This is a genomic window from Pseudomonas sp. SJZ080, from assembly GCF_007828295.1.
In the GTDB taxonomy this organism is placed as follows: Bacteria; Pseudomonadota; Gammaproteobacteria; order Pseudomonadales; family Pseudomonadaceae; genus Aquipseudomonas; species Aquipseudomonas migulae_A.
The window spans coordinates 228,306-285,976 of sequence record NZ_VIUK01000001.1; the positions used below are offsets into that span (position 1 = coordinate 228,306).

46 protein-coding genes and 2 pseudogenes (2 of these 48 cut by a window edge) are annotated in these 57,671 nt (G+C 60.4%); 17 read left to right on the forward strand and 31 right to left on the reverse strand.

All coding sequences use genetic code 11. The features are described from left to right. A protein-coding gene (gene gspL / locus FBY04_RS01110; protein ID WP_145314288.1) for a type II secretion system protein GspL crosses the window boundary here: on the forward strand, positions 1-472 show its 3' end. It extends 635 nt beyond the left edge of the window; only the last 472 of its 1,107 coding nucleotides appear in the window; its start codon lies beyond the left edge, outside the window; it ends in the stop codon at positions 470-472. Further along, positions 469-900 carry a type II secretion system protein GspM gene (gene gspM, locus FBY04_RS01115; RefSeq protein WP_145314289.1) on the forward strand — a complete coding sequence of 144 codons (432 nt, stop codon included), beginning with the start codon at positions 469-471 and terminating at the stop codon, positions 898-900. The genes gspL and gspM overlap by 4 nt, the downstream gene beginning before the upstream one ends. A gap of 155 nt (positions 901-1,055) precedes the next feature. Here gspM and FBY04_RS01120 read toward each other — a convergent pair whose 3' ends face one another. Beyond that, positions 1,056-2,333, reverse strand: coding sequence for an MFS transporter (locus tag FBY04_RS01120; RefSeq protein ID WP_084323133.1), 1,278 nt, complete (start codon positions 2,331-2,333; stop codon positions 1,056-1,058). Positions 2,334-2,451: 118 nt separating this feature from the next. On the opposite strand from FBY04_RS01120, the gene FBY04_RS01125 reads away from it, so the two are divergent. Continuing rightward, positions 2,452-3,354, forward strand: coding sequence for a LysR family transcriptional regulator (locus FBY04_RS01125; RefSeq protein WP_145314290.1), 903 nt, complete (start codon positions 2,452-2,454; stop codon positions 3,352-3,354). A gap of 410 nt (positions 3,355-3,764) precedes the next feature. Here FBY04_RS01125 and FBY04_RS01135 read toward each other — a convergent pair whose 3' ends face one another. The 20 genes from FBY04_RS01135 to FBY04_RS01230 form a co-directional block, all read right to left on the reverse strand. Further along, complete coding sequence (locus FBY04_RS01135; protein ID WP_084323131.1) at positions 3,765-4,991, reverse strand: beta-ketoacyl-ACP synthase; 1,227 nt, start codon at positions 4,989-4,991, stop codon at positions 3,765-3,767. Next, the gene (gene fabG, locus FBY04_RS01140) at positions 4,991-5,719 is read right to left on the reverse strand and encodes a 3-oxoacyl-ACP reductase FabG (protein WP_145314291.1); all 729 of its coding nucleotides are present in this window, start codon (positions 5,717-5,719) and stop codon (positions 4,991-4,993) included. The genes FBY04_RS01135 and fabG overlap by 1 nt, the downstream gene beginning before the upstream one ends. Next, the gene (locus tag FBY04_RS01145; protein WP_084323129.1) at positions 5,716-6,177 is read right to left on the reverse strand and encodes a hotdog family protein; all 462 of its coding nucleotides are present in this window, start codon (positions 6,175-6,177) and stop codon (positions 5,716-5,718) included. Before FBY04_RS01145 ends, fabG begins: the two co-directional genes overlap by 4 nt. After that, complete coding sequence (locus FBY04_RS01150) at positions 6,174-7,370, reverse strand: beta-ketoacyl-[acyl-carrier-protein] synthase family protein (RefSeq protein WP_145314292.1); 1,197 nt, start codon at positions 7,368-7,370, stop codon at positions 6,174-6,176. Before FBY04_RS01150 ends, FBY04_RS01145 begins: the two co-directional genes overlap by 4 nt. Next, a complete protein-coding gene (locus tag FBY04_RS01155; RefSeq protein ID WP_145314293.1) occupies positions 7,367-7,984 on the reverse strand; it encodes a hypothetical protein in 618 nt (205 codons plus the stop codon). The genes FBY04_RS01150 and FBY04_RS01155 overlap by 4 nt, the downstream gene beginning before the upstream one ends. After that, the gene (locus tag FBY04_RS01160) at positions 7,984-8,709 is read right to left on the reverse strand and encodes a class I SAM-dependent methyltransferase (RefSeq protein WP_145314294.1); all 726 of its coding nucleotides are present in this window, start codon (positions 8,707-8,709) and stop codon (positions 7,984-7,986) included. The genes FBY04_RS01155 and FBY04_RS01160 overlap by 1 nt, the downstream gene beginning before the upstream one ends. After that, positions 8,706-9,953, reverse strand: coding sequence for an NAD(P)/FAD-dependent oxidoreductase (locus tag FBY04_RS01165; protein WP_090473869.1), 1,248 nt, complete (start codon positions 9,951-9,953; stop codon positions 8,706-8,708). The genes FBY04_RS01160 and FBY04_RS01165 overlap by 4 nt, the downstream gene beginning before the upstream one ends. After that, complete coding sequence (locus FBY04_RS01170) at positions 9,940-11,097, reverse strand: sodium:proton antiporter (protein ID WP_084320997.1); 1,158 nt, start codon at positions 11,095-11,097, stop codon at positions 9,940-9,942. The genes FBY04_RS01165 and FBY04_RS01170 overlap by 14 nt, the downstream gene beginning before the upstream one ends. After that, complete coding sequence (locus FBY04_RS01175; RefSeq protein ID WP_145314295.1) at positions 11,097-13,436, reverse strand: MMPL family transporter; 2,340 nt, start codon at positions 13,434-13,436, stop codon at positions 11,097-11,099. Before FBY04_RS01175 ends, FBY04_RS01170 begins: the two co-directional genes overlap by 1 nt. After that, on the reverse strand, positions 13,420-14,139 hold the full coding sequence (locus FBY04_RS01180) for an outer membrane lipoprotein carrier protein LolA (protein WP_084320995.1): 720 nt from the start codon (positions 14,137-14,139) through the stop codon (positions 13,420-13,422). Before FBY04_RS01180 ends, FBY04_RS01175 begins: the two co-directional genes overlap by 17 nt. Then, positions 14,136-14,561 (reverse strand): thioesterase family protein, encoded by a 426-nt coding sequence (locus FBY04_RS01185; protein WP_084320994.1) that lies wholly within the window; start codon positions 14,559-14,561, stop codon positions 14,136-14,138. Before FBY04_RS01185 ends, FBY04_RS01180 begins: the two co-directional genes overlap by 4 nt. Beyond that, complete coding sequence (hutH, locus tag FBY04_RS01190; protein ID WP_084320993.1) at positions 14,554-16,098, reverse strand: histidine ammonia-lyase; 1,545 nt, start codon at positions 16,096-16,098, stop codon at positions 14,554-14,556. Before hutH ends, FBY04_RS01185 begins: the two co-directional genes overlap by 8 nt. Beyond that, complete coding sequence (locus tag FBY04_RS01195) at positions 16,079-17,026, reverse strand: glycosyl transferase (protein ID WP_084320992.1); 948 nt, start codon at positions 17,024-17,026, stop codon at positions 16,079-16,081. Before FBY04_RS01195 ends, hutH begins: the two co-directional genes overlap by 20 nt. Then, on the reverse strand, positions 17,023-17,757 hold the full coding sequence (locus tag FBY04_RS01200) for a glycosyltransferase family 2 protein (RefSeq protein WP_145314296.1): 735 nt from the start codon (positions 17,755-17,757) through the stop codon (positions 17,023-17,025). Before FBY04_RS01200 ends, FBY04_RS01195 begins: the two co-directional genes overlap by 4 nt. 131 nt (positions 17,758-17,888) lie before the next feature. Beyond that, positions 17,889-19,571 carry an acyl-CoA synthetase family protein gene (locus FBY04_RS01205; RefSeq protein ID WP_145314297.1) on the reverse strand — a complete coding sequence of 561 codons (1,683 nt, stop codon included), beginning with the start codon at positions 19,569-19,571 and terminating at the stop codon, positions 17,889-17,891. Next, a complete protein-coding gene (locus FBY04_RS01210) occupies positions 19,568-20,113 on the reverse strand; it encodes a hypothetical protein (RefSeq protein ID WP_084320989.1) in 546 nt (181 codons plus the stop codon). Before FBY04_RS01210 ends, FBY04_RS01205 begins: the two co-directional genes overlap by 4 nt. Beyond that, a complete protein-coding gene (locus FBY04_RS01215) occupies positions 20,110-20,364 on the reverse strand; it encodes an acyl carrier protein (RefSeq protein ID WP_084320988.1) in 255 nt (84 codons plus the stop codon). The genes FBY04_RS01210 and FBY04_RS01215 overlap by 4 nt, the downstream gene beginning before the upstream one ends. 9 nt (positions 20,365-20,373) lie before the next feature. Beyond that, positions 20,374-20,634 (reverse strand): phosphopantetheine-binding protein, encoded by a 261-nt coding sequence (locus FBY04_RS01220; protein WP_145314298.1) that lies wholly within the window; start codon positions 20,632-20,634, stop codon positions 20,374-20,376. Then, complete coding sequence (locus FBY04_RS01225; protein ID WP_084320986.1) at positions 20,615-21,424, reverse strand: 1-acyl-sn-glycerol-3-phosphate acyltransferase; 810 nt, start codon at positions 21,422-21,424, stop codon at positions 20,615-20,617. The genes FBY04_RS01220 and FBY04_RS01225 overlap by 20 nt, the downstream gene beginning before the upstream one ends. Further along, positions 21,400-22,125 carry a beta-ketoacyl synthase chain length factor gene (locus FBY04_RS01230; RefSeq protein WP_084320985.1) on the reverse strand — a complete coding sequence of 242 codons (726 nt, stop codon included), beginning with the start codon at positions 22,123-22,125 and terminating at the stop codon, positions 21,400-21,402. The genes FBY04_RS01225 and FBY04_RS01230 overlap by 25 nt, the downstream gene beginning before the upstream one ends. A gap of 356 nt (positions 22,126-22,481) precedes the next feature. On the opposite strand from FBY04_RS01230, the gene FBY04_RS01235 reads away from it, so the two are divergent. Continuing rightward, the gene (locus FBY04_RS01235; RefSeq protein WP_084320984.1) at positions 22,482-23,252 is read left to right on the forward strand and encodes a ParA family protein; all 771 of its coding nucleotides are present in this window, start codon (positions 22,482-22,484) and stop codon (positions 23,250-23,252) included. A gap of 144 nt (positions 23,253-23,396) precedes the next feature. On the opposite strand, the gene trxC is transcribed toward FBY04_RS01235, so the two are convergent. Further along, on the reverse strand, positions 23,397-23,831 hold the full coding sequence (gene trxC, locus FBY04_RS01240) for a thioredoxin TrxC (protein WP_145314299.1): 435 nt from the start codon (positions 23,829-23,831) through the stop codon (positions 23,397-23,399). 265 nt (positions 23,832-24,096) lie between these two features. On the opposite strand from trxC, the gene FBY04_RS01245 reads away from it, so the two are divergent. Then, a complete protein-coding gene (locus FBY04_RS01245; RefSeq protein ID WP_145314300.1) occupies positions 24,097-24,366 on the forward strand; it encodes an AbrB/MazE/SpoVT family DNA-binding domain-containing protein in 270 nt (89 codons plus the stop codon). Beyond that, complete coding sequence (locus FBY04_RS01250) at positions 24,366-24,728, forward strand: type II toxin-antitoxin system PemK/MazF family toxin (protein ID WP_145314301.1); 363 nt, start codon at positions 24,366-24,368, stop codon at positions 24,726-24,728. The genes FBY04_RS01245 and FBY04_RS01250 overlap by 1 nt, the downstream gene beginning before the upstream one ends. 6 nt (positions 24,729-24,734) lie before the next feature. Here the strand turns inward: FBY04_RS01250 and selO are convergent, their stop codons facing one another. From selO to FBY04_RS33095, 5 genes and pseudogenes are all read right to left on the reverse strand, one after another. Next, positions 24,735-26,198 (reverse strand): protein adenylyltransferase SelO, encoded by a 1,464-nt coding sequence (gene selO / locus FBY04_RS01255; protein WP_145314302.1) that lies wholly within the window; start codon positions 26,196-26,198, stop codon positions 24,735-24,737. A 48-nt stretch (positions 26,199-26,246) separates the two neighbouring features. Next, on the reverse strand, positions 26,247-29,597 hold the full coding sequence (mscK, locus tag FBY04_RS01260; protein ID WP_145314303.1) for a mechanosensitive channel MscK: 3,351 nt from the start codon (positions 29,595-29,597) through the stop codon (positions 26,247-26,249). 34 nt (positions 29,598-29,631) lie between these two features. Beyond that, positions 29,632-31,374, reverse strand: a complete 1,743-nt coding sequence (locus tag FBY04_RS01265) for a potassium/proton antiporter (protein ID WP_084320978.1) — start codon at positions 31,372-31,374, stop codon at positions 29,632-29,634. Between the two features lie 263 nt (positions 31,375-31,637). Continuing rightward, positions 31,638-32,510 (reverse strand): methyl-accepting chemotaxis protein, encoded by an 873-nt coding sequence (locus FBY04_RS33090; RefSeq protein ID WP_371927684.1) that lies wholly within the window; start codon positions 32,508-32,510, stop codon positions 31,638-31,640. Continuing rightward, a pseudogene (locus FBY04_RS33095) lies at positions 32,493-33,377 on the reverse strand (MCP four helix bundle domain-containing protein); the annotation flags it as partial. The pseudogene FBY04_RS33095 and the gene FBY04_RS33090, both read right to left, overlap by 18 nt. 284 nt (positions 33,378-33,661) lie before the next feature. Between FBY04_RS33095 and FBY04_RS01275 the strand changes: the two are divergent. From FBY04_RS01275 to FBY04_RS33105, 4 genes and pseudogenes are all read left to right on the forward strand, one after another. Beyond that, positions 33,662-33,871 (forward strand): hypothetical protein, encoded by a 210-nt coding sequence (locus tag FBY04_RS01275; RefSeq protein ID WP_008025106.1) that lies wholly within the window; start codon positions 33,662-33,664, stop codon positions 33,869-33,871. Beyond that, positions 33,868-34,170, forward strand: a complete 303-nt coding sequence (locus FBY04_RS01280; RefSeq protein WP_084320977.1) for a cell division protein ZapA — start codon at positions 33,868-33,870, stop codon at positions 34,168-34,170. The genes FBY04_RS01275 and FBY04_RS01280 overlap by 4 nt, the downstream gene beginning before the upstream one ends. 145 nt (positions 34,171-34,315) lie before the next feature. Further along, positions 34,316-35,344 (forward strand): annotated as a pseudogene (locus FBY04_RS33100) (cache domain-containing protein); the annotation flags it as partial. Between the two features lie 132 nt (positions 35,345-35,476). After that, positions 35,477-36,208 (forward strand): methyl-accepting chemotaxis protein, encoded by a 732-nt coding sequence (locus tag FBY04_RS33105; protein ID WP_371927685.1) that lies wholly within the window; start codon positions 35,477-35,479, stop codon positions 36,206-36,208. Between the two features lie 147 nt (positions 36,209-36,355). On the opposite strand, the gene FBY04_RS01290 is transcribed toward FBY04_RS33105, so the two are convergent. Both FBY04_RS01290 and putA read right to left on the reverse strand, forming a co-directional pair. Next, on the reverse strand, positions 36,356-38,158 hold the full coding sequence (locus FBY04_RS01290; protein ID WP_145314306.1) for an acyl-CoA dehydrogenase: 1,803 nt from the start codon (positions 38,156-38,158) through the stop codon (positions 36,356-36,358). Between the two features lie 237 nt (positions 38,159-38,395). After that, positions 38,396-42,349: a trifunctional transcriptional regulator/proline dehydrogenase/L-glutamate gamma-semialdehyde dehydrogenase gene (gene putA, locus FBY04_RS01295; RefSeq protein WP_084320974.1), complete on the reverse strand. Its 3,954-nt coding sequence runs from the start codon at positions 42,347-42,349 to the stop codon at positions 38,396-38,398. Between the two features lie 463 nt (positions 42,350-42,812). Between putA and putP the strand changes: the two genes are divergently transcribed. The 7 genes from putP (at position 42,813) to FBY04_RS01335 (ending at position 54,301) form a co-directional block, all read left to right on the forward strand. Further along, the gene (gene putP, locus FBY04_RS01300) at positions 42,813-44,297 is read left to right on the forward strand and encodes a sodium/proline symporter PutP (RefSeq protein ID WP_145314307.1); all 1,485 of its coding nucleotides are present in this window, start codon (positions 42,813-42,815) and stop codon (positions 44,295-44,297) included. 369 nt (positions 44,298-44,666) lie between these two features. Continuing rightward, positions 44,667-46,580, forward strand: coding sequence for a type VI secretion system tip protein VgrG (locus tag FBY04_RS01305; RefSeq protein ID WP_145314308.1), 1,914 nt, complete (start codon positions 44,667-44,669; stop codon positions 46,578-46,580). Further along, positions 46,570-47,307, forward strand: a complete 738-nt coding sequence (locus FBY04_RS01310; RefSeq protein ID WP_145314309.1) for a DUF4123 domain-containing protein — start codon at positions 46,570-46,572, stop codon at positions 47,305-47,307. Before FBY04_RS01305 ends, FBY04_RS01310 begins: the two co-directional genes overlap by 11 nt. Next, complete coding sequence (locus FBY04_RS01315; RefSeq protein WP_145314310.1) at positions 47,307-52,106, forward strand: RHS repeat-associated core domain-containing protein; 4,800 nt, start codon at positions 47,307-47,309, stop codon at positions 52,104-52,106. Before FBY04_RS01310 ends, FBY04_RS01315 begins: the two co-directional genes overlap by 1 nt. Continuing rightward, positions 52,103-52,522: a hypothetical protein gene (locus tag FBY04_RS01320; protein ID WP_084320969.1), complete on the forward strand. Its 420-nt coding sequence runs from the start codon at positions 52,103-52,105 to the stop codon at positions 52,520-52,522. The genes FBY04_RS01315 and FBY04_RS01320 overlap by 4 nt, the downstream gene beginning before the upstream one ends. 480 nt (positions 52,523-53,002) lie before the next feature. Continuing rightward, a complete protein-coding gene (locus FBY04_RS01325) occupies positions 53,003-53,326 on the forward strand; it encodes a hypothetical protein (RefSeq protein WP_084320968.1) in 324 nt (107 codons plus the stop codon). Positions 53,327-53,461: 135 nt separating this feature from the next. Continuing rightward, positions 53,462-54,301, forward strand: a complete 840-nt coding sequence (locus FBY04_RS01335) for a 23S rRNA (adenine(2030)-N(6))-methyltransferase RlmJ (RefSeq protein ID WP_145314312.1) — start codon at positions 53,462-53,464, stop codon at positions 54,299-54,301. A gap of 150 nt (positions 54,302-54,451) precedes the next feature. On the opposite strand, the gene msrA is transcribed toward FBY04_RS01335, so the two are convergent. Both msrA and FBY04_RS01350 read right to left on the reverse strand, forming a co-directional pair. After that, a complete protein-coding gene (gene msrA, locus FBY04_RS01340; RefSeq protein WP_084320965.1) occupies positions 54,452-55,099 on the reverse strand; it encodes a peptide-methionine (S)-S-oxide reductase MsrA in 648 nt (215 codons plus the stop codon). A gap of 192 nt (positions 55,100-55,291) precedes the next feature. Further along, positions 55,292-57,671 carry the 3' portion of a bifunctional diguanylate cyclase/phosphodiesterase gene (locus FBY04_RS01350; RefSeq protein ID WP_145314313.1) on the reverse strand. It continues 314 nt past the right edge of the window, so 2,380 of the gene's 2,694 nt are visible here — the last part of the coding sequence; the start codon falls outside the window, past its right edge; it ends in the stop codon at positions 55,292-55,294.

Sequence of the window (57,671 nt, forward strand, 5' to 3'; positions counted from 1 at the left end):
GCGCAGCAAGCGTCTGCCCTGGCACATCGGTGGTTTGGCGTTACTGATGCTGTTGCTGTTGACCTGGGGCGCCAGCGCAACGCGAATCCATTTTCTCGAGGGTGAAACCCGTCGGCTCTACAGCCAGAACGAGCAGCGCTTCAAGGCGCTTTACCCTGACCAGAGCCGCATCGTGGATCTGGCGACGCAACTGCGGGTGCTGCAGAGCCAGACCGCCGAGCCGGAGAAGACGCGTATCACCGGTTTGGTGGATCTGGTCGAGCAGGTCATCGGCGCGAGTCATGTCGAAGTGCGGCGCATCGAGCTTCGTGCAGGCGACGGCTGGAAAGTCCAGCTGACCGCCAACAGTTTTGCCGAGCTTGAGCAACTGCGTGAGCGCGGGCGGCAGCAAGGTGTGCCGGTCAGGGTCGACAGTGCGAGCAAAGAGCGCAATCGCGTGCAGGCGACACTGGTCGTGGAGGACAACACATGAAGGTCATCTGGCAACGCCTGTCCATTCGAGAGCAACGACTGCTGCTGGCTGTGGGCGCATTTTTGCTGGCGGTCGTGGTGTTCAGCCTGATCTGGCAACCGACCCGTCAGCGTCTGGAAGCCGTCGAGCGTCGGCATCAACAGCAATTGGCCCTGGCTGCGCAGCTGCAACGGGCGCAACCCCCAAACACCAGTGCGGTCGTCGCTGATCAGCCCTTGTCGTTGCGTATCAGCGAAAGCGTCACTGCAGCGGGGCTCGAACTGCACCAGATGGATGCCGATAACGACCTGTTGCGGTTGACCCTCAGCGGGGATGCGAAGACGCTGCTGCAATGGCTGGATCGTGCCGAGCGGGATGGGGCTTTGGTGCAATCGCTGGTGCTGGAAAAGCGTGATGCGGTGCTTGAGGCGCGGGTGGTGCTCAGGTAGTTGCGGTTGGCGGTCTTTGCGGGCGACAACCGCCACAGCAACGCGAGGCGGCCTTCGGGCCGGCCTGGCTCTTTGATCGTACGCATTCCCCCTGTGAGAGCTAGCAGGCTATCTCCCACAGGGGATCGGCGTACGACTTCAGCTTTTGATCGGGTTTAAACCTGGGCAGCCCCGGGCAACAGCGGCAACTTCGCCAGCTTCAACGCAATCAACAACGCCACCACCAGCAACGCGCCGATAAACAGCCCGATCCCGTTCCACCCACCCAAGTGCCAGAACACACCACCCGCCGTGCCGGCGATGCTCGACCCGGCGTAGTAACTGAACAGATACAGCGACGATGCCTGCCCCTTGGCTTTGGTGGCGCGGCGGCCGATCCAGCTGCTCGCCACCGAATGCGCGCCGAAGAAACCGAAGGTGAAAATCAGCATGCCGATGATCACCAACGGCAGTGGCGTGAACATCGTCAGGGCCAGGCCGGCGAGCATCAGCACGATAGTGGCCCAGAGCACCTGGCGTCGGCCCAGTTTGTCTGCCAATGCACCGATTTTCGCCGAGCTGTAGATGCCCGACAGGTACACCACCGAGAGCAGCCCGACGAAGGCCTGGTCCATGTGGTACGGGTCGGCCAGCAGGCGATAACCGATGTAGTTGAACAGCGTGACGAACGCGCCCATCAGCACAAAGGCTTCTAGAAACAACAACGGCAAACCGGCGTCGCGAAAGTGCATGGTGAAGCCTTCGAGCAGACTGCGCGGGTGCAGCGAGCGGGCGCGGAAGTTGCGCGATTCGGGAAGGATCTTCCAGAACACCGCCGCCGCGATCAGCGCCAGGCTGCCGATCACCAGCATCGCCGTGTGCCAGCTGACGAAGTCGATCAACACCCCGGTAATCAAGCGTCCGCACATTCCGCCGATGGCGTTGCCGCCGATGTACAGGCCCATTGCCAGGCCGATGTGTTGCGGATGGATCTCTTCACTCAGGTACGTCATGGCGACCGCCGCCAGGCCGCTCAACGACAACCCGATCAGCGCGCGCATCACCAGCACGCCGTGCCAGCTCGGCATCATCGAACTGGCGATGGTGCACAGCGCCGCGGCAAACAGCGCCGCCACCATCACCGGTTTGCGCCCGACACGGTCGGAGATCGGGCCAGTGATCAGCAAACCGATGGCGAGCATGCCGGTGGCCACCGAAAGAATCAGACTGCTCTGGGCTGCGTTAATGGAATATTCGTGGGAAAGCAGCGGCATCATCGGCTGCACGCAGTACAGCAGCGCGAAGGTCGCGAAGCCGCCGGAGAATAAGGCCAGTACCGTACGCATGAACATCGGCGTGCCTTTTTCGATGTAGATTTCCTTGAGCTCGGCGACGGCATCGTCCAGCGCGGCGGGCGGAACTTCGTGGGCGAGTGGGGCGACAGCAGTTTTCACTTCAGACCTCGGGGCAGGCAGCCGGTCAGGCGATGAAAAAAGCATATAGCTGCCTAATGATTCAATCCAATATATTGTTCGACCTGTTTAAGAGGTTTTACGACCTAATGGAGTTTTCATGGAATTGCGTCACCTGCGCTACTTCATCGCCGTCGCCGAAGAATTGCACTTCGGCCGCGCCGCTCAGGTGCTGGGCATCTCGCAACCGCCGTTGAGCCAGCAGATCCAGGCGCTGGAGCAAGAGGTCGGTGCGCGATTGTTCGAACGAACCAATCGTCGGGTCGAGCTGAGTGAGGCCGGCCGGTTGTTTCTGGAAGAGGCGCGCCTGGTGCTGGCGCAGGTCGATAAAGCAGCCGATGTGGCACGACGTGCGCAGCTCGGTGAGCTGGGTGAGTTGAAGATTGGCTTCACTTCGTCGGCACCGTTCAACTCGACCATTCCCCAGGCAATTTTTTCGTTTCGCCAGCGCTTTCCGGCGGTGCATTTGAACCTGCGCGAAATGAGCAGCACCCAAGTGGCCGAGGCGCTGGTGGACGAGTCGATCGAGGTCGGGATCATGCGGCCGTTGGGGCTACCGGACTCGCTTAGCGTGGTGGAGCTGATGCGCGAGCCGCTGGTGGCGGTGCTCAGTTCCAAGCATCCGCTGGTTCAGGACAGTGAAGCGGGATTGTTTCTGTCGGCGTTGGCGCTCGAACCGTTTGTGTTTTTCCCACGCAGTTATGGCAGCGGCTTGTACGCTCAGTTGTTGAGCCTTGCGCGGGACGCCGGTTTCAGCCCGCACTTCGCGCAAGAGGCGGGTGAGGCCATGACCATTATCGGTTTGGTGGCGGCGGGGTTGGGTGTGTCGGTGTTGCCGGCGTCTTATCAGCGGATGCGGATAGATGGTGTGGTCTATCGGCCGCTGCTCGATCCTGAGGCGGTTTCGGCGGTGTGGCTGGTACAGCGCAAGGATCAGAAATCCCCCATGGCCAAGGCGTTTGTGGACCTGCTGACGCGCAAGGTCGAACCCCTCAAGTCATGAACGACCCGAACCTGTAGGAGCCGGCTTGCTGGCGATGGCGGATTGTCAGTTGGCATTGATGTCGACTGATCCACCGCTATCGCCAGCAAGCCGGCTCCTACAGGTTTTTTATCGTGTCCATTTGCATGCCGAACAGTCAGGCAATTTCATTCCTGCACTTTGATGGTAGCTGTGCGTAAGGCGCCGATACCGACAATCACACCCTGCCGGGAATTCAACAGTCGATCATGCTGGGGGAGCTGGCGGTGAACCGTGTGCTGGATAACCTCGATCCATCCTGGGCAACCATCGTCGTGATGTCCTGAACCTGTAGGAGCCGGCTTGCTGGCGATGGCGGTGGATCAATGAATATTGATGTCGCCTGACACTCCGCTATCGCCAGCAAGCCGGCTCCTACAAGGATTGCGTCGTTACGACCAGCGCTTAAAAATCAGCGAAGTATTAACCCCGCCAAATGCAAAATTATTGTTCATCACATACTGATTGCTCATCTGCCGAAACTCGCCGCGCAGGTAATCAAGCTTGCCGCAATGCGGATCAACTTCATCAAGATTGAAGGTGTGCGCGTACAAATCGCTGTTCATCATTTCGATGCTGAACCAGGACTCCAAAGCACCGCAGGCGCCGAGTGTGTGGCCGAGGAAACTCTTCTGCGAACTGATCGGCATGTGCTCACCGAACAGCGAACTGGTGGCCAGCGTTTCAGCGATGTCGCCCTGTTCGGTCGCGGTGCCGTGACCGTTGACGTAGCCAATGTCCGACGGCTGCAACCCGGCGTCTTCGAGGGCCAGTTCCATGGCCCGGCGCATGGTGGCCTGCTCTGGGCGGGTGGTGTGCTGGCCGTCGGCGTTGCTGCCGAAACCGACCAGTTCAGCATGGATGTGCGCGCCGCGAGCCAGTGCATGTTCCAGTTCTTCAAGCACCAGCATGCCGCCGCCTTCACCGATCACCAGGCCATCGCGACCGCTGTCGTAGGGGCGTGGCGACGTCTGCGGCGCGTCGTTTTTCAGGCTGGTGGCGTAGAGCGCGTCGAAGACCATGGCTTCGGTGGGGCACAGCTCTTCGGCGCCACCAGCGAGCATCAAGGGCAGGCGGCCGAACTTGATCGATTCGTAGGCGTAACCGATGCCCTGACTGCCGCTGGTGCAGGCGCTTGAGGTGGGGATCAGCCGGCCGGTGAGGCCGAAGAAGATGCTGATGTTCGCCGCCGTGGTGTGCGGCATCATGCGCACGTAGGAGTTGGCGTTCAGGCCTTCGGCCACAGAGTTGAGCAGCATGTTGCCGAACGCCTTGATCTCGTCGGTGCTGCCCGTGGAGGAGCCGCACGCGACGCCCATGCGTCCGTCCTTGATCGATTCGTCACCCAGCAAACCCGCATCGGCCAGCGCCTGTTCTGCCGCGCCGACGGCCAGGCGCGAAACCCGGCCCATGCTGCGCAGTTGCTTGCGGGTCCAGTGGTTCGGCACCTTGAAGTCATCGATGGGCCCGGCCAGGCGCGTGTTGAGTTCGGTAAAACGATCCCACTCGTCCATCCGGCGGATGCCGCTGCGGTTGGCCGCAAAGTTGGCGGCGATGGTTTTCCAATCGCTGCCCAATGAGGTGATGCCGGCCATGCCGGTGACGACGACGCGCTTCATCAGCACAGGCCTCCGTTGACGGCCAGCACTTGCCGGGTGATGTACGACGCTTCCGCCGACATCAGGAAGTTCACCGCGCCGGCCACCTCTTCCGGGGTGCCCATGCGTTGTGCGGGAATCATTTTCATCAGTTCTTCCACGGGTACGTTTTCGTCGAGCATGGCTGTGTCGATCAAGCCGGGTGCGACACAGTTGACGGTGATTTTGCGCTTGCCCAGCTCGATCGCCAACGCCTTCGCCGCGCCGATCAAACCGGCCTTGGAGGCGCTGTAATTGACCTGCCCGCGATTGCCGATCAACCCCGAAACCGACGTGATACAGACGATTCGCCCGGCGGCGCGACGCCGGATCATCGGCATCATCACCGGGTGCAGCACGTTGTAGAAACCGTCGAGGTTGGTGCGCATCACCACATCCCAATCATCCTCGCTCAGCGCTGGAAAAGCACCGTCGCGTGTCAGGCCGGCATTCAGCACCACGCCGTAATAGGCGCCGTGGCTTTCCACGTCGGCTTCGAGAACCGCTTTGCAACGGGCGCGGTCGGACACATCGAATTGCAGGATGCGCGCGTTGCGGCCCAAGGCTTCGACTTCGATTTTCACGGCCTCAGCGTCCGCCAGCCCGCTGCGGCAATGCAGCACGATGTCGTGCCCGGCCTGAGCCAGACGCAGTGCAATAGCGCGGCCGATGCCACGGCTGGAACCGGTGACCAGTACGGATTCAGTCATGACTGGATTCCTGAGGGTTCGTTAAGGTATTGAGCGGCCTGAGGCGGGCGAAACACGTTCAGACGAGCGGTGGCGTGAATGCCGGGGGCGTTGATGTGGCATTCGAACACGCCCATGCCGTTGTCGTCTTCCAGCGAACGCATCCCGTGGATGGTCAGCTCGGTGCCGGCGGGAAAATGTTCGACGTTGCATTCAAATTTACGGGTGCCGAGCAGGAAACCCAACGCCACTGCATCGCCTCGCTGGCGCGCATGGCAACCGGCGTAGGCGGCCACGCTCTGCGCCATCAATTCGATGCCGACCCACGCCGGCAGGCTGCCGTCAGGACGACTGAACAGACCATCGGGCTTGACGGTAAGGCGGGTGTGGATCTGCTCGTCATCGAACGCCAGGATCTGATCGATGAGGATCATGTCGCCAGCGTGCGGCAGCAGTTCGGCGAGCGGCCAGTCAATCATGGGGCATCTCCGATAATCAGGCTGACGTTATTGCCCCCGAAGGCAAAGGAATTGCTCATCAGGTAGCGAGGTGCAATGGACGCCAGGCGATTGGCCGGGGTCACCCAATTCAGGGCCGGCAGTTCGGGGTCGGGTTGGCCGTCCCAGACGTGTGGAGGCAGCGCGTGGTTTGGATTGTCAGCGCTCAGGCTCAACCAGCAGAACGCCGCTTCCAGTGCGCCGGCTGCACCGAGGGTGTGGCCGGTCATCGGTTTGGTCGACGAACAGGGTACACCGGCCGGGAACAATGCCGACACCGCCAGGCTTTCCATGGCGTCGTTGTGTTGAGTGGCGGTGCCGTGCAGGTTCAGGTAACCGATCTGTTCAGGTTGCAGGTTCGCCCGACTCAAGGCTTTGCGCATCGCCTGCAGGGCGCCGCGGCCGGTCGGTTCCGGTGCGGAAATGTGGTGCGCATCAGAACTGGCGCCACTGCCCAACAGGGCAATCGACTGTTTGTCGCCAGCAATTTTAGTCATCAGGAACAGCGCCGCGGCTTCGCCGATGTTGATGCCATGGCGGTTCACCGAAAACGGGTTGCAGCGTTGTTCGGACACCGCTTCCAGCGCCGAGAACCCATTGAGGGTCAGTTTGCACAAAGTGTCGACGCCGCCGCACAGCACCGCGTCGCACAGGCCCAGGTCCAGCAGGCGCTGGGCACTCATCAACGCTCGGGCGCTGGAGGTGCAGGCGGTGGAAATCACATAGGCCGGGCCGCTCAGTTGCAGCCAGTCGGCGAGAAAATTCGCCGGTGCACCGAGTTCCTGTTGCTGATAGTCGTATTCGACGGGGAACTGATGTTCGCGGATGTAATGAGCCAGCCCGCGACTGGCTTCATCGATGCCGGAGGTGCTGGTGCCGAGGATCACGCCGATGCGGTCGCGGCCGTAAGTCTGGATCGCTTGATCGATGTCGTCGCGAATTTGCAGCGCCGCTTCCAGCAGCAATTGGTTGTTACGGCTGCTTTGATTCGCCAGTTCTGCCGGAATCGGCGCCAGTTCGCCGCGCACCGCGGCCACCGGCAATGAGCGCTCCGGCACCCAGCCGGCCTCGCTGCGCATGCCGGAGCAATCGCCGGCGAACAGGTTGCGTGCAACTTCCTGCTTGCTGCGGCCCAGGGCGCAGATCACCCCGAGGGCGTTCAGGTAGGCGGTCATGGTGTCTCACCGGACAGGGGCGTGACTTGGTACGTCGGACCTTTGGGCAGGTTCAATTCAAAGCTCATCGGTTGTGAATAACGGACTTCCCAGTGCTCCGGCAGGGATCGTTGTGCGCCATGTTGCCAGGCAGTGGGGTAGTTGCCGTGCAACTCATCCTTGGGTGTCAGCGCAAACAGCAATGCTGCAAACAACTCTCGGGCTTCCGGGTTGGGCGGCAACAGGCCGTCCGCTTGCCATTGACCGTCGATCAATTTTTGACGTGCCTGTGGAATGCCCAGCAAGTCCATCATCGACCAGCGAATGCCCGGGCCTTCACGCGCAATCACCAGTACCCAGTCCTGACGCTGGCCGTCCGCCAGACGCTGGATGTGCAATTGCTGCGGCAACGGCAGGCTCGGGGTTTGCGCGGGCAGCGGTGCCTTGCTGGCGCAGGCGGATAGCAGCAGGACCGCGCCGATAAGCAGAAATCGCATTAACACCGCCGCCCCTGTGGGAGCGGGCTTGCTCGCGAAGGCGGCGTTACATTCAACATTTATGTTGGCTGACCCACCGCTTTCGCGAGCAAGCCCGCTCCCACAAGGTATGTACTTCGAGCGACTGACAGTGAACATCACACAGCACCTTCAAGCGGTTTGCGCGCCACCACATTGACCAGGGTTTCTTCCCGTTGGCCAATCGGTTTTGGCTGGCGCAGGCCAAAGCGTTCAAGCAGGCCGAAATCCTTGGCGCGACTCCACCACAAATAGGGATAAGACACGTTTTGCGGCCCGAATTCGAAACCCTGGCGACGAATCAGGTCGAGGTACCCGGCGGCGCTCTTTTGCACGTGCATCGGATGGCGGAACAACCAGCGAATCACCCATGTATCAATGTAAGCCTCGGTGGACTCGGCGAACAGCAGATAACCACCGGGCTTGAGCACGCGGTAGAACTCCGTCAGGGCCTTTTCCTGTTCCACCAGATGGTGGAAGGTCTGGTGGCAGAACAGCAGGTCGACGCTGGCATCCGGCATGGCAAGCGTGGCGCAGTCGCTGCCGATCAACTCCACGTCCATGCCCTGACGAGCGGCTTCTTCACCGCTCAAGTCGAGGCTGTGCGGGTCGGCGTCCACACCGATCAGGCGCTGTGGCGCAAAAGCCTGGCGCAGGTACTGGAACGACTTGCCCTGACCGCATCCGGCATCCAGCAACACCGGGTTGCCTGGCAACGGTTCGCTGAACAGGCTGCGCAGGTCATTGATCGCGACGCGCAGTACATGGTGCTGCCAAGTGTGGCTGCGCAGGAACCAGAAACCGAACCGGGTCTCTTCGACGTAGTTTTCGCTCAAGTAGCTCAAGAGGCATCACTCGCGCAAATTTCCGAAAGCATGCGCAACCGACGCTTGGCTTCGCTGACGAACGGATTACGCTCGTCCCACGCATAACCGGCCAGGATCGAGCTGATCATGCGGCGAATGTCCTCCGAGCCGCCCTCGTGATAAATCACGTCCTGGAACGTCCCGGCGTACCAGCCTTCGACATAGCAACGGAAGGTGTCGACGCCGCGTTTGAGCGGGTCGGCGAACTCGGTCTGCCAGTCGACGCTTTCCCCTTGCAATTGACGGTGCAGAACCCCGGCGGCCATGCTCGCCGAGCGCATGGCGATGGTCACGCCGGAGGAGAACACCGGGTCGAGGAACTCCGCCGCGTTGCCCAGCAGTGCAAAACCAGGACCGTGCAGGGTTTTGACGTTGGCCGAATACCCGCCGATGGTGCGCGCCGGCGTATCCCACACCGCGTTGCTCAGCACGCCGGCCAGGCCCGGGGTTTCAGCGATGAACCCGCGCAGGCATTCGTCCAGGTTGTCCATGCGGCCTTCATAGTGCTCGGCTGCCGCGACAACACCCACCGAGCAACGGCCGTTGCTGAACGGAATGGTCCAGAACCAGATATCGCGCTGGGTCGGGTGGGTGGTGATGAGGATCTTTTCCCGTTCGAATGTCGGGTTGTCGATATGGTCTTCGATGTGAGTGAACACGGCTTGGCGCACTGGAAAATTCGACGGTGCTTCAAGGTCGAGCAAGCGCGGCAGAACTCGACCGTAACCGCTGGCGTCGAGCATGAAGTCGGCTTCGATAGCGTATTCGCTGCCGTCTTCACGACGTACGCCGAGCTGCGGTTTCGCCCGTTCGACATCGACGCTGACGATGGCTTCGCCATAGCGGATTTCGACGCCCTGCAGCGCGGCCTGATCGGCCAGCAGTTTGTCGAAGTCGGCGCGCTGGACCTGGAAGGTAGTCGGTTTGCCCTGGCTGAACGTTTCGCCAAAATCGAAAGCGCTATAGCGTTCGCCCCAGGCAAACGCTGCACCGTTTTTCAACTGGAAACCGGCGGCGTTGACGGCATCGAGCATGCCCGCTTCCTCGACGAAATCCAGGCAGTGCGACAGCAGGCTTTCGCCGATGGAGAACCTTGGGAAATGCTGGCGCTCGATCACCAGAACGTCATGCCCTTTGCGCTTGAGCAGTGCGGCGGCAATGGCGCCCGATGGGCCAGCGCCGATGATCACTACCTGACGACGTTCCATTTCAACGGTTGGCATGGGGGCTCCTTGCCGAGACGGCAGCTTTCAAGGGGATTCGATGCATGCCGACCAATGCCGGCAGCAGTGTTGCGATCAGGCCCATCAACATCAGCGCAAAGTACAGCGGCGGGCTGATGAGCTGTTGTTGCAGCAGCAGGTTGAGAAAGACGATCTCGCTCAAGCCGCGAATGTTCAGCAGCACACTTTCGCGCCAGCGACTGGCACCGGCAAACGAGGCGCCGGCCCAGCCGAGTCCCAGCCAGTTGCCCAGCAGTTTGCTGGCAATCGGCAACAGCAACAGCGCGGCCAGTTGCGCCCAGCTCAGGCTGTCCATGGCGCTGTGGACATTGATCTGCACGATGCCGAACGTGAGGATCAGCGGGATCGCGATCCAGGTCTGCAAGCGATTCATCCAGATCGCCTGCACCGGCAACACCAGCGGCACCTTCAGCGCGGCCATGCACAGCAAATAGCCGATGCCGACAATCAGCGCATTGAGTCTGTAGTGCTCGGCCACCACCAGCAGCGCAAAGAAACACCCGCTGTAGAGCCGTGGCTGGCGCAGGCCGGTCACCCACAGCAGCAAGGGCACGCAGGCGCAGGCCAAGGGCAGCAGCAGACTGCTCAGGTGCAGGCTCCCCTGAGCGATGGCGAACAGCGTCCAGCACGTGAGGTCGATCAGGATCGCCGTCTGCACCAGTCGCCGGGTGGCAGTGGTCGGGTAACCGATATGCCGCAAGTACAGGTACAACACCGGGATCGCGGTGATGGCGAACAATAGACCCACTGCCAACGAGCTGATCCATGGCTGCGGGGGCAGCCACCAGATCGCCGTGGCGAGGCCGCAGGCAAACGGCACGCAGAAACTCGGCAGGGCGATTTTCAGGCTCTGGCGATCGAGTCGCAGATCGATCACGTCGCTGAGGATATAGCCCAGCAACAGCGCGAAACTCAGGCTGTAGAGGTTTTTCAGCCAGATCGGTGCGACCAGCGTCGCGCCGCTCAATTGCCAGTGGGGTTCGATCCAGAAATACATCAGCAACGGCAAGCCGACGGTGGCCAGCAACAACTGGCTGACGATCGGGATCAGGCCGAAATGACGACCGACCCGCGTGGCCATGGCGAACAGCGCCAGGGCCATCGCCCAGAACAGCACGACCATCACGCTGCCGACTCCGCGACGCTGGTCGCATGCACTTGTCGCCCTGCCCACGGCGCGAGCAGAAAGCTGAACGCCAGGCCCAGGCTCACCGACAGTCCGAAGTTACTCACTGCCGGCGTGCTGGACACCGCCAGTAAACCGAACGACAGCCAGGTGGTCAGCGCCGCCAGCAAGGTGCCCAGCAGGCTCACGGCGGCGCCGCCGACCTGTTCGCGCATGAGGATCGCGTAATCGACGCTGATCGCCGTCACCAGCAGCAGGCCGAACAGGCTGAACAACGTCAGCGGCTGTCCGAGCCAGCCAAGACTGGCAAGGCTGCACAGCGCCGCCAGCAGCGGCAGCGAAACGATGCGCAACGCGCCGCCGAGGCCGAACGGCAGAATCAGCACCAGCACGATCAGCACGCAAGAGGCGAGTTTCAGTTCAGCGGCGCTGATCTGCGTCTGGGCAAACACGTTGTTCAATTCGCCCAGGCGATCCACCAGTTCCACGCCTGGCAAATCCCGCGCCTGGACCCGCAGCAGTGCAGGGTTGTTCAGCCCTTGCAGGCTGACCATCGTCGCCACGCCATCCTCGGTCGGGCCCAGCCACAGTGTGCGCCAGGGTTCGGCCAACGGACCGGCCAGCGCGCTGTCGATGTCTTCAACCGGCAATGCCTGCAACGTCGCCAGCTCGGTTTTCAGCGCTTCAAGTGGTACGCCGACATCGAGCAGCGGTTGCCAGAACTGCGGCAACTTGTTCAGCGCTTCGCGCACTTTGTGTTGTTCGTGGGGCTGGCTGACCAGTTGATTGAGCGACAGATAGCCCTGGAGTTTGTCCAGATTGACCAACTGATCCAGGCGCTCGCTCAATGCGGTTTGGCGTTCGAGCAATGCTTGCTGATTGGCGGCCCGCACCAGGAAGAACTGGCTGGTGGGTTGGTAACCGGTGATGCGCGCAATGGTCTGGGCTTCGTCCGTCAATTGCTGCGGCGCGCCGACCCATTGGCGAATGTCGTTTTTGCTGTCGAGCTGCAACAGTCCACCGACGCAGAAGGCAATCAGCAAGGCCAGCAGCACTGGCGTTCGCGCAATTCTGAGCAGCGCTTCACGACGATCCAGCAAATACTCGGACACCCGCAGCGGCCATTGCGCCGGGCGTAAATCCGCCCCTTTGAGCAGCGCGGGCAGCAGGCACACGGCCGACAGGTAGGCGCCGAGCAGGCCGGCGGCGGAGAACACGGCGATCTGGGTCAGGGCCGGGAACGGCGTCCAGGCCAGCGCCAGGTAACCGATGCAACTGGTGATCAGGCTCAGCGTCAGGCCCGGCAACGTCAGGCGCAACGCCGGCCAGCTGTGCCAGGGTTTCAGACTCCAGCTCTTGGACAAATAGTGCAGGGGGTAATCGACCGCGACGCCGATCAGGCTGGAGCCGAGCACCAGCGTCATCACGTGCATATGGCCGAACAGCGCCACACACGCCACCGCGCCGAACAGCATGCCCACCAGCACCGGGACGAACGCCAGCAGCACCCGCCAGCGGCGGAAGGCCAGTAACAACAGCAACAGAATGCCGACGGTGGCGCCGCCACCGACCCAGGTCATTTCCCGGGTGGCTTGTTGCTGACCGGCCGCTGCATAGAGCAAACCACTGGCGGCCAGCAGTTGCACGTCACTCTGAGCCGCTTCTTCGCGGCTGTGCTTGAGCAGATCAGCCACTTGCAGCGGCAGGTTCATGTCAAAGGCATTGCCGGTGGTGCGTGCCCGCAACAACACCCAGCTCTTGCCGTCGGCATCGGCAACCAGCGCACCGCTGCCGATGTCCAGTTGCACCGAACCGTGTTGCGGCTGGCTGTTCTGGATGCGCCCGGTCAGGCCCAGCCAGTCATCCTGGCTCGGCACCAGGCTGAAACCGGTGAACGGGTCGAACAGTGCCTGCACCCGTTGCTGGATAAAGGCGTCGGGATGCTCGATCAGTTGCTGTCGATCCGTTGCCGACAGCATCGCCAACCGGCCTTGCAGCAATTGCGTACGCAGCGCCGGCAAGTCGGCTTGCAGAGTCCATTGGACCTTTTCGAACAAACCGCTGGCCTGCCACTGCTCGCCCAGTTTCTGCGCCATGGCGACGGCTTGTTGACGATCCTTGTGACCGACCAACACCAGCATTTCGCGGTTCAGCGGTTCTTGCATGCGTTGTTCGGCGCGCAGTTCCAGCGCGTCCGGTGCCGTGCCCGGCACCAGTTCCATCAGGTTGGCCGACAGCGGTGCGCCGTCACGCCATTGCCAACCGGCGAGCGCGAGCACTGCCAGCAGCAGGATCAGAAACAGGCGTGGAAGCGTGCGTTCACTCGGCAAAGTCATGTTGCTCCGCATCGCTCAACGGTTGGCCGCTGGTGCTGTCCTGCATGCGCAACAGGGTGCTGTCGCCCTGGGTTTCCAGCAGTTCGATGCTGTGCACCAATTCGCCGCCGGTGATATTGATCTGATTGAACACCTGCTTGAGTAGCAGCGAACGCGGGGTCAGTGTCAGTTTCCAGTTCTGCGCCTCGCCGCTCAGCGACAGTTCGAAGTCCCGTTGCAGCCCGCTGCTGTCACCTTGCAGCACGGCGAGGAACAAGCGGTTCTGTTCGGCGCCGGCACTCTTGCCGGGCAGCGTCTGCCAGCCATTGGCATCACGCCGGGCAATGCCTTTGGCGGTGATGCGGTAATCCTGTTGCAGCGGCGTTTTCAGCAGCCAGAGCAGGCCGTGGTTTTTCGCAAGAACGAAGGCGCCCTTGCTGGTCAACGGCTGGGGCAGGGCGCGCAGGTGTTTTTCCTGGATGAAATTGCCGTGAATCACATCGGGTTTGGCCAGTTGATCGCTGAGCTGTTGCAGATCGAAGGCGTTGGCGAGGCCCGGAATACTTAGCAGCACACACAACACTGCAGGAGCGAGCTTGCTCGCGAAAAGCCTGAGAGCGCCGCGGGGTGTCAGGTGCCCAGCGTTATCGTTAACGACCATCGCTGCGGTGCGGCGATCCGACAAGCCCGCTCCCACAGGGGAGCGGCGGAGGCAGAAAATCATGGCAGGGCTCTCTCGACGGCGTCGGTGAAAATCTTGGGTGAGGCCAGCTGCATTTCGCGACTGCTCATGTCGACGGCCACCTGCACGGAACTGGCGCGGGTCAAGCGTTCACCGGTTTCCAGGTCGCTGATCAGGTAGTTGATCTTCAACCGGTGTTCCCACTCCACCAGGTTCGCCCGCACATTCAATTTCTGGCCGAACACTGCACCGCGCACGTAGCGCAATTGCAGGTCGATCACCGGCCAGGCGTAACCCGACGCAACCATGGCGTCGTAGTTGTGGCCGATCCTGTCCAGCAGCGCACAACGAGCGATTTCCAGGTATTTGACGTAATGGCCGTGCCAGACGACGTTCATGGTGTCGACGTCAAAGAACGGCACGAGGATTTCCGTATCGGTGTGAAGCACTCCCTTGCTACGCATGCAGCCTCCAGTGTTGTTCGGCAATCCGTTTCAGGCACAGGCGCAATTCGCCTTCCAGTGCGCGGTCTTCGATGACCGGCGGGAAGTCCTTGGCCAGCTCTGCGTGCATGGCGGCGAGGGCAGGTGGCAACGGACGTGCATCTTCAGCTTTGCTGCGCAGCCACACACCTTGATTGGCGGCCAGCAGGGTAGCGGCGGCGACCTGCTCGGTCAGCTCCAGCACGCGGATCGCATCGCGGGCGGCGATGGTGCCCATGCTCACCTTGTCCTGGTTGTGGCATTCGGTGGAGCGCGAGAACACGCTGGCCGGCATGGTGTTTTTCAGGGCTTCGGCGGTCCAGGCGCTGGTGCCGATCTGCACGGCTTTGAAGCCGTGGTTGAGCATCGCGCGATCCGCCGTGGCGCCGGACAGATTGCTCGGCAAACCATGGTTGTAGCGCTCGTCCACCAGCAACGCGAGTTGACGGTCGAGCAGGTCGGCCACGTTGGCCACCAGGTTTTTCAGGCTGTCCATGGCGAACGCGATGTGGCCGCCGTAGAAATGCCCGCCGTGCAGTACACGCTCGGCTTCGGCGTCGATGATCGGGTTGTCGTTGGCGCTGTTGAGCTCGATCTCGATGAACGAGCGCAGCCAGTTCAGGCTGTCGGCCAGGACGCCGAGCACGTGGGGCGCGCAGCGCAGGGAATAACGGTCTTGCAGGCGATGCAGCGGCGCGGTCGGTGCGTCGATCGCCAGGTCCTTGCGCAGCCACGCGGCGACTTGCATCTGCCCCGGATGCGGCTTGGCGGCGAACAGGCGTTCGTCGAAGTGCTCCGGATTGCCTTGCAGCGCGACCACGTTCAGCGCAGTGATGCGGGTGGCCAGTTGCAGCAGGTAATCGGCGCGGGCGTAGGCCAGGCAGGCGAGACCGGTCATCACGGCGGTGCCGTTCATCAGTGCCAGTGCTTCTTTAGGACGCAGTACCAGCGGCTCCCAACCGAGTTCGCGGTGCACGTCCGCGGCCTGGCGGCGTTCGCCGCGGAACATCACTTCGCGTTCGCCGGACAAGGTCGCGGCCACATACGAAAGCGGGGTCAGATCACCACTGGCGCCCACCGAACCCTCTTCCGGGATCAGCGGCAGGATGTCGTGTTCGAGGAATGCTTGCAGGCGTTCCAGCAGTTCCACGCGCACCCCGGACACGCCGTGGCACAGCGACTGCAAACGCGCCGCGAGCACCGCGCGGGTGGCCTGGGCGTCGAGCAGTTTGCCCAGCCCGCAACCGTGAAACGTGTACAGATGACGGGGCAGCGCCTCGACGTGATGCAACGGCACAGCGACCACGCAGGAATCGCCGTAACCGGTGGTCACGCCATAGATCACGCCTTCCTTGTCCAGCAGGGAGTCGAGGAATCGCGCGCCTTTGGCGATGCGTTCGCGGTACGCAGGATCATCCTGCAACTGCGTCGGCACCTGACGGTTGGCCAGGGCCAGCACGTCTTCGATGCGCAAAGGGAGTTCGCCGAAGGTTACCGGCTCAAGCGTTGGCGTCGTCATCGGTCTTCCAGAAAGGGTAAAAGTTGAACCATTGTTGAGGCGCTTCAAGGCAATAGTGACCCAGGCGTTCGGCGTAGCGGGTGGCCCACTGATGAATGACCTGTTCGCGGTCGCTGCGTTTCCAGGTGATCGCATCGGCGAACGGTTCGAGGGTCAGTCGATAATCGCCGTCGGGTTTCTTCAGGCACAGCAGCAGGTTGACCGGGCATTTCAACAGCCCCGCCAGCAGCCACGGCCCTTGCGGAAACTTTGCCGGATGGCCAAGGAAATCCACGGTCACGCTGCGCCCGCCATGCAACGGTACGCGATCACCGGCAATCGCCAGCCACTCGCCGCGCTCCAGGCGCTCGTGCAGTTGCAGCATGATCACCGGGTCCAGTTCGCTGACCTGAATCAGCCGCAGATTGGTCGCCCCGGCTTCGCCGAGCAAACGGTTGAACTGCTCGGCGTGCTTGGTGTGCACCAGCACGTTCATCGTGACCTTTTCGCCGATCTCCGCCAGCGCACGGCACACCTCGAGATTGCCCAGATGCGCGCCCACCAGCAGCTGCCCGCGGCTGCCGCGCAACTGATTGCGCAGTAATGCCGGGTCGATGATTTCGATCTGCTCGATGCTCAGCTTGCCGTTCCACACATCGAGTTTGTCGAGCATCGAATCGGCGAAGGCCATGAACTGGCCGAACACGCGCCAGTGAGTCGGGCGCAGTTCGTTGCGGCCGCTCCAGTCGGCGAGGCGTTGCTGGTACTGCCAGGCGCTGTGGCGGGCACTGCGACCGAACAGAAAAAAGTACAGGACAATGCCGTACAACAGCGGGCTCAACAGTCGGCGACCGAGAACCTTGGCGCCGAACGCGGTGAGCTTCATCAGCCAGAAACTGCCGCGCTCCTGGCGGTCGGCCCAGTGTTCTTTGTCTGCGTTGATGCTCATGCCCGCCACCTTCGCCAGAGGATCACCGGCGCTCGCAGCAACATGCCGAAGAACAGCCGGGTGTGCATGCTCGAAATCAGCACATTGTCGTGGAACATACGGAAGTGTGAGACGCCGTCCAGCGGGTAGTGCACCTTGGTCGGCAGCCACTGCATCGGCTGATTGCGCCAGGCCAGGCGCACCAGAATGTCCGAGTCGAAGTCCATGCGCTTGCCGATCTTCGCCGAGTCGATCAGCGCCAGGGTCGGCGGCAATGGATAAACGCGAAAGCCGCACATGGAGTCGCGAATCTGCAGCGACAGGGTGTTGATCCAGACCATCACGTGCGTCAGGTAACGGGCATACAGGCGACCTTTCGGTACGCTGGCGTCGTATTGCGGATAGCCGCAGATCACCGCGCGCGGATGGGCGCGTGATTGTTCGATGAAGGTCGCGATATCTTGCAGGTCATGCTGACCGTCGGCGTCTACCTGCAGGGCATGGCTGAAGCCCAGGCGCGAGGCTTCGCGCAGGCCGGTCATGACCGCGCCGCCCTTGCCCAGGTTCGCGGCGAGGCGGATCAGGTAAACCATCTCGCGCCGGGCCAGTTGATCGAGTACCGCCGCGCAGGATTGTTCACTGGCGTCATCCACCAGAATGCAGGGCAAGTTGCTTGCGATCACTGCGTCGACCACGGTAGTGATCGCGGTTTCGTGGTTGTAGACCGGGATGATTGCGCAGGGGTTATACATCTTGGGTTTCGCCTGTAAGACCGAGACGCCTGCATCGCGTGCAAGCCCGTTCCCACACCGTATTTGTGTACGACGCCGCCCACCTGTGGGAGCGGGCTTGCTCGCGATTGAGTGCGCAGCACTCACCAAACTTATGCATCACCCGAAGCCTCCAGCAAAATCCGCCCGCTGGAACAGGTGGCGGTCTCGTTGCGGTACGCGAAGTACAATTTGCTGCGCACCGGATCGAAGCGCAGGTGCAACTGGACTTCATCGCCCGGGCGCACCAGTTGCTGGAACTTCAGCACTTCCATGCCGGCGAATTTTTCCGGCAGGCTCATCAATTGCTGGCCAAGGTGCAACGCCCACTCCACCTGCACCACGCCGGGCAGAACCGGCGCCTGGGGGAAGTGGCCGCTGAAGTAAGCGAGGTCCGGTGGTATCGCCAGTTGCAGGCTCCACTCGCCATCGGTTTCGACCTGCTCCAGCACTTGCGGTGCTTTCGGGCGCGGCGCCAGCAGCAAGGCTTCCACGTCGGCCTGAGGCAGTTTGCCTTGAGTGTTGAACGGCAGTTGCCGCAGCAAACGCCAGCGTCGTGGCAGGGCGAGGGCTTCGCAATGCTGGCTGAGGTGCTGGCGCAGTTCCTGAGTGAGGGTGCGTCGCCCCTGATTGCGCAAGGCATGCAAACCCGATTCGCTCAGCACCAGCAACGCACCCAGCGAAGCGCGATTCTCCTGAACCACGCCGAGGCGTGCTTGCTCGACCCACTCGTGGGCCATCAGCGCCTGCTCCAGCATCGGCAGCGAGATTCGTTTTTCTTCCAGTTTGACGATCCGGTCCAGCCGCCCGAGCAGTTCGAAGCGGCCGTCGGCGGCGATTCGCGCCGCATCTGCAGTGTGTTCAATATGACCGGGCGGCAGATACGGCGACGCAATGAGCAGCGCGCCGTCGCTGTCCTGGCTCAATTCGATGCCGGCAAAGGCTTGCCAGAGATCGTTGCCCTGACGCCAGGCGATGCCACCGGTTTCCGAGCTGCCAAGGATTTCCGTCGGCCACTGTTGCAGCCGTTGTTGCAGGCTTAACGCCGCCTCGGCCGGCAACGCACCGCCGGAGGAAAACACCCGGCGAACCGCGCTCAGCGCCGGCCAGTCAAGGTTGTCGCCCATGCGCTTGAGCAGCGCGGGGCTGGCGACCCATGCAAAGGCCGGGTGTTCGCGGCTGGCGCGTTGCAAATCTTCCGGAAAGGCCAGTTGCTTGCGCACGAACGAGCGTCCGGCACACAGCGGCCACAACACCCGGAACAGCAGGCCGTAGATGTGCTGGGTGGCAACGCTGCCGATGAGGCACGCCTCGCCCAGATCGGCACCCCAGAGTTGCTCCAGCGCTTCGACTTCATTGGCCAGTTGGCGCAGGGTCTTGTCGATGCGCTTGGGCTCGCCGCTGGAGCCGGAGGTGCACAGGCTCAGTGAGCAGCGATCCAGGTCCAGGGCCGCGGCGGTCAGTGGCGCATGGCGATAGTCGCTCAGGTGCGCGTCGTCGGCCTGATCCGTCAGCCACAGATCGACTTCGCCGGACCAGCGCTGGCGCGTTTGCGGTTGCAGGTCGGCAGGCAGCAGCACGCTGACCCCGGCGCGCCAGGCGCCCAGCAGGGCAATCGCCAGCTCGGCGGCGTCCTCAAGGTGCACGGCGATGCGCCGCACACCCTGGGCTTGCAGGCCGGCGGCCAGGCTCAGGGCCTGTTCGCACAAGTGTGCGTGATTCAGCACCGGATCGGCCGTCACGGCGCGTTCCGGTTGAGCCTTGAGCAACAGGTGCTCAAGTTTTATCCAATTCATGGGTGGCCTCGTACCCGTTGTCGTATAAGCCATTCAATGGCAAACATCAGGCCGATCAATCCATAGGAAATCAGGCCGGTGTACAACATCCACCAACTCAGCGGCGCCCAGAGAGTCAGGGCGGCGGCGCACAAACCGTTGCAAAGAAAAAACACACACCAGGCAATGGTGACCTGGCGGGTATAGCGAATCGCCTTGGCCGGCAAGCGTGGTTCCCGCAGCCGGGCCAGGCGTTCGATCATCGGCGGGCCGTATTTCAGGCTCAACCCGAACAGCACCAGCATGAAGCCGCTGATCAGCACGGGGTACCAGCGCAGCATGGCGGGGCTGTCGAACAGGGCCAGCAACAGGCAAAACACGATGGCGACGATTGCCATCCACAGGCTTCCCGGCCGGCGCACGCCCGTCAGCGCCCGGGCCAGCCACAGGCTGCCCAGCAGCAGACCGAACTGCCACGGGGCAAAATGCTCCATGCCGAAATACACCGCGAAGGGGTACAGCAGGCCTGCCAGCAGCAGGCCAAGGCCGATCAGTCGGCTCATGCGGCGGGTTGAACCAGGCGGTAGACTGCCTCGACCACGTCGCTGACGGTACGCACTGTCTTGAATTCTTCAGCGGCGATTTTCTTGCCGGTCTGGCGCTTGATGTGGTCGATCAGATCAACCGCGTCAATGCTGTCGATTTCCAGGTCCTGATACAGGTTGGAGTCGAGGCTCACGCGCTCGGGGTCCAGCTCGAAGAGTTCGACCAAGGCATCGCGCAGGGTGTTGAAAATGTCATCACGAGTTTGCATGGTCCGGTCTCAAGCTGCCTGTTTTGCGGTGACGAACGCCGCAAGGCTCGCCACGTTGCTGAAGTGATTGCGGGTGTCCTTGGCATCGGCGTCGATTTTGATGCCGTATTTTTTCTGGATCGCCAGACCGAGCTCCAGGGCGTCGACGGAGTCCAGGCCCAGGCCTTCGCCGAACAGCGTCTGGTCGTCGCCGATGTCTTGCGCACTGATGTCTTCGAGGCCGAGGGCTTCGATGATCAGTTCTTTGATTTCACGGTGTAGTTCGCTCATCTTCGGCGAGCTCCTTAATAAAGTAGTGGTGCAAGTATTCATTGAGCTTGCGCGAGGCTTGAGGAGCGGGACCCTGTGCAGCGAAGGCCTGTGGGTCTATATCGGCCCCGACCCGGAAACTGAAGTGCACGCGACGTTTTGGGATCCGATACCAGGGCTCGGCCTTGGTCAATGTGGTCGGGCTGACCTTGATGATCACCGGGGTGAGGATTTTCGCACCGCGCAGTGCGATCGACGCCGCACCCCGATGAAAGGAGGGCGTTTCACCGGGCTGGGTGCGGGTGCCCTCCGGAAAAATGATCAGGGTCTGGCCGCTTTTCAGTGCGTCGGCCGCGGCATCGAGCATGTCCATGCTGCCGTCGTTGCTGATGTATTCGGTGCGGCGTAGCGGGCCGCGGGTAAAGGGGTTTTCCCAGAGGCTGCTTTTGACCACGCAGTTGGAATGGCGCACCAGGCCGATCAGGAACACCACATCGATCAGCGACGGGTGATTGGCGATGATCATCTGCCCGGGTCGGCCGAGCTTTTCCGCGCCATCAATGTCGTAGGTCAGCACGCCGGTGCGGGCCATGAATCGGACGAAAAACCAGAAACAGCGGCTGACGGTTTGCCGTGCCCGCAGGCGATGCGTCTGCGCATTGCCGGGGAGGCAGCTGAGCACCGGGAAAACCACCAGGCGCAGGCACAGCCCGCCCAGTCCGAAGAGGGTGAAGCTTGCGGCGGTGGCCAGCAAGCGCCAGTAATAGGCGTCGCGGTTTTTTTCGCTTACAGGTTGCGTTGCCAGGTCCATACACGATTTTTCCAGGCATGTTGGCAGGTGGTCTGCTGGCCGAGCAGGGTACGCAAGAGATTCAAGGCATGGGGCCAGTGAGCTTTGGACAACTCATCCGAAGTGCTGTTCAGGGACAGCTGCCAGTTGTTGCCGGGCGTGAGCAACAAACCCACCGCGTACGGGAAGGGCACGTCGTCGATCCAGGCCGAATAGGCTTCGGGCGGCTGCTCTTCGGTGACCACCAGCAGAACTGCCGGCGCCCCTTCGGCAAGCAGTGCCGCCGCCTCTAGCATGCCGTGTTCAAGGCCATCGCCGGCCGCAGCCAGGGCGGTCATTTCGCTGGTTTCGCCGCGCATGATCGACCACAGGCCGATGACTGCGTTATGCACAGACAGGCTGAACTGGGTCGGCGACAGTGGCTGATCGGCGGCCAGGTCGCTGAGGATATCGAAGGTGCGTGGGGTTTCGCCGTGGCGGGAAATAAAGACCAACGGTAGGTCAGGGCGACCATCGGCCAACGGCCAGCCAACACTGAACGCCATCCGCGCCAGACGGCTGAGCCGCCGCCGCTGCATGGCCGGCAGGAACGAGACGTCGGGGGCGGCATCGCAGCTTGGCAGCGCGACCGGTTGTCGGCTCCAGGCCTGCCAATCGTCCACGCTTTCGAGCCCAGGGGCCCACGCGCGCCATTGGGCGATGTTGAAGTTGATCACAGGCATTCATCCCGCCCCTGCGGGCTTTCTTGACGCGGCGAGTCGAAAAAAACAGCGGTTCACCTGATGTGATGCTGAGCGCCGAGTGGCGCGCATTATCCCGGTGCGGCGAGCGCGTAGCAAATGCTGGTTACATTTTGCCCAACGAAATGTACCGATTGGTTCGTGGGCGGGTGTCATTTGGCCATTATCCATGTCGAATCGCGACTGTCTGTCGGCTCCGGGAGCATCTTTATGGGCGAGATGACGGCTTTTTCAGTGAGCGTTCGCACCTGACTGCGTAGTCCCTGTGCCGGCGAGGTAGCTAAGCGACGCCGTGGACTACTACACTCGGTCATTCTTTGATACACGGAGGTTTTGACATGCGGCGCGTGGTATTCAATCAGAAAGGCGGCGTAGGCAAATCCAGCATTGCCTGCAATCTGGCGGCCGTCAGTGCCAGCGAGGGCTATCGCACCCTGTTGGTGGATCTCGACGCTCAGGCCAATTCGACCCAGTACCTCACCGGGCTCACCGGTAACGACATTCCGATGGGTATTGCCGACTTCTTCAAGCAGACGCTGTCTTCGGGCCCGTTCTCTAAGAAAAACCAGGTCGACATCTACGAAACCCCATTCGACAACCTCCACGTCATCACCGCCACTGCCGAGCTGGCCGACTTGCAGCCCAAGCTCGAGGCGAAACACAAGATCAACAAGCTGCGCAAACTGCTCGAGGAGCTGGACGGCGACTACGACCGAATCTACCTCGATACCCCGCCAGCGCTGAACTTCTATGCGGTTTCAGCCTTGATTGCCGCTGATCGGGTGCTGATTCCCTTCGACTGCGACAGCTTTTCGCGTCAGGCGCTGTACGGCCTGCTGGCGGAAATCGAAGAATTGAAGGACGACCACAACGAAGGGCTGGAGGTCGAGGGTATCGTCGTCAACCAGTTCCAGGCCCGTGCGAGCCTGCCCCAGCAAATCCTCGATGAACTGATTGCCGAAGGTTTGCCGGTGTTGCCGGTGTATTTGGGAAGTTCGGTGCGCATGCGCGAATCGCACCAGGCCAATACGCCGCTGATCCATCTTGATCCACGGCACAAGTTGACCCAGCAATTCGTCGAGCTGCACAGCCTGCTCGAAAGCGCCTGATTCCCGGAGACAACACCGAGCTCCTGTGGGAGCGGCGGTGCGACGATTCGACGTGCTCGCGATGAGGTCCTTACATTCAACATTGATGTTGACTGAATGTCCGCCATCGCGAGCAAGCCCGCTCCCACTATGGATCGTGGTGTTTTAAATTCCCTGGCTACGCAACCAGCTCATCAACTGCGGCAACGGGAAGGCCCCGCTTTGGCGCGCCACTTCCCGGCCGTTCTTGAACAGAATCAGACTTGGAATCGAGCGAATTCCCAGCTGCGCCGACAACTGCTGATTAGCCTCGCTGTCCAGTTTCGCCAGCCTGCACTTGCCTGCCAACTGACCGGCCGCCTGCTCAAACACCGGCGCAAACGACTTGCACGGCCCGCACCAGTCCGCCCACACGTCCACCAGCAACGGCAGATCGCCCTTGATCTGACTGGCGTAGTCACCTTGTTTCAATTCGAACGGCCTGCTCAGCAAGACCTCGGCCTTGCAGCGGCCACATTTCGGGTGGTCGCCGAGGCGCTCGGCGGGGATGCGGTTGAGGCCGTTGCAGTGGGGGCAGGGGATGAGGAGTGGGTCGGACATAATCGGGCTCTGAATAAATGGGTAATCCATGACGCTGATCTGGAGTCGAATACAGCTTTTATCAAGCAGGAAAAGATTTTAGTGGGGCGCTGCGATGTCGCAAATGCTCACATATTTCAGGCTTTCAGTTTGGGTTCCGTGGCTACGCTGGAGGCAGCCACAACCACCCCTGATGAGGAATTCGCTTTTGTCTTTTACCACGTGCTACTTTTGTTGCACTCATCGAGAAGCCGATATCTTTAAATTGTCGGATAGGAGTGATCCCGTGTCCGTGACATCGAAAATCCGCCGTCAAGGTGGTGCTGCCGTTATTACTCTCCCGCCTACACTACTGAAGCTTTTGCACTTGGAGGTAGGGGCGCAGTTGGAGCTTGACGTGGTCGATGGGGAGTTGATCGCTCGTCCGGTCAGACAACCACTTCGCAAACGCTACAGCCTCGCCGAATTGCTTGAAGGTTCTGAAGAAGTAGCCGAGCTGAACGCGCAGACAGCATTTGCACGAGAGGGCGATCCAGTCGGCCGGGAGCTGGGCTGATGGTTAGTCGGCAAGCCCCGCAGCGGGGTGATGTCTACTGGATTGATCCAAATCCGGTTGCGGGCCGGGAGATGATGAACCGGCATCGCTTCGTGGTGATTACGCCCAGGGAAATAAACTCGCTCGGAGTGAGCATGACCGTGCCGATAACCAGTGGTGGGAGCTTTAGCCGAAACTCCGGATTGGCGGTCATCGTTTCTGGTCACGAAACGAATGGCGTCGCGGTTTGTAATCAGGTGCGCAGTTTTGATATTGAACAGCGTGTTCGGGACGGCTCAGCCAAATTCATTGAGCGACTCGATGAGATCACGATGGCCGACATCGTTGCCAGAGTCGTTAGTGCCATCGATCCGCTGGAATGATCCACCTCAGGAAGAACAACTGATCTCTAAATGCTTCCCCCACTCCGGCGGTCGCTCGGCGTAGCTCTCCATCCCCGGCTGCTCCTCGAACGGATTGCTCAGCACCGCATGCAGCCGGCGAACCTCTGAATAGTCGCCGCTTTCCGCTGCATCGATGGCTTTCTGCGCCAGGTAGTTGCGCAGGATGTAGAGCGGGTTGACCGCGTGCATCCGCTGGCGGCGCTGTTCCTGATCAACTTCACCTTCGCGAGCAACACGGGCGACATAGCGCTCGGCCCAGGCATCGAAGCCCTTGATGTCGACGAAATCGTCGCGCAATCGGCTAACGGCCAGCTCCGGTGATTCATCACCGAGGTGGCGGAAGAACAGGCTGTAATCGACGCCGCTGTTCTGCATCAGTTGCAGCAGATGCTCCAGCAGTTTCTGGTCATCGTCTTCAGCAGTGGTGAAACCGAGGCGGCGGCGCATCAGGTCCAGGTAATGGGCCTGGAACAGCGGCAGGTACAGACCCAGGGTTTCGCGCAGGGCCTCGACGCTGATGAACGGCGTCAGGGCTTGGGCCAAAGCGCTGAGGTTCCACTGGCCGATGGGCACCTGGTTGCTGAAGGAGTACCGGCCTTGGTCATCTGAGTGATTGCAGATGAAATTGGCGTCGAAGTCATCGAGGAAAGCGAACGGGCCGAAATCGAAGGTGATGCCGAGGATCGACATGTTGTCGGTGTTCATCACGCCGTGGCAGAAACCATAGGCCTGCCATTTGGCGATGAGCTCGGCATTGCGCTCGACGATTTCGCGGAACATCGCCAGGTACGGTTCGGGCTGCTCAAGGCATTCGGGGAAGTGCATGGCCAGCACGTGTTCGCCGAGTTCTTTCTGCTTCTCGGGGCGCTTGGTGTAGTAGAAATATTCGAAATGCCCGAAGCGCACATGGCTCGGCGCCAGGCGCAGGACCATGGCTGCGCGCTCCTGTTTTTCGCGCCACACCGGCGTGTCGGAACCGATCACGCACAACGCGCGAGTGGTCGGGATGTTCAGCGCATGCAAGGCTTCGGAGGCGAGAAATTCGCGGATCGAGGACCGCAGCACTGCGCGTCCATCGCCCATGCGCGAGAAAGGCGTCTGGCCGGCACCCTTGAGGTGCAGGTCCCAATGCTCGCCGGCCTCGTTGTAGACCTCGCCCAGCAACAGGCCTCGACCATCGCCCAACTGTGGGTTGTAGGAACCGAACTGATGACCGGAATAGACCATTGCTCGAGGCACTGCATCGGCCCAGAGCTTGTGGCCGCTGAACAGTTCGGCAAACTCCGGGGTTTCGGCCACAGCCGGATCAAGGTCGAGCAACGCCATGGCGGCAGGGCTCGCGACCACGAGGCGCGGGTTGTCGATGGGCTCGGGCAGCACGTGGGCGGAAAACGTATCGCCCAAGCGATCGAAGCGGTTATCGAAGGTCAGTTCGTCGAGGGCTTTCACCGGCCATCTCCAGCAGAATGTCCGAGCATTCTGCTAGGGATAGAGTCGTTAGTCGAGTTTGGCGGGCGGCGGCTCTTGCGGTGTTTTGCCATCAACCAGCGGCACGATGGTTTTGGCTTCCGGTTCGATCGGCACCATTTTGTATTCCTGGCCGTGCAGGTTCTTCAGGTAAACCTCCATCTGCCGGAACGAAATGTTGATGTGCTGTTTCTTGAACTCGCGGTTGATGAAGCGGTTGACCTCATCGAGCACCGGGTTGCGGTCGCCAAGGTCGCGCACATGCATGCGCAGCTCGTGGTCGAGGGTGCTTTCGCCGAAGTTCAGGAAGTAGACGTGCGGTTCCGGGTCTTTCAGCACGCGCGGGTTGTCCCGTGCGGCTTTGAGCAACAGTTCTTTCACCAGGTCCAGGTCCGAACCGTAATCGACGCCGAGCTTCAAGGTCACCCGGGTGATGGTGTCGGTCAGGGACCAGTTGATCAGTTGCCCGGTAATGAATGTCTTGTTCGGGACGATGATGTCCTTGCGGTCGAAGTCGGTGATGGTCGTGGCGCGGATGCGGATCTTGCTCACCGTGCCCGACAGGTTGCCGATGGTGATGGTGTCGCCGATCCGCACCGGGCGCTCGAACAGGATCATGATGCCGGAGATGAAGTTCGCAAAGATCTCCTGCATCCCGAAACCAAGTCCCACCGAAAGCGCTGCCACCAGCCACTGCAACTTGTCCCAGCTCACGCCGAGCGTGGACAGGGTCGAGACGAAACCGATGCCGGCGATCACGTAAGACAGCAACGTGGTCGTGGCGTAGGCGCTGCCCTGCGCAAGGTTCAGCTTCGACAGTACGAACACTTCCAGCAGCCCTGGCAAGTTGCGTGCAAGGGCGAAGGTGATGCCGATGATGATCAGCGCGCCGAGCATGTCGCCGATGCTGATCGGCACCATGCTCATGTTGGCGCCGGTGCCGCTGGTGTACTCGTAGAGGGTGATGTTGTCGAGGTAGGAGAACACCGAAATCAGGTCGGACCAGACCCAGTACAGCGCAGCGATGAAGCCGCCGAGCAGCGCCAGACGAATCAGGCGCAACGACTGCTCGTTGACCTTCTCGATGTCCAGGGTCGGTTCTTCGATCACTGTTTCGCCATCGCCGGCCTCTTTCGTCGCCTGACGCTTGGCCAGGGCGCGCTGGTAGGCGAGACGACGTGCCGCAACGCTCAGGCCACGGACGAACGTGGCTTCGATCACCAGCCAGAACATCAGCAGGTAAAGCGTATTGATCAAGCGGTCGCTGAGTTTGAGTGCGGTGTAGTAGTAGCCGAAGCATACCGCTACGAACAACGCGACAGGCAGGACAGTAAACAGTACCCCGACCGCTTTGCGGAACAATGAGGCGTTTTCGTGCACCGGGCTGCTGATCAGCAATCGGCTGAGCAGCCAGGCCATCAAGGCATAGCAGATCAGTACGACCGGCATGCCCAGCACATCATCGGCCAGCGCCGCCGGTTGCAGCTCGGCAACCGCCACTACCGCGACCAGCGCCATGACCACCAGCCCGAGACGACGGATCCAGCTTTGGAGGAATTCGACCTGAGGCTTTTCCCAGCGGAAGTGCAGTTCGGCCACGCCGCCCGGCGCGAGGATCCGGTAAGCGGTGTAGAACACCAGCCAGGCCTGGGCCATTTGCAACAATGCCGAGCCCATGTTGGCGTTCTGCCCGCGGGCGTCGATCTGCAAGGCAAGGCCGCACAAGGCCAGGCCCAGCGAAACCGGCAATGCCAACAGAATATTGATCAGAATCGCCTGCGGTGTGTGCAGCTGGCTGTCACGCTTGAAGTGGCCGATGTCCTGGTGAACCTTGTTCAGTCGGGCATACAGGCTTTTGCGTCGCCACAGCAGGGCGCCGATCAGCAGTACCAACGGCAGAAACAGCAGCGGTCGCTGTGTCAGGCCGTCAGTCAATTCACTCACGCTCGACGCCAGCGGCAGGGTCGTCACCTGGCGTTGCAGGCGTTCCGGCACGCCGCGCATCCATTCAAGATCGAGCGGCTTGTTGCTCGGAATCCAGAACATCTGCTCATCGAGGGTCGCCCGCAGGCTTTGCGCGGTGCTGAGCAGCTGCTTCTGATTGAGTTGCAGCGTGATCGATTCGTTAAGCACCGCGCTGAGTTCGCGGTTCAGCCGCTCCAGCAGGTCGGCGCGGGTGGTGGCCAGTTCCAGCAGGCTTTTGCGCAATTGCGGGGTGACTTGCTCGGGAGGTTGGGTCGAGAGCAGGTTGTCGACGTAGGCCGCCGGGTTGCTGAGCAATTCCCGTTGCTGGCTGACTTCGAACTGATACAGGCGGATGTCGGCAATCTGGTCGGCCAAGTCACGGTCGAGCTTGAGGTGCGGCAGGCCCTGTTTCTGTTTGTACAGAATCTTCGACAGCAACAGGCTGCCCTTGAGCACGTTGATTTGCTCGTCCAGGGCCGAATCGCTCTGGGTCACGTTGTCCAGCTGCTGCCTGGTTTGCAGGTTCTGCTGGGTGACGACGTTCAAGCGGTCAGTGCTTTTGAGCAGGTAGTCGGAAAGCTTCAGATTGGCGGCGCTTTCGGTGGCCAGCAGGGCGCTGCTGCCGGACTTCTGAGCTTCGATGGACTGCTGCGTTACCGTCTCCTGAGACTGGGCCAGGCGTTTCTGGTTGATCAGGGTTTGCAGCTCCTGGATTTCCCGGTCCAGGCGATCGGTTTTTTCTGTCAGCAAGTCATGCTGGCTATTGCCCAGGTCCTGCAACTGGTTGTTGCCGGCCAGTTCCTGGCGGCGCAGCGGGATCAGCGCGTTCAGTGCCGCCAGCTCGGCGTTGAGCAGATCACGCTGTTCGCTGCTCAAGGTCTTGCCGTTGTCCTTGCCAGTCTTGAGGATGTTATTGATCTGCTGGATGCGCGTCTGGCTGCTGGAAATTTCAGCCTGGGCGCGCTCGGGCCGGGTCTGGGCGGTAATGACCAGGCTGTTCGCTTCGGCGAGGGCTTTTTGCAGGTCGCTTTGCTGGGTCGAGCGCTCGGTGAGCATCTGCTCCAGCTGCTGAATAGACTCTTTGGTATAGCGTTGCGCCACCGGCGGCAGGCTGGTGGCCTTGAGGCGAGTCAGTTCGCGCTGGTTCTCGATGTTCTGTTTGGGCGCGGTGGCGAGCTGCTGCTTGAGAGCGGTCAGCTTCTGCTCGTAATCACGCTTGTTGTCGAGTTGGGTCAGCGTAGCTTGCAGGAGGGTCTGCAGGGCTTTCTGATCGGCTTCCGGCAGTTTGCGCTCGGCGATCTTGTCCAGGCTCGCCTGCACGGCTTCGCTGGACGGCGGTTCGGCCGCTTGCAACGGACCGACAGAAAGACTCAAGCCCAGCAGGGCCATGATGAAAAAGGTGCGCAGGGTTGACATAGAGACCGATCGAAAACGAGACGAAGTGTGGAGTTTAGAGGAAGAGTCCCGGACCCGGGCGACTTCCTTCGGGGAATCTGACGCCCACTTTGCCGATCTTGTTCCCTTCCATGACCGCGACGGTCCAGATGGTGTTGTTCCACTCCACCTGGTCACCCACGACTGGCGCACCGCCCACTTTGTGAGCAATGAAACTGGCCAGCGTCATGTCCGGATCGATGCCTTCGACTTTCAGCCCGTACAGGGCAGCAACCGCCGCCAGCTGGGCATCTCCTTCGAGTACGAAGTCACCGAAGAAGCGCAAATCGAGGCCCCGTTGAGGCGCCTGGCTAAACAGTTTTCCAAGGGCCGGCAGGTTGTGTTCGTGGCCGATTACGCAGAGCAAATCATCGACTTCGAGCACCGTACTACCCGACGGATGGAGCAGTTGCTGGCCGCGAAACAGTGCAGCGATGCGTGTGCCTTCGGGCATTTTCAGTTCGCGAAGGGGCGAACCGATGCACCATTTTTCAGCACCGAGGCGATAAACGAACAGCTCCCACTCGCTGGTGACATGCACTTCCAGGGCTGAGCGCGAGATCGGCGCAGGTTCCGGTGGCACCGTCACCTTTAACAGTTTGGCGATCCACGGCAGGCTCGTCCCTTGTACCAGCAACGACACCAGCACAATAAAGAAGGCGAGGTTGAAGTAGAGCTGGGCGTTGGGCAGGCCGGCCATCAGCGGGAACACCGCCAGAATGATCGGGACCGCGCCGCGCAGGCCGACCCAGGAAATAAAGGCTTTCTCTCGACCGTGGAAGGCCTTGAAGGGCAGCAGGCCGACCAGCACCGACAGCGGCCGTGCAAACAGGATCATCCACAGCGCCAGGCCTAGCGCGGGCAGGGCAATCGGCAGCAAGTCGTGCGGCGTAACCAACAGACCCAGCACCAGGAACATGCCGATCTGCGCCAGCCAGGCCATGCCGTCGAGCATGTGCAAGATGCCGTGACGGCTGCGCACCGGACGGTTGCCGATCACCAGGCCGCACAGGTAAACCGCGAGGAAGCCGCTGCCGTGCAGGGCGTTGGTCAAGGCGAACACCACCAGACCGCCGGCAATCACCAGAATCGGATAAAGGCCTGTGGCCAGATTGATCCGGTTGACCAGTTGCAGCATCAGCCAGCCGCCACCCAGGCCGATCACGCCGCCGATGCCGAACTCGCGCACCAGATGCACCAGCAGGTTCCAGTGCAGGCCGGTTTCGCCGCTGGCGAGCATGTCGATCAGGGTGACGGTGAGGAACACCGCCATCGGATCGTTGCTGCCGGATTCGATCTCGAGGCTGGCGGTGACCCGTTCGTTCAGGCCCTTGCCGCCGAGCAGCGAGAACACCGCCGCGGCATCCGTGGAGCCGACGATGGCACCGATCAGCAGGCCTTGAATCAGGTTCAGATTGAACAGCCACGCCGCGGCCATGCCGGTCAGCCCGGTGGTGATCAGCACGCCGACGGTGGCCAGCGACAGTGCCGGCCATAACGCCACGCGGAAACTCGACACCCGGGTTCGCAAACCACCGTCGAGCAGGATGACCGCCAATGCGAGGTTGCCGACCAGATAGGCCGTTGGGTAGTTATCGAAAATAATGCCGCCGCCGTCGACGCCGGCCGCCATGCCCACGGCCAGGATAATCACCAGAATCGGGATGCCGAGGCGGGACGAAAGTGAGCTCACCAGAATGCTCGCACCTACCAGCAACGCGCCGATCAAGAACAGGCTGTTGATGGTTGTCGCATTCAAAGGCAATACTCCAGAAAGCTGAAAGGCGGGCACAAACTGACCATGCAGTCTGCGTGCCAGCGATTCTAACCTGTTGAAATGTGATGCTGTCAAAAAGCTTTTGCAGATCAAAAGCCCGACACATGATCCGTCTACACGCGATCCCTTGTAGGAGCCGGCTTGCTGGCGATGGCGTCTGTGAAATCGCCATCGCCAGCAAGCCGGCTTCTACAGATCGGGGGATGTTCCGGATCGACGTATCACGAGCATCTGGTGTTAGCGGGTCAGAGACTAAACCGTCCAACCATTGTGTTCAGGTCCACTGCCAATCGCGACAGTTCGTTGCTCGCCGCGCTCGTCTGATTGGCCCCGGTCGCCGATTGCACCGACAGATCACGAATGTTCACCAGGTTGCGATCCACTTCCCGAGCGACCTGCGCCTGCTCTTCAGCCGCGCTGGCGATGACCAGGTTGCGTTCGTTGATTTCGACGATGGCGCTGTTGATGGTGTCCAGCGACATCCCCGCGCCGCGAGCAATGTTCAAGGTCGATTCGGCGCGCTCGGTGCTGTTGCGCATCGAATCCACTGCGTGTTCGGTGCCGCTTTGAATGCTGCCGATCATCCGTTCGATTTCACTGGTCGACTGCTGGGTGCGATGCGCCAGGGCGCGGACCTCATCCGCCACCACCGCAAAACCACGACCGGCTTCACCGGCGCGCGCAGCTTCGATCGCCGCGTTCAACGCCAGCAGGTTGGTCTGGTCGGCCAGGCCGCGGATCACGTCCAGCACCTTGCCGATGTCACGGGATTCATTCGCCAGGTCGCCAATCAGCGTGGCAGTGCTCTGCACATCGGCGCTCATGCGTTCGATGGCGCTGACGGTTTCCTGAACCAGGTCACGGCCGTCGCCCGCCGACGTGGTGGCGTTCTTCGAGGCTTCGGACGTGCTCACCGCGTTGCGTGCCACTTCTTCCACGGCGCTGGTCATTTCGTTGACCGCGGTGGCGGCCTGTTCGATCTCGTTGTTCTGCTGGGTCAGGCCACGGGCGCTTTCGTCGGTGACGCTGTTGAGCTCCTCGGCGGCAGAGGCCAACTGCGTGGCCGAGCCGGAAATCCGCTGCAGGGTGTCGCGCAGCTTGTCCTGCATCTTCGACATGGCCAGCAGCAAACGACCGGCTTCGTCTTCGCCATCGACGGTGATCGGGCGAGTCAGGTTGCCTTCGGCGATTTCTTCGGCAGCGCTCAAGGCCTTGGCGATCGGCTTGGTGATGCTGTTGGTCAGCAACCAGGCAAACAGTACGGTCAGGCCGGTGGCGATGACCAGCAAGGTGATCACCAGATTGAAGGACATCGAATACTGGTCACCTGCATTGCGATCTGTTTTGTCGATCTGCAGGGTATTGATTTCAAGCAACTTCGCGAGGGCTGCGTTGACTTCTTCAGAGTTGGCGAGCAACTCGGTGTTCAACATCTTGCGCAGGTCGTCGATCTGATTGTTGCGCGAGAACGTCTTCATCCGCTCTTCGAGTTGGCGATACTGCGCCAGCAACTGCACGTACTTATCATAGGCAGCGCGTTCTTCCGGGCCATCGATCAGTTGCTCGTAGACTTTCTGGGCATCGCGGATCTGCTGGTTGCGCAGGTCGAACAGTTCCATGGTTTTCTGCTGAACATCAGGTTCGCGGTTGACCAGCAAACGATAGGACAGAACCCGAAGACGCAAGGTCAGCTGGGTGAACTCATCCAGGCTTTTGATGCTCGGTACGCTCATGGATGCGATGTCTTCACCGGCACCGCGAATCTTGCTCATCTGGTTCAAGGCAAACACCCCCAAAACCAGCATCAAACCGCCAATCAGGGCGAAGCCGAGGAACGCCCGCGGTGCGATATTCATATTACGAAGGGACATGGTGTTTACCGAAATGAGCGCAGCCGTGCGGCGCTGGGACTGACGTATGAGTGACTTATCGGTCATACGACTAAAGTCTTGAGTGCCTGTGCGTATTTGTCGCAGTAAGACCATTACCTGTAGGAGCGAGCTTGCTCGCGAAGGACGTTAACGTTAACGCGTGCGGCCTGGATAAACGCGTTGTCTGGACGTCTTTCGCGAGCAAGTTCGCTCCTGCAGGGGGATCTTTGTTTTGTTGGCGACGAAGTGCAGGAACCAGATCCGCCAATCACAGTCTTTAAAGTTCGCGAGGAAGGTCGCCCGCCAGGAAAATCAAGGCCTTGCGCCCCAATAACCCTGGCATCCGTGGTGACTTTTCTTTATCGTACGCGCCCTTTGAAAAAGCTTGGAAAATCAAAATGTTGGAAGCATCCCTAAGTCAATTGGAACAGCTGGTCAGCGACCTTGTTCAACAGAACCAGACCCTGAGCGCAGAACTGGCCCAGGCCAAGGATGAAAACGAAAGCCTGCAACTGAGCCTGATGGAACAGGAAGAGAAACAAGGCGCCACCGCCGCCCGCATTCAGGCCCTGGTTGAACGCGTCAGCGCCGGCCCGGTCAGCGCATGAGTTATGGCGCCGCAGGGGTAAAAGTCGTCTCGATCCTGGGGGAGGACTATTCGATCAAGGCGCCGGCCGGGGAAGAGCAAACCCTGCTGGACGCCGCAATGATGTTGAAAGCCGCTTTGGCAGACACCAAACGAAAGTACCCGACGCTGATCGGTGACCGCTTGCTGGTGCTGGCCGCGATGAATCTGTGCTCTCAGCAGATCGAAATGCAAAAGCAACACAAGCTCGAACTCGACCGTTACCAAGAGCAAGTCAGCGCCACGGTTGAAGTGATCTCCAAGACAATCAATCAGGCCTGATCGGCTTTGCGCACAACCAAAGAATAGATTGTCGATTGCGTTGTATACAATCGGCACGGCTGTTGCAGTGTTTCAGCCTCTTATTCTTTGGGGGTGCTCCATGCAGTTCTGGCGACGCAGTATTCAATGGCAGTTGATCCTCAGTATGGGCACCGCCCTGCTGGTCAGTATTCTGATCGTGGTTGGCATTTATACCCTCGTGGTCAACCGCCTCGCCCAGCGTTATCTGGTCGAACAAGCGCTGCCGTCGAGCATCGAAGCGATGCGCAACGACATCGAGCGCATCCTCGTGCAACCCCTCACCGCCGCCAAGGACATCGCCAGCAACAGCATGGTGCGTGACTGGCTGGCCGGCGGCGAAAATGCTGCCCAGACCGCCGCGTTCGTGGAGTATCTGGAAGGCATCCGCGCCGAACACAAAGCCTTTACCGCGCTGATCGTCGGTACGGCTTCAAACCACTATTTCACTGAAAAAGGTCTGGACCGGAGCCTCAGCCGTTCTAACCCCAAAGACGCCTGGTTCTACACGTTCCTCGACAGCAGCCAACCGCGCACCCTCAATATCGACAATGACACCGCGACCGGAGAATTGGCGCTGTTCATCGACCTCAAGGTCGAGCAGGCCGGCAAAGTCGTGGGCGTTGCGGGCCTTGGGTTGAGCATGAAAGAGCTGTCGGAGCTGATCCACAACTTCAACTTTGGTGAGCGCGGCAAGGTCTATCTCGTGCGTTCCGACGGTCTGATCCAGGTTCATCCCGAGGCGCAATTCAGCGGCAAGCGCACACTGGCCGAGCAGATCGGCGCACCGGCTGCGCAAACCGTCATGGGTCAAAAAGTTGCCACCAACAGTAGCTTCGTGCGCGGCGGCGAAGATTATCTGGCGTTGAGCCTGCCGCTGCGGGATCTGGGCTGGACCCTGGTGGCCGAAGTGCCACAGTCGCAGATCTACGCCGAGGCCCGTCGCGCCATGTGGATGAGTAGCGGCATCGGCCTGGCGGTGGCGCTGGTGTGCCTGTTGCTGGTGGTGTTGCTGGCCCGTGGCCTGGTGCGTCCGATTCGTCAGGTAACAGCGGCGCTGGTAGCCATCGGTAGCGGTGGTGGAGATTTGACCCACAGGTTAGATTCCAGCCGTGCCGATGAGCTGGGTGACCTGGCCCGTGGCTTCAATCGATTCCTCGACAGTCAGCGCGAGATGATCGGCGAAGTGCTGACCACCAGCGAGCGCTTGCGCACGGCTGTCGGTCAAGTGGCGCGGGTGGTGGACAACACCGCTGAACGTTCCGGCCGCCAGCAGGAAATGACCGACATGGTCGCCACCGCCGTTCACGAGATGGGCCTGACCGTGCAGGAAATCGCGCAGAACGCCGGCAACGCGGCGGTTGCTTCGCAAAATGCTCGCGATGAGGCGATGCAGGCGCGGGAAGTGGTCGGTGGTTCGATCCGGCATATAGAAAGCATGTCCGATGAAATTGGCCACGCCGCTAGTGCGGTAGGCGAGTTGGCCAATCAGGTGGCGTCCATCGATCAGGTGCTGGCCGTGATTCGCGGGATTTCCGAGCAGACCAACTTGCTGGCATTGAACGCGGCCATCGAAGCGGCGCGGGCCGGGGACATGGGCCGTGGATTTGCGGTGGTGGCGGATGAAGTCCGGACGCTGGCCCGACGCACACAGTCGTCCACCGACGAGATTCAGCAGATGATCGGCAGCCTCAAGCAAGGCGCGGAGAATGCGGTGTCGTCGATGCACACCGGGCAAGCGGCGACTGGCACCGGGGTTGAATCGAGCCAGCGCACCGGGGCGTCGTTGACGGCGATTACCGGGCAGGTCGAGCGCATCAGCGATATGAATCATCAAGTGGCGACCGCGACGGAAGAGCAATCGGCGGTGACGGAAGAGATCAACCGCAATGTGCAGGGGATTTCAGATCTGGCCCGGGCGACGGCAGGCGAAGTGAGAGCATGCCGTGAAGACTGTCAGACGTTGCAGCGGTTGGCGGATGATCTGGCGCGGCAGATGGGTGGGTTTCGGTTGAGCTGATAAATGCGTCGCTCGTGCTGACGCCATCGCGGGCAAGCCCGCTCCCACAGGGATCAGTGTTGTTAACAGCGAATGTGTTCAACACAGAGATCCTGTGGGAGCGGGCTTGCCCGCGATTGGATTTCAGCAGCACTACAAGTGCTTTAGTTAAAACCACTTATCCTGCATCCCAAGACAAACATCATCCCGCGCCTCAAGAAGCGCCAATTCATGGTGGCAACCCGGCACTTCCCACGTCAGGAAATACCGCGCCGCCTGCAGTTTGCCTTTATAGAAGCTCACATCCGCCGCATTCCCCTTGGCCAACCCTTCCTCGGCACGGATCGCCTGCTCCAGCCAGCGCCAGCCAATCACCGTGTGCCCGAACACTTTCAGGTACAGCGCCGAGTTCGCCAGGCTGCTGTTGACCTTGCCTTGCCCCAGATCGGTCAGCAGGCCAATGGTCACTGTCTGCAAGCGCGCTACCAGTTTCTCCAGTGGCTCACGCAACGGGGTTAACGATTCGTATGCATGAGCGCGCTCGGCAGTATCGGCGATCAGACGGATCAACTGCTTGAGCCCCGCACCTCCGTTCTGCGCCAGTTTGCGCCCCAACAGGTCGAGCGACTGAATGCCGTGGGTGCCTTCATGAATCGGGTTCAGGCGGTTGTCGCGGTAGTACTGCTCCACCGGATACTCACGGGTATAGCCGTGACCGCCGAGAATCTGGATCGCCAGTTCGTTGGCCTTCAGGCAAAACTCCGACGGCCAGGATTTGACGATCGGCGTCAGCAAGTCCAGCAGTTCATGCGCCTGTTTGCGCTCTGCTTCGGTCGCAAGCGTCGTGGTGTCATCGAACAATCGCGCCGCATACAGCCCAAGGTCGAACGAGCCTTCGACGTAGGCTTTTTGCGTCAGCAACATGCGTTTCACGTCGGCATGTTGAATGATCGCCACTGGCGCGGTGTTCGGGTCCTTGCTGTCTGGCACGCGGCCCTGTGGACGTTCGCGCGCGTACTCCAGCGAATACAGGTAACCGGCGTAACCGAGCATCACCGCGCCCATGCCGACGCCGATCCGCGCCTCGTTCATCATCTGGAACATGTAGCTCAAACCGTGGTGCGGCTTGCCCACCAGATAGCCGACGCACTCGCCGTTGTCGCCGAAGTTCAGCGCCGTGGAGGTGGTGCCGCGCCAGCCCATCTTGTGGAACAGACCGGCCAGCAACACGTCATTGCGTTTGCCCAGGCTGCCGTCATCGTTGACCAGGAACTTGGGCACGATAAACAGCGAAATGCCCTTCACCCCGGCCGGTGCGTCCGGCAACTTGGCCAGCACCATGTGCACGATGTTTTCCGACAGCGGGTGATCGCCGCCGGAGATGAAAATCTTGTTGCCCTTCAGGCGATAAGTACCGTCAGACGCCGGCTCCGCGCGCGTACGAATATCCGATAGCGACGAACCGGCATGGGGTTCGGTCAGCGCCATGGTGCCGAAAAAGCGGCCGTCGATCATCGGTTGCAGGAAGCGTTGTTTCTGCTCATCCGTGCCGAAGCTTTCGATCAGGTTCGCCGCGCCCATGGTCAGGAACGGGTACGAGGTCGACGCCGCGTTGGCTGACTGAAAATGCGCGAAGCAGGCCTGGGACAACAGCGTAGGAAGTTGCATGCCGCCGGCGTCGAAACTGCGCGCGGCGTTGAGGAAGCCAGCTTCGAGAAAGGCATCCACCGCCGGTTTGACTTCCGGAATCAGAATCGCCTGACCATCCTCGTAGCGTGGCTCGTTCTCGTCACCCTTGCGGTTGTGCGGGGCGAAGAACTTCTCGGCAATGCTGCGAGCGGTGCCGATGGCAGCATCGAAGGTTTCGCGGTTGTGCTCGGCGAAACGCTCACGCTGGGTCAGGCCTTCGGCATCGAGGACTTCGTACAGCTCGAAAGCCAGATTGCGGGAACTGAGCAACGTCTCGGACATGGCGGCCTACCTTTTTTTGGAATGGGCCGAGTCTAGGCGTGGGAATAGAGGCTGAACAGGATGATTGATGTCGGTGATGCACAGGCCAAACACGAACCTTGTAGGAGCCGGCTTGCTGGCGATGGCGGTGCATCAGAGCCACCGCAGTGCATTGATCGCCAGCAAGCCGGCTCCTGCAAAGCAAAAAAATGGGCGCCGGTAAGGGCGCCCATTTTGTGTCGCTTTACGAATCGGTGATTAGCCGATCGTCATCAAGCTCGCATTACCACCCGCCGCCGCGGTGTTAACACTCAGCGCACGCTCGATCACCAGACGTTCCAGCGCAATGTTGGTCTCGCCTTGGGACAACCCATGGACCCCGACAATCGCCCCGGCACGCTTGGCCACTTGCTGACACACCGCACGCAGCTGGTCGGAATGGCCGTGATGCAGAACTGCATCAAACACCACTTCGTCCTTGTTCCAGTCGGCAACCCGTTTGATCTTCGCCTGAACTTCCTTCGGCAGACGTGCGAACAGTGCCTTGGTCAAGTCAGCTTCCGGCCATACGGCCGAACCGCCGACGGCCAATACCGCCGCCAGTTGCGTCAGCAGATCGCCTTCGACTTCCGCCAGGCACAGCACGTGTTCACGCGGCAGGATGGCGTAGCTGTTGCGTTCGCCGGTCGGGCCCGCCAGAACACGGGTGATCCCGCTTTGCGATTGCGCCGCGAACTGCGCGCACAGGGCGCTCAGGTCGCTGAACTTGTTGCTGTCGGCCCAGGCTTGCAGCGCGGTCAACGGTTTGCTCATGGCGTCACGCAGACGAACATCCGGTGCAGTGACGGCGTCGCCGCGAGCGAAGGATTGTTCGATTGCATCGGTAGGACGTGTCGACAGCAGGCGGTACAGGTACAACGGACCACCGGCTTTCGGGCCGGTGCCCGACAGGCCTTCGCCACCGAACGGTTGCACGCCGACCACGGCGCCAACGATGTTGCGGTTCACGTAGACGTTACCGGCATTGACGTTGTCGATCACCTTGGCGATGGTCTCGTCGATGCGGGTGTGCACGCCCAGGGTCAGGCCATAACCGGAAGCGTTGATCTGGCCGATCAACTGGTCGATGTCCTTGCGCTTGTAGCGAACCACGTGCAGCACCGGACCGAAGATCTCGCGTTGCAGTTCGTCAAAGCTTTCCAGTTCGATCAGCGTTGGCATCACGAAGGTGCCGCGTTTGACTTCTTCGCTGTTGGCAATCGCCACCTGATACACATTGCGACCTTTGTCACGCATGGCCTGGATGTGCTTCTCGATGCCAGCCTTGGCTTCGGCGTCGATCACCGGGCCGATGTCTACGGACAGGCGCTCCGGGTTGCCGAGTCGGCATTCAGCCATGGCGCCCTTGAGCATTTCGATGACGCGGTCTGCGGAATCTTCCTGCAAGCAAAGTACACGCAGAGCCGAGCAACGTTGACCGGCGCTGTCGAAGGCCGACGACACCACGTCGATCACGACTTGTTCGGTCAGTGCCGAGGAGTCGACGATCATCGCGTTCTGGCCGCCCGTTTCAGCGATCAGCGGAATCGGACGACCCTGTGCATCCAGGCGACCGGCGACGTTACGTTGCAGCAAGCGAGCAACTTCGGTGGAACCGGTGAACATCACGCCTTTGACCCGGTCGTCACCGACCAGACGCGCACCTACGGTTTCGCCACGGCCCGGCAGCAGTTGCAGCACGCCTTCCGGAATCCCGGCTTCGAGCATCAGGCGCACGGCTTGAGCCGCGACCAGCGGGGTTTGCTCCGCAGGCTTGGCCAATACCGGGTTACCGGCGGCCAGTGCTGCAGCGACCTGGCCGCTGAAGATCGCCAGCGGGAAGTTCCAAGGGCTGATGCAGACCACCGGGCCCAGCGGGCGGTGGGCGTCGTTGGTGAAATCGTTGCGCGCCTGCACGGCGTAATAACGCAGGAAGTCCACGGCTTCACGCACTTCGGCGATGGCGTTGGCGAAGGTCTTGCCGGCTTCGCGAGCCAACAGGCCCATCAGCGGCTGGATCTCGCCTTCCATCAAATCGGCGGCACGTTCCAGAATCGCGGCGCGTTCGGCGGGCGGGGTGGCCTGCCAGATCGGCGCAGCGTTGAGGGCGCACTGGATCGCGTTGTCGACGTCTTCGACGGTGGCTTCCTGTACGTGGCCGACCACGTCGCGCAAGTCGGACGGGTTCAATACCGGTGCAGGCGTTTCAGTGCTGGAGACGCAACCGAGCATCGGCGCGGCTTTCCAGTGGTTATGAGCAGTGGCCAGCAAAGCACACGACAGCGAAGCCAGACGATGTTCGTTGGCCATGTCGATGCCGCTGGAGTTGGCGCGCTCGGCACCATAAAGATCACGCGGCAGCGGAATACGCGGGTGCGGCAGGCCGAAGCCGCCTTCCAGCGTCGCCATCTGCTCGATGCTGGCCACTGGATCGGCCACCAGCTCCTGAATCGAAATGGACTGGTCGGCGATCCGGTTAACGAACGAGGTGTTCGCGCCGTTTTCCAGCAGGCGACGCACCAGGTACGCCAACAGTGTTTCGTGAGTGCCGACCGGAGCGTACACGCGGCACGGACGGTTCAGCTTGCCTTCGGAAACTTTACCTACAACCTGTTCGTACAGCGGTTCACCCATGCCGTGCAGGCACTGGAACTCGTACTGACCCGGGTAATAGTTCTGACCGGCAATGTGGTAAATGGCCGACAGGGTGTGGGCGTTGTGCGTGGCGAACTGCGGGTAGATGACTTCCGGCACCGACAGCAGTTTGCGTGCGCAGGCGATGTAGGAAACGTCGGTGTACACCTTGCGGGTGTAGACCGGATAGCCTTCCAGGCCTTCGACCTGGGCGCGCTTGATTTCGCTATCCCAGTACGCGCCTTTTACCAGTCGGATCATCAGGCGATGACGGCTGCGACGCGCCAGGTCGATTACGTAATCGATCACATACGGGCAACGCTTCTGATAGGCCTGGATCACGAAACCGATGCCGTTCCAGCCGGTCAATTGCGGCTCGAAGCACAGGCGCTCCAGCAGATCCAGCGACAGCTCGAGGCGGTCTGCTTCTTCGGCGTCGATGTTCAGGCCGATGTCGTATTGCTTGGCCAGCAGGGTCAGCGACAACAGGCGCGGGTACAACTCGTCCATCACGCGCTCGTACTGCGCACGGCTGTAACGCGGGTGCAGTGCCGAGAGCTTGATGGAAATGCCCGGGCCTTCATAAATCCCACGACCGTGGGACGCTTTGCCGATCGAGTGGATGGCTTGTTCGTACGAGGCCAGGTACTTCTGGGCGTCGTGCTCGGTGAGTGCGGCTTCACCCAGCATGTCGTAGGAATAGCGGAAGCCTTTGGCTTCGAACTTGCTGGCGTTGGCCAGGGCTTCGGCGATGGTTTCACCGGTGACGAACTGCTCGCCCATCAGGCGCATGGCCATGTCGACGCCCTTGCGGATCATCGGCTCGCCGCTCTTGCCGATGATGCGGCTCAGGGAAGAAGTCAGGCCCGCTTCATTATGGGTGGCGACCAGTTTGCCGGTCAGCAGCAGACCCCAGGTGGCGGCGTTGACGAACAGCGACGGGCTGTTGCCCAAGTGCGGCTGCCAGTTGCCGGTGCTGATTTTGTCGCGAATCAGTGCGTCGCGAGTGCCTTTGTCCGGGATGCGCAGCAGCGCTTCGGCGAGGCACATCAGCGCCACGCCTTCCTGGGACGACAGGGAAAATTCCTGCAACAGGCCTTGAACAATCCCGGCTCGGCCGCCGGCGCTCTTCTGATTGCGCAGTTTTTCGGCAATCGAGGCAGCCAGCTTGTTGGTGGCTTCGGCCATGGCGACCGGCAAGCGAGCCTGTTCGATCAGCATAGGCACCACTTCCGGCTCAGGACGACGGTAAGCAGCGGTGATCGAAGCGCGCAGTACCGATTGCGGCAGGATGCTTTCGGCGAACTCGAGGAAGCACTGGTGCGCGTGGTCGACATGGACTTCGCCACTGTCGTCAGCTTCTTTGGCGGTCAGGCCGTTCAGCTCGGTCAGGGTTGCACCACCCTCGAGTTTTTCCAGGTAATTGAAAATTGCCTGCTTGATCAGCCAGTGCGGCGTGCGATCAATCGAGGTCGCGGCGGCCTTTAGGCGCTCGCGGGTCGGGTCATCAAGTTTGACCCCAAGGGTGGTGGTAGCCATATTTTTATCCTCATGTTTGCCACGACCGCGTGGCATCAGCTGGCGGCAAGATTAGCTGGGCAATCTTTGAGGTGCAACCGGGTGCAACCCTTTTTTTGTCGGAATAATAAGCAGCTCGTCAGGAATTAAATTCCGGTACGGACGTACCGCACTTGCTTGGTGCTTTTAATTCTAGCAACGGTCGTTGACTGCGCTAAAAGGAAGCAAAAACCGCCTTTTTTCGGGAAAATCCGACTGGGTGCAACTTATTCTCGAGAAATGGGTTGCACCTTATTTGCTTTGTTGAATAGCATTCGCGGCCAAGGTGCAACCGGTCAAAAAGACAGGTGTACCGGCTGATGGCTTTCCTGGGGAAACATCAGTCATAAATGCGCGGGATCCACAATCGTCTGCCAAACGTCGTCGTTTGCGAGCGGTTAACAAAAACCGCCGCTACATAAAAACAAAGCCAGGGCGTAACTTAATGAGCGTAAGCAATCCAACCCTGATCACGTTCGTGATCTACATCGCAGCAATGGTGCTGATCGGCTTCATGGCCTATCGCTCCACCAACAACCTTTCTGACTACATTCTGGGCGGTCGCAGCCTGGGCAGCGTCGTGACTGCATTGTCCGCCGGCGCCTCCGACATGAGCGGCTGGTTGTTGATGGGCCTGCCGGGCGCCATCTACATGTCCGGCCTGTCCGAAAGCTGGATCGCCATCGGCCTGATCATCGGTGCTTACCTGAACTGGCTGTTCGTCGCCGGCCGTCTGCGCGTGCAGACCGAGCACAACGGTGATGCGCTGACTCTACCGGATTACTTCTCCAGCCGTTTCGAAGACAAAAGCGGCCTGCTGCGGATCATCTCCGCGGTTGTGATCCTGGTGTTCTTCACCATCTACTGCGCTTCCGGCATCGTGGCTGGTGCCCGTCTGTTCGAAAGCACCTTCGGCATGTCCTACGAGACAGCGCTGTGGGCCGGTGCTGCGGCGACAATTGCCTACACCTTCGTCGGCGGTTTCCTGGCCGTCAGCTGGACTGACACCGTACAAGCCACGCTGATGATCTTCGCCCTGTTGCTGACGCCGATCATCGTGCTGCTGGCCACCGGTGGCGTTGACACCACGTTCCTGGCCATCGAAGCGCAAGACGCCAGCAACTTCGACATGCTGAAAAACACCACCTTCATCGGCATCATCTCGCTGATGGGCTGGGGCTTGGGTTACTTCGGCCAGCCGCACATCCTGGCGCGTTTCATGGCCGCGGATTCGGTCAAGTCGATCGCCAACGCTCGCCGTATCTCCATGACCTGGATGATCCTGTGCCTGGGCGGCACTGTCGCTGTTGGCTTCTTCGGTATCGCTTACTTCTCGGCGCACCCTGATGTGGCCGGTCCTGTGACCGAAAACCACGAGCGCGTGTTCATCGAACTGGCCAAAATCCTGTTCAACCCATGGGTCGCCGGTGTACTGCTGTCGGCCATTCTGGCTGCCGTGATGAGTACGTTGAGCTGCCAGCTGCTGGTATGCTCGAGCGCCCTGACCGAAGACTTCTACAAGACTTTCCTGCGTAAATCCGCTTCCCAGGTTGAGTTGGTCTGGGTCGGTCGCGCCATGGTGCTGCTGGTTGCCCTGGTCGCCATCGCTCTGGCGGCTAACCCGAACAACCGTGTACTGGGTCTGGTCAGCTACGCCTGGGCCGGTTTCGGTGCTGCGTTCGGTCCGGTCGTCCTGATCTCCGTGATCTGGAAAGACATGACCCGTAACGGCGCATTGGCCGGTATTCTGGTCGGCGCGATCACCGTGATCGTGTGGAAACACTTCGAACTGCTGGGTCTGTACGAAATCATCCCTGGTTTCATTTTCGCCAGCCTGGCGATCTACATCGTCAGCAAACTGGGCAACCCGACTGCCGGCATGCTTCATCGCTTTGCCGCTGCCGAGGCTGATTTCCGCCTGAACAAGTGATCGGGATGAGCTGAGGCTCTGACCTTTCGCCGAACATGAAAACGGCCCGCTTCCTTTGGAGGCGGGCCGTTTTTTTTTGGTCTTCCGGATGGGGATGAAGCTTCGCACATCCCTTGTGGGAGCGGGCTTGCTCGCTAAAGCGGTCTGTCAGTCGACATCACCGTTGAATGATTGACCGCTTTCGCGAGCAAGCCCGCTCCCACAGTGGGGCGGTGGCGCTTCCGAAGGTAATGTCTGTAGCCAAACACACCGATTTTCGAAGGAAAAATCTCTAAAAAAACACGATAAATCTGAGTTTCCTGTCCCTTCGTCAGCACCCCTTGTCGCTCATGCAGAATCGCCCGCCTTCATTCTGCAGAGACACATCGGATGTTCGCTCTCGCCAATCAACCGCGCTTCACGCTGACCGTCGACGGCAACCAGAATGGACTCAAGGTGCTTGAGTTCACCGGCAAGGAAGCCATCAGCCAGCCTTACCGTTTTGATCTGGAACTGGTCAGCGAGCGACCGGACATTGAGCTTGAAAGCCTCCTGCATCGTCAGGCTTTTCTGAGTTTTGATGCGCAAGGTTGCGGTGTTCACGGTCAGATATTTCGGGTTGGTCAGGGCGATTCCGGCCAGCGTCTGACGCATTACCAGGTCAGCCTTGGCCCACGTCTGACCTACCTTGACCGGCGCATCAATCAGCGAATCTTCCAGCGTAAAAGCGTGCCGGCGATCATTGCGCAAATCCTTGAGGACCATGGCATTCAGGGCGACGCGTTCAGGTTTCAGCTCGGCAGCGAGTACCCTGATCGCGAGTATTGCGTGCAATACGCGGAAAGCGATCTGGCGTTCATCCAGCGCCTGTGCGCCGAGATCGGCATTCACTACCACTTTCAACACAGCCTCGATGGCCATCAGCTGGTGTTCGGTGATGACCAGACGGTTTTTCCGCTGATCGCCGAACCGACGCTTTACTTGCCTGACACCGGCATGGCGGCAGATGCGCCAGCGATCAATTGCTTCAACGTACGACTGGAAACCCGCACCACGGCGGTAGCCCGTCGCGACTACGACTTCCATAAACCGCGACTGCAACTTGAAAGCCGAATCGACAACGGACACCTGCCGGCCCTTGAGGATTACCACTTTCCTGGCCAGTTCACGGATCGCGAGTACGGCGGGGCGCTGGCTCAGCGAGCGCTTGAACGCCACAACGCGGACTACCGTCAGGCTGAAGGGCGGGGCGATGAGTCTGCTTTGGTCAGCGGGCATTTCCTGCACCTGGCCGAGCATCCGCGTCAGGCATGGAATGACCTGTGGCTGATCACCCAAATCGAACACCATGGCCGTCAGCCGCAAGTGCTGGAAGAGATGGCCGGCAGCAACCCGGAAGATGTCCAAGGCTATCGCAATACCTTTCTGGCTACGCCGTGGGATGTTTCGTTTCGCCCGGCTCAGATCGCCAAACCCTCGTTCACCGGTTATCAAACGGCTGTCGTCACGGGCCCGGGTGACAGCGAGATCCACTGCGACGAGCACGGCCGCGTCAAAGTTCAGTTCGCCTGGGATCGTGACGGCAAGCGCAACGAACATTCCAGTTGCTGGCTGCGCGTCGCCACGGGTTGGGCGCATGACGGCTACGGCATCGCACTGATTCCTCGGGTCGGCATGGAAGTATTGGTGGGGTTCCTTGATGCCGACGTCGATAAACCGATGGTCATGGGCTGCGTGCCCAATGGTGCGAACTCGATACCACTGAATCTGCCCGCCGACAAAACCCGCAGCATTTTCCGCAGCCACAGCAGTCCCGGAGGCGGCGGTTACAGCGAATTGCGCATCGAGGATCGTAAAGGCGCCGAGGAAATCTACCTGCGGGCCCAGCGAAACTGGACTCAGCATGTGCTGCAAGACCTGCACGTTCAGGTCGGCAACCAGCGCAGTGCGGTTGTTGGTGCAAACGATACCCTGCATGTTCACGGTGATCGATCCATCACCGCCACCCACCAGACTTTCAAAGCGAGCGGACAATTCCACGCAAGCGCCGGCGAGCAAATCGTCATCGACGGTGGTGTCAGCGTCACGCTTCAGGCGGGCGGACACTGGATCAACATGGGGCCCGCCGGAATTTTCAGCAGCGTTCCGATTGGACTCGGTGGTGCACCGATGCCGGTAATGGGCGCGTCGAGCAGCCAAAGACAACTCGCCGCACTCAGCGTCGCACAGATTCTGAGCCTCAAAAGCGACGCGCCGTTCTGCGAGGAATGCGCGCGTTGCAAGGAGGGTGTCTGTGCAGCCTGATCGCTTGTCGCCTCGCGAATGGCTGGAGCGCCAACCGCTGAAACCTTCGGAACAACTGTTTGCGATCTTCAGCAATGCAAGCTCCGCAGAACCCTTGAAGGCCTGGCAGCGATCGTCCGCCGCTCAAGCGCCCCGTCCGATCTGGGCAGACACCGACTATGCCGAGTGGGAACCGGTCATGCCCTATGTCGGAATCGTCGCGGCGGGCAGTGAGTTTCTGGAGTGGGCGGCCACGACCGAGTCTTGCGACTGGGGTTGGCTCGCGGTGTCTTCTTCGACTCTGGACGTGCTGGTCGAGCATTTGCGCAGCCTTACGCAAGTGCTTTTGCCTAATGGCAGCGCGGTGTTTTTCCGTTTCTGGGACGGGCGTTATTTACTGCCGATTCTGCAGTCTGTCGAGGTCGACGTCGCTGAACTGCTGCCCGTAATGGGGCGTTGCCTGATCAATGGCCAACCGCTCGAAGCCGGTGGCACCGCGCTGAAAACCTCCAGGGTTTTTCCATGGTGGGAAGTCTCCGAAACGCTGCTGGAACATCTCGCTGAACAGTCAAGCACCACTCGGGTGAACAACTTGCTCAAGTGGCTGAGCGAGGATCGCCCTGATCTTTTCGAAGCGTTTTCCGACAGTGTTTTGCGGCACAAGGTAGCGATCTTTCTGGAAGAGCCGGGCCTGCCGCCAGCACCGAAATCAGCCTTGGTGGACTACCTGATAACGGAGCTGGACTGATGGATCAGATCGTACGGATCGAGCAGGAGCTCGACGGTTTCAAAGACACCTTGACGCTCTATCGCGAACAACTTGGCAACTGGTTCAACCGTACTGCAGACCAGGTTAGCCGGGCTGCGGACATGCCCTCGCTGATGGGCGTGGAACGGCAGATCAAACTCGGCAATACCACCAGGTCGGTGAGCAGTGGCGATGACGACTTTTTCTCCACCGTCGCGCAGTGTCCGAAGAATGGGGTTTTGCTGATCGAGAGCAAGTTCGAGTCGGTTTATGACATTGCGCTGGGGAACATCGATGTTGATGTGATTGCCGTTGATGGGGGCGAAAAGACGACGATCACGCTTGATGAACATGGCAAGGGAGTGTTCGAAGGTAAGCCCGGCAAGTTCTACCGCGTTCATGTCCAGAGTGAAGTGACCCCGAAGCAAGTTGAGGCGCTTTTCTCCTCTTACGACGGCCTGACCCAACAGCTGGAAGACTGGCTGCGCAACGAGTGGAAAGGATTCAAACCGCAGTGGCCGCAATCGGCTTTTGCCGCGGCGGGTAACGGGATGCTCGCCGGAAGTTGGGCCGCAATCATCGGCGTGTGGGACAGCATCAACCTGTTGTCGGACGTACTCCAGGATCCCGGCGAGTTCGTTGAACGATTGGGTAGCGGTGCTGATGAGCTGGCCAAGCTGGCAAAAACTGCGCCGGACGTGATGGCAAAAGTCCAACTGCTGGCCAGTGATGAAGCGGCACTGTGTTTGTTGCTACGCACCGCCAGTCTCTGGTTGGAGATGCTGCCGCCCAGCGAGATCGCCGGTAAAACTGCCGAAGCTGTATCAACAGTAGTCGTGCAACTGCTCATCGACATTCTGATCGGGATCGTCTTGACCTTCGCTGGCGCGGGGGCTGGCATTGCTTATCTGGGTATGCGTTTTGCCAACTATGGCGCCCGCATCGTCAGCGCCGTGCAGGGATTCGTCAAAGCGATTTTCACACTTATCAACAGCTTCATGTCCTACGTCGATCGCTACAAAAAGGTCGCCGCACGGGGTGTCGCGGCCGGTCTGAAAAACGGTCAGATGCAATTGCGTTGGGACGCCAAGCGCAACACCACGCTCAAACAAAACGAACACCACGAAGACGTCCCGGTTCAAGCGAAAAATCCCAACGGCGACCCCGCTGATTCCGCCGATAAAACCGCCACCAACAAATGCCCGGTGTCGATGGTCACCGGCGAAGAGCTGCTGACCCTTACCGACGGTTCGCTTGATGGGGTTTTGTCGTTCGACTTTACCCGGCTCTATCGCACCAGCGCCGTCGAGATCGATGGCGGGCTTGGTTTCGGCTGGAGTCACAGCCTCGCGCACCGGTTGGAGATCGATGGCGACAACGTCATCTGGATCGACCACGAAAACCGCCGCACCCCCTTTCCATTGCCGACTATCGAGCGGCCGGCCATCCACAACAGCCTCTCGCGAGCGGCGATTTTCCTGGGTGACGAGCCCGAAGAAATGATCCTCGCCCAGGCCGGCGATGACACGCGTTTCTATCACTTCATCAACGGTCGACTGACAACGATCAGCGACGGATACGACAACCGACTGCACGTCACGCGCGATCGCCAGGAGCGCATCAAACGCCTCGATAACGGCGCTGGCCGAGCCCTACTGTTGCGCTATGAGCGCAGCCATCTGGTCGCCGTTGATTATCAGGTTTTTGTGCCGGCAGACACGTCGGATGAAGCCTGGATAACCGAACAGACACTGGTCAGTTACCGCTACGACGAGCGCGCTCGACTGATCGAAGCGACCAACGCCGCCGGCGAAAGCGAGCGTTACGACTACGACGATCAGCACGTCGTCCTGCAACGGCAACTGGCCGGTGGGGCGAGTTTCTTCTGGGAGTGGGAAAGGTCCGGCAAGGCTGCGCGATGCGTCCGACATTGGGCGTCGTTTGCGCAGATGGAGGCGCGGTATGTCTGGGATGACGAGGGCAGCGTCACCGTCCAGAACATCGACGGCAGCGAAGAGGTTTATCAGCACGACGACCGGGCGCGACTGGTGCGCAAGGTCGAGCTGAATGGCGGCGAACACCTCAAGGCCTACGACGATAAAGGTCGATTGATTGCCGAGCAGGATCCCCTCGGCGCCGTCACCGAATACCACTACGACGAAGTCGGACGGCTGGTCGCGCTGATTCCGCCGGAAGACGAACCCACTTCCTACGAGTATCGCAACGGTTTCCTGCACGCGCAGTCCCGCGGCAACGCCGTGTCGACGTATCGGCGCAATGCCCAGGGTGACATCGCCGAGGCGACCGATCCTGACGGCTATGTCACCTATTATCACTACGATGAAAAAGGGCAGTTGCTGTCGATCCGGTATCCGGATAGTAGCCGCCAGGCTTTCGTCTGGAACGGTTTGGGTCAACTGGTTGAAGAAACCTTGCCGGACGGTGGTCAGCGGCGGTTTGCCTACGACGCGTTGGGGCGGCGGATTACGGGACAGGACGAACACGGCGCCGTCACCCGTTACGAATGGGATGCTGTCGGACGACTGATCCAGACGACGCTTCCTACAGGTGCCACTCGCGCCTTCAGCTACAACGCCTACGGAAAAATCACCGCCGAACGCGACGAGCTCGGCCGCGTCACGCGCTACGAATACCTCGACGACCTGCACCTGGTCAGCCGCCGCATCAATGCCGACGGCACCCAGCTGAAGTATCGCTACGACAATGCGCAGCTGTTACTCACAGAAATCGAAAACGAATCCGGCGAAAAATATCGCCTGGACTACACGCCGAACGGCTTGATCCGACAAGAAAGCGGACTCGATGGCCAGCGCACGGCGTATGCCTATGACCTCAACGGCCATCTGCTGGAGAAAACCGAGTTCGGCGATGACGGTTCGCAGCGGGTTACCGCTTATGAACGGGATTCGGCAGGGCGGTTGCTGGTCAAGACGCTGCCCGATGGCATCAAGGTCGAGTACCGCTACGACAGCCTCGGCCGACTGATCAGCGTCGATGACGGCCACGACCACCCGCTGGAGTTCGAGTACGACCCACAGGATCGCCTGATCACCGAGCACCAAGGCTGGGGCACCTTGCGCTATGGCTACGACGCCTGTGGCCAACTCAACCGCCTGCGCCTGCCGGACGGCAGCAAACTCGACTACCACCACGAAAAGGGCGGAGCACTGGCCGCCATCGACCTCAACGGCGCGCGGCTCACCACCCACCAATTTGCCTTCGGTCGCGAGCAGCAACGCCAACAAGGCCAACTCACCAGCCAGTACCACTACGACGAACAAGGTCGGTTGCAAGCCCACGCGATCAACCAGTCAAACCGACCGCTGTACATGCGCCACTACAGCTACGCGGTCAACGGCAACCTGGCGACCATCGCTGATAGCCGTCACGGCCAGCGCAGCTATTACTACGACGCGCTCAACTGCCTGACTCGCGTACGCCACACCCGCGACGACCCACCGGAAACCTTCGCCCACGACCCGGCCGGCAACTTGCTGATGCAGGATCGCCCGGGTGTGGCGACCGTTAAAGGTAATCGCCTGCTGATGCAGGGTGACCGGCATTACGACTACGACGCCTTCGGAAATCTCATACGCGAGCGGCGCGGTACCGGGCAAAAGCTCGTCACTGAATACCGTTACGACTGCCAGCATCGGCTGATCGGTGTCACATTGCCGGATGGACGCTGCGCGAGTTACCGCTACGACGCCTTCGGCCGTCGCATCGCCAAAACCGTCGACGGCCACACCACCGAATTCTTCTGGCAAGGCGACAACCTCGTCGCCGAAAGCAGCCGCGAGCACTACCGCAGCTACGTCTACGAACCGGGCACATTCCGCCCATTGGCCATGCTCGACGGCAAAGGCCCGCGCAAGGCCTGCCCGTTTTACTACCAGCTCGATCACCTGGGTACACCGCAGGAACTGACGGATTTTGGTGGCGAGATTGTCTGGTCGGCGAAGTACAACGCCTACGGAAAAGTCACGCACTTGGTGTTTGGCGGGGGAGAACAGCTCAATCAACCGCTGCGGTTTCAGGGACAGTACTTCGACGCCGAGAGCGGCCTGCACTACAACCGTCATCGGTACTATGATCCGGAGGTGGGGCGGTACCTGACGCCGGATCCGGTGAAGCTGGCGGGTGGGCTGAATCAGTATCGCTACGCGCTGAATCCGACGGGGTGGGTTGATCCGTTGGGGTTGAGCGGGAATTGCCCGCAGTCGAATAAGCCTGGGTGTGGGGCGCCGGATGATACGACTGGCGCTAGGGTTGATGAGGGTGAGCCGCCGCTGCCGAAAATGACGGCTGAGCAACGGCGGGCGAGGATTGATGAGTTGGCTGAGGCGAATGCCAAGGGGCGGGTAATTAAAATGGAGAAGAAGTACAAGATGCACACTGTGCAAAAGCACAGTTCAGAGATACCTGATGCGGCACTCAAGCAGAGGGCTATAAATGGAGCGAATCCTAAGACGGGACGAGTGCCAGTACCACCAAGAGGAAATTTAAGCTCCCAGTTCAGTAACTGGAGAGTTCATCTAAATGCGTTGAACAAAGCTATGACGAGGGAGCGTCTAGGGCTGGATCCACATACAGGCAGAGATCACAACAATGACCCGGTAGTGAGGATGGAGTTGCCTGGTGCAGGTCGCGGTTATCGACCCAACAAAAAGGATAAACAAAACCCTACGTTGAATGAGAACTTTGATTGGTTTGAAGTTAAGTTTGATCAGGATAAGGTGGGTCGGCCTTATACGGGTTTTCCAACGGAGAGAAAATGATGTTGCGAGATCCGTTTGTTGACGAGGCTTTTGAACCGAACCTGATGTGGTTTGTCGGTGTGTTTAATGTCTATGATCGGGAAGAGACTCGTGGTGAAGAACTGAGTGTTTTTGATCCTGATAACCAGTTTGATAGAAGGGTCCTTATCGTTAAGTATAGTTTGAAGCTGGGGTGTCTGTCGTACAGGCACAAATTTGTGTTGTTTGAGTTCTTGGCCGAAAAACTACGAGATCGCAGTTATGACTTTAAAAACTTATTCGATATTGATGATGTTTATGACTCGAGCTGGCCTCGAGCTGAGTGGTACTCGCTGAAAGATGCCCGTGGATTCTTTGAAGATATATATAAGCTGGCAAGCGAAGAATGGAAAGACGACCTTCATAAAGCCAGCCTCGAAGATCAATCAACCTGGTGAGGCTTTCGATCTCCGACTCAGATAAATTTTATGACCGCTTCGCGCTCAATTCGCGGGCAAGCCACGCTCCCACAGGATTGAAGTCGTTCCCGTTTTTTGTGGCATGACTCGGTCCTGTGGGAGCGTGGCTTGCCCGCGAAGGCGGTCTTACAGGCAGCGAAATTTCTGGGCAAGGTCGTCGGAAGTTTCCTTCAAGTTGTAGCGGTTTCCATGAACTGGTGCGCATCGGGCCACATCGATAGTCTCTAGCGGTCACTGCAAATTCAGTGACAGGGTGTGGAAGCCCTTCTATCGTTAGGCGCGTCAAGCGCCACCAGTTCGGCGTTTTCTATCGTCTGTGTTTTATGGTGGCTGTGCGCGGGGCGCTTTCGAGTGCGCCGAGTGCCTAACGTCTCGGTCTTCCACACCTGCGTACAGCCGCCACCCATTATGTGGAAGTGATTGTTGGCGGTTCCAATTCATACGTTAGGAATCAGACTGATGACAACAATTACCCCCGATCCACCCTACGAAAAACCAGCCCCTCCACCCAAAAGCCGCTTCATGGCACTGACCAGCAACTGCGATGACATGCCCACCCTGTTCGTCGATACCCTCGCACCGCTCGACGTTTTATACGACGCGGCCAGCTTTCGAATCCGGGCCGTCACCCAAGTCATGGAAAACCTGTCGATGCGTGGCTCGATCGAGTGTCAGTCCTTCATCCTCAGTGACTTTGCCTTGCTCTGCGCCATTCCGTTGCGGGACGGGTGTGATGTGCTGGATGTGTTGGGGCGGCGATTGAAGGCACGGCGTTCGGAGTAGCGGCGGGAAGCTGTTGTGGCGAGGGGGTAACCCACCTCGCCGCAGGGTTTGTGGGGTGTCGCTGCCCGCTCAGCCGCGAAGCCCTGACGTTCGCCTCGGTACAAGGTAAACTTCCCGGCCTTCGCAGGAGCAATCATGAATTATCGTCACGCCTTCCATGCCGGCAATCACGCCGATGTGTTCAAACACCTGACCTTGACCCGCCTCATCGCCCTGATGTCGCGCAAGGAGCAGCCGTTTGCCTATCTCGACACTCACGCTGGCATTGGTCTGTATGACCTGCAGGGTGATCAGGCGAGCCGCACCGGGGAGTACCTGGAAGGCATCGCGCGGTTGTGGGATCAGCCGGACCTGCCGGCATTGACCGCCGATTACATGAAGGTTTTGCATGACATGAACCCGGATGGCCAATTGCGCTATTACCCGGGTTCGCCCGAGTTGGCGCGGCGTCTGACGCGGCCGCAGGATCGGGTGATGCTCAACGAGAAGCACCCCGAAGACGGTGTGTTGCTCAAGGACAATATGGCGGGTGATCGTCGGGTGAAGGTGCACTTGGGCGAAGGCTGGCATGTGCCGCGTGCGATGTTGCCGGTGCAGGAGAAGCGGGCGGTGATGTTGATCGATCCGCCGTTTGAACAGCTGGATGAAATGCAGCGCTGTGCGGCGGCGCTGAAAGAGGCGGTCGGGCGGATGCGTCAAACTGTGGCGGCGATCTGGTACCCGGTGAAGGACCAGCGCATGTTGCGGCGTTTCTATCAGGATCTGGCCGGGTCGGGCGCGCCGAAGTTGTTGCGGGTGGAGTTGCTGGTGCATCCGTTGGACACGCCGAACAGTCTGAACGGTTCCGGTTTGGCGATTGCGAATCCGCCGTGGGGGCTGGAAGAGGAATTGCGTGAGTTGCTGCCGTGGTTGTCCAAGAAGCTTGGGCAGACCCAGGGTGGGTGGCAGATGGATTGGTTGATTGCTGAGAGTTGATGGCTGATCAGATGGATTGATGGCGTCTGATCGGACGCATTCGCGGGCAAGCCTTGCTCCCACAGGACTTGGCGTCAAACGCAATATCATGACTGGCGCAAAACTTTGTAGGAGCCAGCAAGCCGGCTCCTACAGGTGATCTGTGTCAGGTCAGATCGGGCAGGTCACGCCGGTGCCGCCGATGCCGCAATACCCTTCAGGGTTTTTTGCCAGGTATTGCTGGTGATACGCCTCGGCGAAGTAGAACGTCGGCGCCTCTTCGATTTCGGTAGTGATGGTGCCTTTACCCGCCTTGGTCAGTTCGGCCTGGAACACTTGCTTGCTGTGCTTGGCGGCTGCCAGCTGAGTCGGGTTGGTGGCGTAGATCACCGAGCGGTACTGAGTGCCGATGTCATTGCCCTGACGCATGCCCTGGGTCGGGTTGTGCAATTCCCAGAACATTTTCAGCAGCTCTTCGTAGCTGACTTTCGCCGGCTCGTAGACCACCAATACCACCTCACTGTGTCCGGTCAGGCCCGAGCAGACTTCTTCATACGTCGGGTTCGGCGTGAAGCCGCCGGCGTAACCCACCGCCGTACTCACCACACCTTCGCGCTGCCAGAACTTGCGTTCCGCACCCCAGAAGCAACCCAGACCGAAGATCGCGAAATCCACGTCCATGGCAAACGGGCCCAGCAGGGGGGCGTCGTGGACGAAGTGTTTTTCCGGCACGGTCATCGGGGTTTCACGGCCAGGCAGAGCTTGTTCTTTGGTAGGGAGCACGTTTTTGTTCACCAGAATTTCCGAGCGCAGAACCATGATCAGTCCCCTCAGTCAGGTTGAAATGTAAGTAGTCAGACCACCAGTTTGCCCAATACCGCCCTGATACGCACTACCCAATGTGGGAGCGGGCTTGCTCGCGAAGGCGGTGTGTCAGATAACGCAGTTGGTGACTGACCCACCGCCTTCGCGAGCAAGCCAGCTTCCACGGGATCTAGTGCGGTAGGGCGGTCAGGCGATTGGGCCGCGCGGGTAGCGTTTGAGCTTTTCGATCAGCTCGGAGCCCGGAATCGGTCGGTCGAACAGGTAGCCCTGGCCGACGTCGCAGCGGTGGCGGCGCAGGAAGGCCAACTGCTCGGCCGTCTCGATGCCTTCAGCCACGACCTTGATTTTCAGGTTGTGGGCCATGGCGATCACCGCGGAGGTGATTTCCATGTCGTCCTGGTTGTCCGGGATTTCGTGAATGAAGCTTCGATCGATCTTAATGATGTCGATCGGGAATTTTTTCAAGTAACTGAGCGACGAGTAACCGGTGCCGAAGTCGTCCATGGCCAGGGTCAGGCCCAGGCGCTTGAGCTGGTCGAGCTGCAAGTGGGTGTCTTCGGTGGCTTCCAGCAGCAGGCCTTCGGTCAGTTCCAGCTCCAGCAGGTTCGGCGGCAGCGCTTCTTCCTTGAGGATGTTGGCGATCGACGACACCAGGTCGGGGTCGGAAAACTGCTTGGGTGACAGGTTGATCGCCACTTGCAGATTGCCCAGGCCGGCGGCGGTCAGGTCTTTGCTCATGCGGCACGCCTGGCGCGCGATCCATTTGCCGATCGGAATGATCAGCCCGGTTTCTTCGGCGACGCTGATGAACTGGTCCGGACGGATCATGCCTTTTTCCGGGTGGTTCCAGCGCAACAGCGCTTCCATGCCGAGCAGGCGACCGCTGCGCAGGCAGAGCTTGGGCTGGTAGAACACGTCCAGCTCGTTCTGGGTCAGGGCGCGGCGCAGGTTGTTCTCGACGAACAGTTTGTAACTGGCTTCGGCATTCAGCGCTTCGGTGAATACCTGGACCTGGTGCTTGCCGTTGGCCTTGGCCTTGTGCAGCGCAAGCCCGGCGTTACGCATCAGGGTTTGCGGATCGCGGCCGTGCAGTGGCGCGCAGGCCAGGCCCACGGACCCGGTGACGCTGATCAGTTGGTTGTCGACGAACATCGGTTTATCGAGGGTCGCCAGCAGTTGATTGGCGACTTGCTGGCCCATCGCGAGGTCGGTGTCATCCAGCAGCACGGCGAATTCGTTACTGGCGAAACGCGCCAGGCTGCCGCTCGGGATCAGGCTGTTGCGCAGGCGCCGCGCCAGGCTGATCAGCAGCTTGTCACCGGTCTGGTGGCCGAGGCTGTCGTTGATCCGCTTGAAGTTGTCGATGTCCACCAGCAACAGGCTGATCGGCGTATCGCTGTCTCGGGCGAAGCGTTCATCGAGGTTGCGGATGAACGCCGGACGGTTGCCGAGGTTGGTCAGGTTGTCGGTGTAGGCCAGGCGCTCGATGCGCTGCTGGGCGAGCTTGGTGTGGGTGATGTCTTCGTAGATGCCGATGTAATGCGTCAGCTCTCGGTTGTCGCCATACACCTTGGAGATCGACAACTGGCCCCAATAGGGTTCGAGGTTTTTGCGCCGGCTCTTGAATTCGCCCTGCCAGCTGTTGCTCTTGGCCAATGCTGAGGGCGCGTCGAACAGCAGTTCGCTGAGGTTTTCCAGGGCCGGCAGTTCCGACAGCCGCTGGCCGTGGACTTCTTCGGTGCTGTACTGGGTGATCGCGGTGAAGCTCGGGTTGACGTATTCCACCACGCCGTCGCAGTTGACCAGCAAAAAGGCGTTTGCACTTTGCTCGACCGCACGCTGGAACAGGTGCAGGGCGCTGGTGGCGGTGCGGCGGTTGTGGTTGTTGATGACTTGGGCGAACTGGTCGGCGAGCTCGCCAGCGAAGGCAATTTCGTCGGACTGCCAGGCGCGGGTCGCACCCGTTTGTTCCAGGCAGAGCACGCCGACCACCTGACCATCGACGCGAATGCTGGCGTCGAGCATCGCGTTCACGTCGCGCGGGCGCAGGCTCTCGGCCATTTCCCGGGTGCGCGGGTCACGAATCGCATTGTGGGCATCGATCGCTCGGCTACCGTGCAGCGCGTCCATGTAATCGGGGAAACCGCTGATGTCGATCGGCTCCGGCAGGGCGTATTCCTGGGTGGCGCGGTGATACGCCGAGATCGGCGCCAGCACCGAACCGTCGAGGTTCCACAGGCTGGCGCAGTCGATTTCGTAGATGTCACAGGCACTGCGGGTGATCAGTTCAGCGGCTTCTTGCAGCGAATTACCGGTGCTGTAGCGCTGGCGGGTCAGCAGCAGGATCAGGTCTTGCTGGGCGCGCACGCGATCCAGGTGCAGGAGTTGCTCCTGTTGGGCACGCTGATTAAGTTCAAGGGCGATCTGCAGACGCGAGTTCTGGGTTTCCAGGTCCAGCGCCGGCAGCAGTGGTTCGCCCTCGAACAGACCGTCGACCACCAGCAGGTAGCCGCGCAGCAGGTGCCGATTGTGTTGTTTGTAGGCTTCACCCATTTCCAGCAGGCTC

Coding starts and splice junctions, on each gene's coding strand:
- gspM (WP_145314289.1), top strand. CDS start 469: ATGAAGGTCATCTGGCAACGCCTGTCCATTCGAGAGCAACGACTGCTG.
- FBY04_RS01125 (WP_145314290.1), top strand. CDS start 2,452: ATGGAATTGCGTCACCTGCGCTACTTCATCGCCGTCGCCGAAGAATTG.
- FBY04_RS01135 (WP_084323131.1), bottom strand. CDS start 4,991: ATGAAGCGCGTCGTCGTCACCGGCATGGCCGGCATCACCTCATTGGGC.
- fabG (WP_145314291.1), bottom strand. CDS start 5,719: ATGACTGAATCCGTACTGGTCACCGGTTCCAGCCGTGGCATCGGCCGC.
- FBY04_RS01145 (WP_084323129.1), bottom strand. CDS start 6,177: ATGATTGACTGGCCGCTCGCCGAACTGCTGCCGCACGCTGGCGACATG.
- FBY04_RS01150 (WP_145314292.1), bottom strand. CDS start 7,370: ATGACCGCCTACCTGAACGCCCTCGGGGTGATCTGCGCCCTGGGCCGC.
- FBY04_RS01155 (WP_145314293.1), bottom strand. CDS start 7,984: ATGTTCACTGTCAGTCGCTCGAAGTACATACCTTGTGGGAGCGGGCTT.
- FBY04_RS01165 (WP_090473869.1), bottom strand. CDS start 9,953: ATGCCAACCGTTGAAATGGAACGTCGTCAGGTAGTGATCATCGGCGCT.
- FBY04_RS01170 (WP_084320997.1), bottom strand. CDS start 11,097: ATGGTCGTGCTGTTCTGGGCGATGGCCCTGGCGCTGTTCGCCATGGCC.
- FBY04_RS01175 (WP_145314295.1), bottom strand. CDS start 13,436: ATGACTTTGCCGAGTGAACGCACGCTTCCACGCCTGTTTCTGATCCTG.
- FBY04_RS01180 (WP_084320995.1), bottom strand. CDS start 14,139: ATGATTTTCTGCCTCCGCCGCTCCCCTGTGGGAGCGGGCTTGTCGGAT.
- FBY04_RS01185 (WP_084320994.1), bottom strand. CDS start 14,561: ATGCGTAGCAAGGGAGTGCTTCACACCGATACGGAAATCCTCGTGCCG.
- hutH (WP_084320993.1), bottom strand. CDS start 16,098: ATGACGACGCCAACGCTTGAGCCGGTAACCTTCGGCGAACTCCCTTTG.
- FBY04_RS01195 (WP_084320992.1), bottom strand. CDS start 17,026: ATGAGCATCAACGCAGACAAAGAACACTGGGCCGACCGCCAGGAGCGC.
- FBY04_RS01200 (WP_145314296.1), bottom strand. CDS start 17,757: ATGTATAACCCCTGCGCAATCATCCCGGTCTACAACCACGAAACCGCG.
- FBY04_RS01205 (WP_145314297.1), bottom strand. CDS start 19,571: ATGAATTGGATAAAACTTGAGCACCTGTTGCTCAAGGCTCAACCGGAA.
- FBY04_RS01210 (WP_084320989.1), bottom strand. CDS start 20,113: ATGAGCCGACTGATCGGCCTTGGCCTGCTGCTGGCAGGCCTGCTGTAC.
- FBY04_RS01215 (WP_084320988.1), bottom strand. CDS start 20,364: ATGCAAACTCGTGATGACATTTTCAACACCCTGCGCGATGCCTTGGTC.
- FBY04_RS01220 (WP_145314298.1), bottom strand. CDS start 20,634: ATGAGCGAACTACACCGTGAAATCAAAGAACTGATCATCGAAGCCCTC.
- FBY04_RS01225 (WP_084320986.1), bottom strand. CDS start 21,424: ATGGACCTGGCAACGCAACCTGTAAGCGAAAAAAACCGCGACGCCTAT.
- FBY04_RS01230 (WP_084320985.1), bottom strand. CDS start 22,125: ATGCCTGTGATCAACTTCAACATCGCCCAATGGCGCGCGTGGGCCCCT.
- FBY04_RS01235 (WP_084320984.1), top strand. CDS start 22,482: ATGCGGCGCGTGGTATTCAATCAGAAAGGCGGCGTAGGCAAATCCAGC.
- trxC (WP_145314299.1), bottom strand. CDS start 23,831: ATGTCCGACCCACTCCTCATCCCCTGCCCCCACTGCAACGGCCTCAAC.
- FBY04_RS01250 (WP_145314301.1), top strand. CDS start 24,366: ATGGTTAGTCGGCAAGCCCCGCAGCGGGGTGATGTCTACTGGATTGAT.
- mscK (WP_145314303.1), bottom strand. CDS start 29,597: ATGTCAACCCTGCGCACCTTTTTCATCATGGCCCTGCTGGGCTTGAGT.
- FBY04_RS33090 (WP_371927684.1), bottom strand. CDS start 32,510: ATGTCGAAGATGCAGGACAAGCTGCGCGACACCCTGCAGCGGATTTCC.
- FBY04_RS01275 (WP_008025106.1), top strand. CDS start 33,662: ATGTTGGAAGCATCCCTAAGTCAATTGGAACAGCTGGTCAGCGACCTT.
- FBY04_RS01280 (WP_084320977.1), top strand. CDS start 33,868: ATGAGTTATGGCGCCGCAGGGGTAAAAGTCGTCTCGATCCTGGGGGAG.
- FBY04_RS33105 (WP_371927685.1), top strand. CDS start 35,477: ATGGTCGCCACCGCCGTTCACGAGATGGGCCTGACCGTGCAGGAAATC.
- FBY04_RS01290 (WP_145314306.1), bottom strand. CDS start 38,158: ATGTCCGAGACGTTGCTCAGTTCCCGCAATCTGGCTTTCGAGCTGTAC.
- putA (WP_084320974.1), bottom strand. CDS start 42,349: ATGGCTACCACCACCCTTGGGGTCAAACTTGATGACCCGACCCGCGAG.
- putP (WP_145314307.1), top strand. CDS start 42,813: ATGAGCGTAAGCAATCCAACCCTGATCACGTTCGTGATCTACATCGCA.
- FBY04_RS01305 (WP_145314308.1), top strand. CDS start 44,667: ATGTTCGCTCTCGCCAATCAACCGCGCTTCACGCTGACCGTCGACGGC.
- FBY04_RS01315 (WP_145314310.1), top strand. CDS start 47,307: ATGGATCAGATCGTACGGATCGAGCAGGAGCTCGACGGTTTCAAAGAC.
- FBY04_RS01320 (WP_084320969.1), top strand. CDS start 52,103: ATGATGTTGCGAGATCCGTTTGTTGACGAGGCTTTTGAACCGAACCTG.
- FBY04_RS01325 (WP_084320968.1), top strand. CDS start 53,003: ATGACAACAATTACCCCCGATCCACCCTACGAAAAACCAGCCCCTCCA.
- FBY04_RS01335 (WP_145314312.1), top strand. CDS start 53,462: ATGAATTATCGTCACGCCTTCCATGCCGGCAATCACGCCGATGTGTTC.
- msrA (WP_084320965.1), bottom strand. CDS start 55,099: ATGGTTCTGCGCTCGGAAATTCTGGTGAACAAAAACGTGCTCCCTACC.